Origin of the sequence: Piscicoccus intestinalis NBRC 104926 (assembly GCF_001515525.1) — a bacterium.
Lineage (GTDB): Bacteria > Actinomycetota > Actinomycetes > Actinomycetales > Dermatophilaceae > Kineosphaera > Kineosphaera intestinalis.
This window is the reverse complement of the sequence record NZ_BCNQ01000022.1, coordinates 1-51,912: the sequence shown is the minus strand read 5'-3', so window position 1 is coordinate 51,912 and position 51,912 is coordinate 1. Positions and strand designations below refer to the sequence as shown.

The window sequence follows — 51,912 nt, the reverse complement described above, 5'->3', positions numbered from 1 at the left end:
ATCGACATTGCCAAAGGGTTGCAGGTATCCGTCCTCGGTCAGGTACCAGCCGGACGAGGCCAGGGCGCGCTTCAGACGGTCCACGTTCTCCCCGGAAGCCTCTTCTCCGATCAGGCCCGCCACCCGCAGTGTCGACAGGAGCTCGTCGACGAGGGTGCGGGCGCGAGTCGGCTCACGCTGCGCGGTTCTCAACGCGGTCAGCACCCGCTGTTGCTTGTTCGTACCCTGCGCATTGGGGTTGTAGACGTAATTGTCCCCGTATCCCGAGCCCGTCAGGACGGTCGTGATCGTGGTGTGGCTAGGCCCCGCGCCACCGTGGAAGAACATGGCCAGGGCAGCGCTGATGTCGCTGGTCAAAGGGACGGTGGCACGAGGACTCATCGGTGCTCCTCCGGCTGATGGGTGACTCTCAGAACGATCTCGGCCAAGGCCCGGGTCTGCGCGATGGTGAGGGATCGCGCGAACTTTCGATAGCGCCATGGGTCACCAGTTGTCGGCGCCGACGCGAGGTGGCTCTGCGCCGCTTCGAGCCATAACCACTGGACGGCGTACGAGTGGCTAGACGAGCGACTACCTGGACGGTTGGCACGGGCCCAGCGAGTGAACCAGCGGGTGGTGCGGGCAAGGTGCCGGACACGGTCTTCGAGATCTCGGTAGTCGATCTCGAGCTCACGGCTCGCTGCGCCGAGGGCGGCGACGACGGCGGCGGGCGATGCGGTCATCGATGCAGAGCCGGCGCGTGCGGTGCGTTCGCCGACCTCGGGTGACAGCCCGAGTTCGCGGGCTGCATCGGCCCAGGAGTGGATGTGCGGGTGGGTTCTGGCGAGGCAGAGGGATGCGAAGAGGCCGACGGTCGCGGGGCGGGAGTCGAAGAGCCCGCTGAGGTGTTCGTCGACGAGGCGAGCGGGGAGGACTTGCGGGATCTGCCGGGTCGAGTCGGTCAGCGGTGGTTGCTGGTCGAGGAGATGGGACAGGCGACGCCGCGGTGCGTGGGCGGCCATGACAAGCCGCGTGAGGGTCGAGGTCATGCGGGTGTGGTCGGCCAGCCATCCGAGCCGGCCTTCGGGGACGTCGGGGACGTGGCGGAGCCATTGCCCGAATCGGGCCGCGGCGGTGTCGATGTCCTCGACGGCGAGGATGCGGTCGGCTGCCGTGAGCGCGCGTGAGCGGAGTACGGGGTCTTGGGGCGGGCGGATGCTCCAGCGCCGAATACTGCGTGTGCTGGCATCTGCGACGTCACGTGCCCAGCAAGGAAGGTTGTCCGGCGTTCGGGATGCTGCGGCGAGGTGCAGCACAAGGGCGGTCAATGATCGGAGGGTTGCGGTGAACTCTGGCGCGTCGAGTCCGCCGGCGAACGTGGCGAGGATCCCGCCGACGTCGGCGGCGTCTTGCCGTGCTTGGCGTTGGAGGCAGTCATCGTCGGCCGGCTCGGCAGTGAGGGTGGTGAGGTCGACACGGCATTGTTTGCGTGGGCCTTGGCCAAGAGGGTTGCCGCACAGCGTCTGGGGACCAACGACGCGCAGGGGTGAGTGGCGCTGGTCGCGGAAAGGGCGCTGGCAGCCGGGGCACGTTGCGAGCAAGTAGGTGCCGTGGGTGCGGCATGCGGTCGTCGTCGGCAGACGCCAGGAGGTGCGCCAGATCCCGTCGTCACCGAGGCATTGCGGACAGATCTGGGTGCCGTGGCCGGGGGTCCAGCCGCGGGCGGAGATGGAACGGAAGCTGGACTGGTGGCCGGGGTCGAGCCCGCGCAGGTCCAGGCTGGTTCCGTCGTAGGCCGCCAGGGTCGCGTTCTGCAGGGCGGCAGTGTCGACTCCAGTGAGGTGGGCGATGCGGGCAAGGGTCCCCGGTGTGGGCGCGAGCATGAGGTACGCGGTGGTGGTGTCGTGCCCGGCCCGCACCATCTCGATCAGGCGGGCCGTGGTGAGGTAGTTGGCGTCAGCAACGCGTTCGAGATAGGCATCGAGGGCCTCGCCGGGAGCGAGGTCGACGAGGGTCGGCAGGTGGTTGTCGGCGTTGTCAGCCAGCATCTCGACTCTCCTCGGTTGCACCGGCCAGCGAGGCGGATTCCTGGGCCTTGACCAGGTCGCTGACGTGGCTGAGCCGCTGATGCCACCAGGCGCGCAGGTGGAGTTTCGTTTCGGGGTCGAGGGCGGTGTCGAAGGCCGCAATCTCGGCGTTGGCTCGGTGTGGGTGGGGTCCACCGGCGGGCCGGCCTGCGGTGGCGTCGAGCCACACCCAGGCAGCCGCGACCTCGCGATCGAGGTGCGCGCTGCCGGCTCGCGGGATATCTCGGAGGGCGGTGGATGGGAGACGTTGGATGCCGCGCAGTTCTGCCCGGGCTTGTGCCCGGTCAAGCAGGCCTGCGGAGTGCAGTCGCTCAGCATGTACGGCGAGTCGGCAGAGCGAATATGTGTCGGCGAGTAGGCGTGCTGCGACGCGTTGGGCGCGGGAGGAGCAATCGGCCGCGTGAAGCGAGGCAGCTCCGGCGACCGTCATGGGGGTGCCGTGCGCTTGGCTGGCGAGGGCGGTCAGGGCAAGGGCTTCGGCGGTTCGGTGGGTGCGTTGGTGTTCAGGAAGGATGATCGGGTCCTCGGGCAGGCGCAGGATGGTCGGGACGTGTCGTGCCTGGAGGCCGAGGTTCTCCAGGAGGTCGAGCAGACCGACTCGAGCGTCCACCGGGTTGCGCCAGTCTGGCATCTCGTGGGGGTCGGGATCCCACGGGTCGGCCATGATCGCAATGTCATCGAGGATCGCTTCGGCGGTGGCTCGATCAACCGATGCGTCCCAAGTCAGAGTGAGCAGGGTGGCGGTGATCGACGGCGGGCGGGCGAGCGTGTATCGGCCGGTGATGACGTTGCGGTCCACCCAGCGCACCGCCCGAGTTCTCCATTGCTGCGTTTCCCCGTCGAACAGTGGGGGCCAGTTCCGCCAGAGGGCGAGTTCGACCTCGGCCATGAGGGATTCCAGGCGCCGGAGCCGATCTTGAGCAGACTGGCTGGACGTCGTCGCCGCCAGGGTGGCCATCACCTCTCGGTGAACATGGCGGACGCGGGTCGGGACCGGTGGTGGCGTGGGGTCGAGACGATCGATGAAGAGTTCTTCGCAGTTGGTGCAGAGGACGACCAGGTTGAGCCTTGCGGCGACCGTGTCAAAGCAGCCGCGGGGGCATGTAGCGGGTTGGCCGGCATACCGGCGCCCGGTCCGGGCCCGTCCGAGCGCCATCCCCGGATAGGTACCCCCCAGCGTGGCAGCCCGCAGGCGTTCCTCGGCGACCCCGGTGATCGACGAGAGCTGGGCCAGAAATGGGTGCTCTGGGTTCTCCCAGACACGGGCGGTGCGCCGGTGGCTGGTCAAATCGCGGAAATCGAGGTAGTTGGCATCGGCGACCCGTTGCAGGAAGGCCACGATGTCTTCCCCGGGCTGGATGTCGACAGCGACGGGGAGCTGGCAGGCACTGGTCATCCGGTGCCCTGCCCGTGCTGGGTGACGCTGACCGTGGGATGCAGCTGGGTCGGCTTCGCGACGGTCTTGTCGGCCTTCTGGGCGAGTTCGTCGACGGTGAGTTTGGACGCGGGAACGGCCAGCACATGCTCCTCGGTGACCGCCCAGGTGCCGTTCTCAATGGCCGCGACGGTGGCTCGGCGCAGGAGGGTGACGATGGCCTGCATTCGTCCGTGGGTGCGTTCCAGGATCAACCCGGGCAGGTCGTTGTGCAGCATGCCCGGTTCGGCGGCCGGAAGGAACGGGGCAATGAGGTCGCCGGATTCTTTGAGGAACCGTTGCCACGCCAGCACTTGGTCGTGGGTGTCGGAACCGTAGGGAGCGACGGTGATCGCGTAGGCGCGGCCGGTGATCTGGGGGTCGCTCATCACGTCGTGGTCGTGCAGGTTCGCGCCGCTGAAGATGACAGTGATGCCGTACTCCCCCAGGGCGGTCACGATCGCTTTGAGGTGGTCCAGGGCGTATCGGCCGAGGCGTTCGGTCAGGATCAGCTGGTGGAGGTCGTCGATGACCAGCAGCCGTACCCCGTGCTCGAGGACCAGGTCGAGAGTGGAGGCCTTCTTCGCGGTGCTCTTGTCCATGTCGAAGGCCTCGACGACGAGCTCGTTGAACCGGGTGACTGTGGTCGCGGCTTCCAGGGACAAGAACAGCACCGGAGCGTGGGTGGGGTGGATTTCCTGGTCACGGCGCCCGAACCGACGGGTCGTGGTTCGCCGCGCCATACGTTCGGGGTCACCGTCAGGGCCGACGTGGTGGCGGTGCACGGCATACGACAGCTGGTAGAGGACTGTGGACTTGCCGAGGACGTTGAAGCCGGTCAGGAGGGCGACCTCCCGGGTCCCGGTCAGCATCTCGGCGTTGTCTTCAATCAGGTCATTGAGGACCTGCCGGATGTGACGATCCCGCTCGGAGTCGAAGTAGTGGCCGTTGAGGTAGCGGCGTACCTCACGTGCATACTCGCGACGCTTGGCCTCCGACATCCCCGCAGCCGCTGTCCGAGTCAACGTCGCAGGCGGGACCAGCGGGGGTGCATAAGCCTGCGCGTGCAGGCGGGACGCCTTCACGACTCCCCCTCCTGTGACTCCAGCGTCGGCCACGCCGTCTGTGTCGGGTCAAATGCTGGTGGAGTGCTCGACCTGCTCGCATCGGCGCGGGATCCCTTGGATGAGGCACCGTGGCGGGTGCGTCGGGTGCCGCGGGCGCCAGCTTCGGCGGCTTCGGCGTGGTCGAACTGGGATCGTGATTCGCGCAGGTGGGCCGCCGCGACCTTGTTGGGTTTCCAGTCGACCAGGTCCGGGTTGGCTCGGAGGCGGTCGATCGAGGCGATGTCGTTGATGGCCTCAAGGATTTCCCGCTGAACACTGTCCTTGTTGATGGTGGTGTTCGTGCCGCCGCGACGCTTCACCGCCTTGGCGGCGGCGTCGAGGACCAGGTCGGTCATCGGCGCCTGCAACTGGAATGCTCGCCGCCAAGGGACCTCCACCACGGCACCGGTGTCAGGTCGACGGAACCACAACCGCGAGAGGTCCCGCGGATCCATGAAGAAGGGGGCGGCACGGTCCCGGTCGCGGAAGAGGCCCTTGGGGACGGAGCGGAAGTCGTCCAGTTCCTCACAGTCGAACGTCAGGTCTTTGTACTCGACGCCGTCGTGGCGGATCGTCAGCCACAGTTGTGGCAGCAGGTCATAGAGAAGGTCCGGACGCTGGAGGACGTGCAGCCGGCCCGTAGCGGCCAGGAGCGCGTCGAAGACCTCCAGCGGGGTCATCCCCACCGCCGGTGAGCGGTCTTCCATGGTGCGGTCGACGACCGTGAGACCGCCGTGGCGGGTGCGGTGGTAGTCGGTGCAGATGAACTCTCGCAACCGGAGTTCGAGCTCGCGCGGCGTCAGGCTCGGGCCGTCGCCCTTGAAGACGGCGCGACCCTTCTTGTCGACGACGATCTTGCCGGCGTCGCTGCCCCGCTGGGACACGTTGCGGCCCTTGTGGCCGGACAACTGCAGCAAACAGCGCTGCAGCGTCTCGTGCCAGCGCTCCACAAACGCGTTGTCGGTGGGCTTCTTCGCCCGGGAGAGCAGGAGGTGGATTCCCAAGAGGGTGCACACTTCGCGGAAGTAGCGGCCGGTGAAGATGCTGCCCTTGTCGGCGCGGATCGCGTCCGGGAGCAGTCCCGGGATCGCATGCTCCCCGATCAGCGGGCGCCCGGAGAGGCGTTCGGCCTCGACGACGGCACATCAATCGAGCCAATCGCCTCCGGGACTCCAGCCCAGCGCCAGTCATGAACCTGGCCGGGTTCGACGACTTGGCTGAACGGGCGCAGCACGTCGTAGAGGATGTGGCCGGCCTCGATGGCGTTTGCGCTGCGGGGCACGACCCGTAGAGCCAGGACGACACGCGTACACACGTCCAGGGCGGTGATGATCTCGACCGATATGGGTTTGCCTGTCCACGGGTCGACGCAGAAGGTGTCGCTGCGGGTCACGTCGATCGCGACGACTTGGCCCGGTCGAAGGGCGGGGTAGGCGGTCAAGGCCAGGACACCGCGAAGCTTCTTGGTCGTGTGGGAACGAGTTGTGCGGCCAGCGGCTTGAGCAGCCTGCGTCAGGTAGGTCCGCAGGGTCGACTCCGGTGGGTCGAGCGAGTCCAAACCCTCGGCTTTGAGCGCCAACAGCGTGCGGCGGAGAAGTTCATCGATCGAGCGAACCGCTTGTGTCCCATCGATGCGGGCGGCGATGTCGTCGGCGACGCGTCGCACCTCAGGATCGAGACCTCCGAAGGCGGAATGCCGGCGAACACGGCGCTTGTCCACCAAGGCCAGGAGGCCGCCGTTGATCGGGCGGTCGAAGTCGGACAGCCAGTTCATCAGCTGACGCTGTGAGACCGCGCCAACCCTCGCTCGAGGTGTGGCTTTGCCCGCCTCCATGTTGCGTTGACGACGCCGATCGAGCAGAGCCTCCCGGGCAAGGATCTTGGCCATCGCCTCGCATTTCTTGCTGTCCGAGACCTTTCGGGCCGGGTTGAACAGCGAGTACGGCTCCCCTGGTCGTGCGAGAGCGGGGTGCCCACGGGCGAAGCCCGTGCGAATGGTCAGAACGACCTCCAGCTTGTCCAGCGACTCTTGGACAGCGTCATCGCTGAGCCCGGACAAGACGGCCATCAATGACTCGGCCACCGCGTCCACCCGCCCGTGGACGATGGCGCGTGCCGGTTGGACGTCGGTCCACGACACCTCGTCGACTCCGCCGGTGACGTCGCGGACCGTGTACCCGAACGGGCCGACTGCGACCACCACTCGGGGTCCCTCCGGGAAGAGGATGGTGGCGCCCTCGTAGAGCGTCACTCGGGCGTTCATGTCCGCGCCGCATCGGTTGCCCACGCGAGGCGCGAGCGCTGATCCCAAGGGGCGTTGAGGTCCATCTCGATCTCGCCGGACCAGACCAGGTGCCACATGGCTGACGTGAGGAACCCTCGATCGTCATCGGCCGCGATGACATCACCGACAGTGCCGTCACCGTCGGTCAGGACACCCTGCAGGATCGCCTTGGCAGGCATCACCCACTCCGGGGCTCGGCGCGCCGACGCGATCCAGCGGAGGTTCAACGACGCCACCGGGTCCAGACCACCGAACAGCTCGTAACGCCAGCCGACCTTCGCGCAGGCCGCCTGAGTACGCGTCGACATCACCATGAACGTGTCGTCGCGTTCTTCCGGGGCGCGGACATCCCAGATGGTCACCGAACCGTCCCGGTGCGCGCTCAACACGTCGGGGAAGTGCTTCGTTCCGTCCTCCCAGCGCAACAACACGGGTTGACCGACCAGCCACGTCACATCACGTTGATGGTCCAACCATGTCGCGAGCTCGTGCTCAAGACCAGACTCGAGGAACAGCCACCCACCCGTCGTCGTCGACATCGCCTGCACCGGGATGTTTCTCGACAGTCGGCCAGACTTTGTCTCCCGCACCGGCTGCAAGCTGCGTGGATCGGGCGGCCCCGCCACCCATGACCACTCGGATCGCGAACCCCCAGCACACCAAAACGACCACGTCGCTTCACCCACTTGGGCACCGACGGGCCGTAGCCCTACACTGGGCATGACGACACCTCCTGTCTCCTCACCCGGATCAGGTACTTGTCTTACGAGGGCGCTCCGCTGGAACGGGGCGCCCTCGACGTTTGTCTAGTGCGTTGAGCGTAGACCTTCCCCTCTCGTGCCGCCTAGCGCAGAAATCACGATCTGACAAGAAGACACGCCGTAAACCCTCCTATGAAACATAGGTGGCGGTTTGTGAAAAGTAGGACCCATCTCTACAGCAGCATCAGAAGTTTGTCGCCATGTTGGTAAAGCGGCTGTAGTGCCCCTGGAAGGCGACGGTAATGGTCTTCGTCGGGCCGTTGCGGTGCTTGGCGACGATGATGTCGGCTTCGCCCTCGCGGGGCGAATCCTGCTCGTACACCGACTCGCGGTGCAGGAGCATGACCATGTCGGCGTCCTGCTCGATGGAGTTGTGCACGACGACCCCGTTGGCGACGAAGTTGTGGGTGCCGAGCACGGTGGCGTCGAAGACCTCTTCGTAGCCGGCCGGCTCGATGCTGACGATCATGTCCCACTCGACGTCGTTGACCGCCTCCAGGTCGACGTCCGCGCGGTCCAGCACGGCCGCGACCTGCGCCAGCGCGCTGCCCTCGGTCGACGTCGACGTCTCCGCGACCGCCGCCGCCACCTCGCGCCACACCGGGCTCGTGTCGGCGGCCGGGCGGGTGTCGGTGCGCACGATCGTCAGGAGGCGGTCCGCCTCCGCACCCATCGCGCCCTCCACCCCGATCTCCTGCAGGAACCGGCGCTGGCTGTCCAGGTCGACCACGTCGAGCACCCAGTCCTTGCCCGCGCCCCACACCTGGCTGGAGATGCCGAAACGCAGCAGCAGCAACGCGATCCGGTCGAGGCGCTCCCGGTCGTCGGCGAAGCAGAAGATCTCCCCGCCCGCGTGCGTCGCCGCCAGACCGACTCCCCCGGCCCGCGTGAAGACCTCCCGCAGGAACAGCGCGATCTGCGCCTTCGGCAGCCGCGAGATGCCCGCCGGCACCCGCGCCTCCGGCAGCTCCGCCACGAGCCGCGCCGCCATCGTCACGTCCGAGTCCGAGAAGCCCTCGTCGCACTGGCCCGGCGCCGGCACGTGCCGCGGCACCGCGACCCGCTCCCCGACTCCGAGATCGCCGAGCGCACGCCAGCCGCCGTACGTAAGGAACGGGTGGTTCGCCGTCGCCCGCAGCGTGCGCCCCGAACTCGTCGTCATCGTGAACGTCTCGCGCACACCCGTGCTGAACACGTGCGTCATCGGCCGCGCGACGTAGCGCAGCGACTCGTCCAGCGCCCACACCGGCACGTCCGTCGCCCCCGACGCGTACAGCGCGCCCAGCGTCGTCTCCGCGCCCGTGTCGGCCCGCAGGATCCGCGTCGACGCCGGCAGGCAGCCCGACTCACGCAGGTCACTGACCTGCGGCTTCTTGTCCGTCCGCTGCTCCGGGCCACGGTTCAGCTGCGACAGCGCGATGACCGGCACCTCGATCTCCTTCGCGAGCAGCTTCAGAGCCCGCGAGAACTCGCTGACCTCCTGCTGGCGCGACTCCACCCGCTTGCCCGAACTCATCAGCTGCAGGTAGTCGATGATGACGAGCTTGAGGTTGTGCCGCTGCTTCAGCCGCCGGCACTTGGCCCGAATCTCCATCAGCGACATGTTCGGCGAGTCGTCGATGTACAGCGGCGCCTCCGAGACCTCCCCCATCGTGCGCGCCAGCTTCTGCCAGTCTTCGTCGCGCATCGTGCCCTTGCGCATGTGCTGCAACTGGATCGACGCCTCCGCGCTCAGCAGACGCATCGTGATCTCGTTGCGGCTCATCTCCAGCGAGAACACCACCGTCGTCTGGCCATGCTTGATCGCGGCCGAGCGTGCGATATCCAGAGCCAACGTGGAGTTGTGTGTCGGGATCATCGATCGGCCTGCCAGGTACAGGTGGTCTTCCGCCTCCACCTGGATGCACCGCACCGGCACGGACTCGACTGGGGTCACCGCAGTGAACTCGCGGTCGGCTTCCACGCGCAGCCGCTCGGCGCCGACCCGGTCGGCCAGCCGGCCCGACGTCGAGGTGCCCTCACCGACCACCGGCCACTGGTGCTCCTCGTCCGCGACGATGCGCGAGCCATCGGAGAAGGCCACCTCGTAGCAGGGGCGCCCGGTCATCACGTCGGTGGCGGCCACGACCTTCGTCGGGCGGCCGTCGGAGCCGAGCACCTCGTTGCCGACCGCGACCTCCCCCATTGTCGTCCAGCCCGTCGGGGTCGGCAGCGGCGTGTCGAGCGCCAGCGCCTTACCCATCGCCGGTCGGGCGGCGATGACGATCATCTGCCCCGAGTGCAAGCCGTTCGTCAGGTCGTCGAGGTCGACGAAGCCGGTGGGCACGCCGACCATCTCCCCCGAGGAGCCGGAGGCGTGCTCGATCTCGTCGGCGGTGGCCTCGAGCAGTTCGCCGAGCAGGTGGTAGTCCTCGCTGCCGCGCTTGTCGGCCACCTGGTAGATCTCGGCCTGCGCCGCGTTGACGATCTCCTCGACGTCGCCGCCGCCCGTGCCGTAGCCCATCTGCACGATGCGCGTGCCCGCGTCGACGAGCCGGCGCAGCACCGCCCGCTCCGCGACGATCTGCGCGTAGTAACCCGCGTTCGCCGCCGTCGGCACCGCCGCGATGAGCTGGTGCAGGTAGCTCTGCCCGCCGATGCGGGCCAGGTCGCCGCGCTTGGTCAGCTCGTCGGCCACCGTGATCGCGTCGGCCGGCTCGCCGCGCCCGTACAGGTCGAGGATCGCGTCGTAGATCGACTCGTGGGCCGGCCGGTAGAAGTCGACGCCGCGAGTGATCTCCAGGACGTCGGCGATCGCGTCCTTGGACAGCAGCATGCCGCCGAGCACGCTCTGCTCGGCGTGCATGTCCTGCGGCGGGAGGCGGTCCTGATCCTCCTCGCGGGGGCCCTGCTCGAACCCCTGCTCCAGCTTCGCCAGAGACACTCGATCCTCCTGAAAGTGGCACTCGGCCGCGACTACGCCCCAGCCCCGCCGCGCCGTCGGCGCGACGCCGGAAAGAACGTCCCCCACACCCTCACACGCACCACCGACAAGCTGACGAAACCGCCTGTGTGGCTACCCGACTGACCGGGTTCTGTTCACGCTAAGTCGCAGGTCAGGCCCGCTCAAGCAGGCCTGTGGATAACCCTGTGGAGAGCCTGGGGACGACCGGGGGACAACCGCCGCGCACCGTGTGGACACCGCTGGGGACAACCGATGAATGCAACCCCGCACAGAGCGCCTGACCTGGACATTCGCCATCCACCGCTTGTGCGCGGAAATTAATTCTCTGACCAGCGGATCCGTCTCATCATCCGGTCGGTGCAGCCGTCCACGGATCATGTACGCAACGATGCGCCCGCGCCCAAACCGCCCTGTGGAAAAGCTGTGGACAGTCGTGAAGTGCCTGGCCAGGCACACAAGTCCGAAAGGAACGCCGTGACCGAGCCGAGCACCCGCCGCGAGGTGCTCCGGCTCGCGATCCCCGCCTTCCTCGCCCTCGTCGCCGAACCTCTCTTCCTCCTCGCCGACGCCGCCATCGTCGGCCACCTCGGCACCACCCAGCTCGCCGGCCTCGGCGCCGCCTCCGCCGCCCTTACGACCATGGCCAGCGTCTTCGTCTTCCTCGCCTACGGCACCACCGCCCTGGTCGCCCGCCTCCTCGGAGCCGGAGACACCCGCGCCGCCCTCGGCGCCGGCCTCGACGGCATCTGGCTCGCCGCCCTCCTCGGCCTGGCCACCGCCTCCCTGACCTACCTCTTCGCCGCCCCCATCTGCCGTGCCTTCGGCGTCTCCCCCGAGGCCACCGAGCACGCCGTCACCTACCTCAGCGTCAGCGCCTTCGGCCTGCCCGCCATGCTCCTCGTGCTCGCCGCCACCGGCGTGCTGCGCGGCCTGCAGGACACCCGCACCCCGCTCATCGCCTCCGTCGCCGCCTTCAGCGCCAACGTCGTGCTCAACTACGTGCTCGTCTACGGCGCCGGCATGGGCATCGCCGGCTCCGCCTGGGGCACCGTCATCGCCCAGACCGGCATGGCCACCGGACTCCTCGTCGTCGTCCTGCGCGGCGCCCGCCGCCACGACGCACCCCTACGCTTCCACCCCGGCCGCGTCGTCTCCGCCGCCCTCACCGGCCTGCCGCTGCTCATCCGCACCCTCGCCCTGCGCGCCGCGATCCTCGCCACCGCCTTCGTCGCCGCCCGCCTCGGCGACGTGCCCCTGGCCGCCTACCAGGTCGCCGCCACCGTCTGGACCTTCCTCGCCTTCGCCCTCGACGCCCTCGCCATCGCCGCCCAGGCCCTCACCGGCAAGGCCCTCGGAGCCGGTGACGTCGCCGGGGTCCGCGACGCCACCGCCCTCATGGTCCGCTGGGGCGTGCTCGCCGGCGTCGTCTTCGGCCTCGCCACCGCCGCCCTCGCCCCCGTGCTCCCCCGCCTGTTCACCACCGACCCCGCCGTGCAGGCCGCCCTAGCCGCCGGGCTCGTCGTCGTCGGCCTGTCCCAACCCATCAGCGGCCACGCGTTCGTGCTCGACGGCGTGCTCATCGGCGCCGGCGACGGCCGCTGGCTCGCCGGCGCCCAGACCGTCGCCCTCCTGGGTTACCTACCCGCCCTCGGCATCGTCCTGTTCCTCGGCGACGACCTGCTGGCCCGCGGCGGAGCCCCCGCCGCCGTCGCCGCCGTCTGGGTCGCCATGGCCTGGTTCATGACCCTGCGCAGCCTGCTGCTGCACCACCGCGCCCGCACCGACTCCTGGCTCGTCACCGGCGTCTGAAACCCTCAGACGAGGCCGATGACCCGCAGCAGCGCCCAGATGCCGAGGATCGCCAGGCCGATGACGACGGCCATGATCGCGACCACGATGCCGACGGCGCCGAGCACGTAGGTGCGGTGGTCGGCGTGCACGATGTCGCCGTGTTCGACGGTGCGTTCGAGCAGGCGCAGGTTCTTGCTGTTGGCGCGGTGCGCGGCGTCGGCGACGTCGCCGACGAAGGGGATGAGGCCGAGCAGGGCGTCGATGAGCAGGTTGAGGCCCATGCGCAGCAGCACCCGATAGGGCACCCGCAGGCGCACGGCGTCGACGAAGATGATCGAGGCGATCGCGCTGCCGGCGGCGTCGCCGAGCCCGGGCAGCAGCCCGAGCACGGGATCGAGGCCGACGCGAAAGCGCGTGCCGGGGATGCGGATGAGGTCGTCGAGCACCCGCGCGAGCACCCGGCTGGAGTAGCTGGTGGCGCCCGGTTGCCCGGGTTGCGGGGCGGCCGGGACGTCGTCGGTGAGGACCGGTCGGCGGGAGACGGGTGGGCGCGCGGCCGCGCGGCGGGTGTCACCGGGGCGGCTGCCGGGGGTGCTGCTCATCGGTCTCCTTGGTCGGCTCGTGTGGTCGGCTCGTATTGTCGGCTCGTATTGTCGGCTCGGATGTTCGGCTCGATCGGACGGTGGGGCGCAAGGCGTGAACGGCCCGAGACTGGGCACAGTGCCCGGGTATGGGCATTTTCGCAATCGGTAGGGAAGGTATGCGATGACGAACGACCTCGTGCCCGGTGTGATCTTCGACGTGGACGGCACGCTGCTCGACACGAACTACTTGCACACGGTGGCGTGGACGCGGGCGCTGCGCTCGCACGGGTACGACGACGTGACGATGGCGGCGGTGCACGGCGCGATCGGCATCGCCAGCGGCGAGCTCGTGCAGCACCTGACAGGCGGCACCGACGAGGCGGTGGCGCAGGCGCACACGCAGGAGTACGAGCCGTTCCAGGATGACGTGCGGGCGTTCCCGCGGGCGGCGGAGCTCATGGGCGCATGCCACGACGCGGGGCTGCGGGTGGTCATCGCGACGAGCGGCAAGGAGAAGGATCTCGACTGGATGCTGCCGGCGATCGGCGTCGACGAGGCCATCGTGGCGGGCGCCTCGACGTCGTCGGATGTGGAGGCCGCCAAGCCGGCGCCGGACCTGCTCTCGGTGGCGATGGAAAAGAGCGGCCTCGACCCGGCGCGCACGGTGGCCCTCGGCGACACGGTCTGGGACGTCAAGGCGGCCGCCGACGCGGGGGTGCCGTGTATCGCGTTGGCGTGCGGCGGGATCGGCGCTGCGGAGTTGCGGGAGGCGGGCGCAGTCGAGGTGTGGGACAGCCCGGCCGACCTGCTGGAGAACCTCTCGGAGTCGCGTCTGAGCGCGCTGACGTGAGGCTCCGGGCAGACCGCCCGGCCCTTCTTCGTGCCGCCTCCGATTTCCCGGCCGGCCGGTCGAGCTGACCGGCCCTGACCGGCTCCGGGTGGCTCCGGGCGGCCCCCTTGGCCGATGGGAATTGACCTCTCGACGCGCGTCGAGTGGTCACCGCATGCGGTTCTCTGCGGTTTCGAGGCTGTGACCTCCGGTGTTGCGGTGCGCAACTAAGGTGACCGCTCGCGAGTGGTCACCGCCCATGACCCTGTGCGGTTTCGCCCGGCTGCGAGGCCTTGGAGCCGGTACGCGCGCCCGGGGCCGGGATGGCGGCCGCGAGCCGGCAGGGCGCCGGGAGCCGGTGACAACCGGAGCCCGCGCCAGCAGGCGCGCACCCTACGACCCAATCACCCACTCGCGCATACCCCCCGGACGCCCTCACGCGCCACCTAACCCGGATGTAAAACCGAATCGGGTCTCACTATTCGAGACGTATGTCGATCCGTAATATATCCACTCATGACCTATGCGTCTAGACGAGTTCACGCGCCTGACCTGCCAAAACAGGCACGAACGGGCGTCCAAATCCGCCCCCGAAAGCCCCGTTCGGGTGGCTTCGACCCCGGTTTAGGCCGCCTCGACGTTTGACCACCCCCGGCGAGGACGCGCAGCATTGAAGACGTCGACGGGACACCGGAGACACCGAAAGAACCCCAACAAGTTCGCCCGATCCGGGCGCACGACGGTCGTGCAGGATGAGCCGTCGTGGCTCCTCCTGCGCGGCAGGTAAGGAGCAGAACATGATCTACACGCACCCCTACGCTTACGCGTCGGACCACATGGAGCCCAGCGACTTCGTCAGCCTGCAGAGCGTGACGATGGGCGTCACCGCGGTGGTCCTCTTCGTCACCGGCATCATCAGCGGCATCGTCGGCGTCATCGCCCTCTCCGGCGTGACGGCCGTGCTCGCCGGCGGCTTCTCGATCGTGGCCGCCATCAAGGCCGTCGAGAACGCCATGGAGCAGACCTCCGAGAACCCCGAGATCTCCGAGGCCCCCGCGCCGGTGCACACCCCCGCGTCGCTCTGAGCGCGCAACTAGCTCAACTAGCTACTGCCCGAAAGGAACCCCACCATGCCGTACATCTTCCCGCACTCCGTGCCGACGCCGACCGGCCTCTCCCCGCGTGAGTTCTTCAGCGTCGAGGGCCTGACCCTGGCGATCCTGGCCTTCGTGTTCGCGGTCGTCGGCGCGCTCGCCGGCAACACGGTCGTCCTCTACTTCGCCGGTGCCACGATCATCCTGTCCGCCATCTTCACGCTGGCGACGGCTGCTCGTTCCCTCATGGCCCCGACGCAGGAGCAGGCGGGCTGAGTCTCCCATCCGACGATGCGTCGGGGTCGACCACAGGGTAGTGGTCGACCCCGAATCTTTTTGTGCCGCAACCGCCTCAGGCGGAAACCTCGACCGTCGCGCGCGAGTTCAGGCTGGCGCCGGCCGCCTCCGCGAGCACGAGCGCCGCACGCCCGTCGTCGAAGCCGGGCGAGAACGGCCGCCCCTCCTCGATCGAGGTGACGAAGGAGTCGAACTCCGCGGCGTAGGCCGGCATGTACCGGTCGAGGAAGAAGTTCAGGTAGGGCGCCGCCACCTCCGTGGCGTCCGCTCCCGAGAACCGCACGCTGGTCGGCAGCTGGTTGACCGCCGTGAACATGCCTCCCTCACCGAACGCCTCGAGCCGCTGGTCGTACCCGAACGCACACCGCCGCGAGTTGAGGATCGTCGCCACCGCGCCGGTCGAACCGCGCAACACGACCACCCCGCCGTCGATGTCGCCCGCCTCCTCGATCTCCGGGGACACGAGGTTGGAGCCGGTCGCCGTCACCTCGACCACGTCGCCGAGGAAGAAGCGGGCCATGTCGAAGTCGTGGATCATCATGTCCTTGAACAGGCCCCCCGAGCTGGCCACGTAGGCGGCCGGCGGCGGAGCCGGATCGCGGCTGATGATCGTCAACTGCTCGAGATTGCCGAGTTCACCAGCGGCCACTCGGGCCTGGATGTCGGCGAACGTCGGGTCGAAGCGCCGGTTGAACCCGACCATGACCTTCGACGTCAGGTCGCCGATCCGCTCGCGGCACGCGTCGACGTTCGCGACGTCGAGGTCGATCGGCTTCTCGCACAACACCCACTTGCCGGCCTCGACGGCCCGGGTCAGCAGGTCGACATGCGTCGGGGTGGGCGAGGCGATGACCACCGCGTCGATCGCCGGGTCGTCGAGGATCGCCTCCGCCGTGGTCGAGTGCTCGGTGCCGAAGCGCGTCGCCACCGCGACGGCGGACTCTTCGATCGGGTCGAACACCCTGGCCAGACGCGCCCGGGGGTGGGTGGTGATCGAGTCGGCATGGACCTGGCTGATGCGCCCGCAGCCCAGCAAACCCACGTTCAGCATGATGACTTCTCTCCCGGCGCAAGGACGCTGCCTCAGCTTAGTGCGACATTGCGACCCCGCCGATCTAGACCGGTCTACTAGTACGTTCTAGAATAGGGACCAGACCCACCCGGGGTCAACAGATTCCGCATGGACGACGCCTGTCCGTGGGATGGTCGAGGAGGCGCCGATGCCACCCGGTCCACAGCCGCAGCGCGGGCCGACGATGCGTGACGTCGCGCGCGCGGCCGGCGTCTCCAAGGCCCTGGTCTCGGTGGTCTTCCGGGGCGCACCCGGCGCCAGCGAACAGACGCGCCGACGCGTCTTCGAGGCCGCCGAACGGCTCGGCTACCGCGCCAATCGCAGCGCCAGCCTCCTCGCGCTCTCCCGCACCCGGCAGCTCGGCATCGTGCTCGACCTGCGCAACGGCTTCCACATCGACGTCGTCGAGGCGGCGATGGCAGCCGCGCAGGACGCCGGATATCACCTGGTGCTCAGCCCGATCGGCCCCGAGCGCGACGAGGCCAAAGCCGTCGCCACCGCGCTGGAGTTTCGGTGCGAGGCGCTGCTCGTCGTCGGCGCGGCCCTCGGTGAGAACGAACTCGCGCGACTGGCGGCCGGCACCCCGGTCGTGTGCGTCGGGCGGCAGATGCACGACAGCCGCTTCGACGTCGTGCGCATGGCCGACGAGACCGGCATGGAACTCGTCGTAAACCACCTCGTCGAACTCGGGCACCGGCGGATCGCCCACGTCGATGGCGGAGACGGTGACATCCCGGCCGCCCGCCGCGCCGGTTTCGCGCGGGCCGCCCGACGACACCGGATTGTCGGGCGCTGCCTCACCGTGCCGGGCGGACACACCGAGCCCGACGGCCGGCGCGCGGCGCAGGCGCTCCTGCGGCGCCGGCACCGCCCTACCGCGATCGCCACTTTCAACGACCGCTGCGCCATCGGCGTTCTCGAGGCGCTCGACCGGGCGGGCCTGGAGGTACCGCACGACCTGTCGGTCACGGGGTACGACGACTCCCCGCTCGCGCGGCTGGAGTTCATCGAACTGACCAGCGTGCGCCAGGACGCGCAGCAACTGGGCCGCCTCGCCGTCGAGGCGGCCGTGCAGCGACTCGACGAGGGGCGCCTGGAGCGCCTCGACGTCACCCTCACCCCCGTGCTGGCCGCGCGCGCCAGCACCGGTCCGCCCGGGGCACCACCAGAAAGAAGGACGCCATGAGCACCCCCACCCTCACCACTGCGCCCGAGGTCGGACGGCACGGCCCGTTCACCCTCGCCGTCAGCTCCGAAATGGTCTTCGGCGAGCTCACCGTCGCCCAGCGCCTCCGGCACCTGCACGAGCTCGGCTTCCAGGTCGAGATCTGGGACTGGAGCAACCACGACCTCGACGTGCTCGCGGCCGCTGTGGCCGACGGCGTCGTCATCGGCTCGATGACCGGCTACCTGCGCGGAACGCTCGCCGACCCCGACGGCGCCGCCGAACTGCTCGCCACCGCCCGCGAATCCATCGACGTCGCCAAGCGGCTCGGCATCCCGCGCCTCAACCTGCACGGCACCGGACTCGACGGCGACGGCCTTCCGGTCGTGCCCTGCGACGACGTCACCGGCCCGATGTGGGCGCGCGCCGCCCTCACCCTGGAGGCGGTCGCCCGCCTCGGGCAGGAGCACGACGTCGTCTTCGAGCTGGAGAACCTCAACCGAGGCGTCGACCACCCGCGCACCCCGTTCGCCACCGCCGCCGACACCCTCGGACTGGTGCAGACGGTCGACAGCCCCTACCTGCGGCTCAACCTCGACCTGTACCACGCGCAGGTCGACGAGGGGAACCTCATCGAGCTGTGCCGCCGCGCGCTGCCCTACGTCGGCGAGATCCAGGTCGCCGACGTGCCCGGCCGCTGCGAACCCGGCACCGGGGAGATCAACTACCCCGCGATCGCGCGCGCCCTCGCCGACGCCGGGTACACCGGCACGATCGCCATGGAGGCCAAGGCCGCGGGCGACTCCACCGACGCCGTCGAGGCCTTCCGGGCGGCGTTCACGCTGTGACGGCCACGCCGCCCGCCGTGGGAGTCGTCCCTCGGCGGGCGGCGCAGGCGTATCTCGCAGGTCCTGGGCAGCATTCCTCAGTTCCGTCAGTGCTCGGGGTCGCCGTCCACGATCCGCATCGCACCGGTCGGAGCCGCCACCTCGCCATGCTCGACCGTGTGCGGCTCGACGACCTTCTCCGGGTCGAGATCCCCCAGCTCGTGAGACAGCTCGGCGAGCTCTTGCCCGCCGGCCATCTCCGCCGTCAGTTGGTCGAGCGTCAGGTCGGCGCGGTGCGCGTCGAGCACCACCCGGCCGAGCTTGAGGATGATGAAGTGGTTGCCCACGAGAAACGCGTGATGCGGGTTGTGCGTGATGAAGACGACGCCCAGACCGGCGTCGCGCATCTTGGCGATGTACTTCAGCACCACGCCGGATTGCTTGACGCCCAGCGCCGCGGTCGGTTCGTCGAGGATGACGACTTTGGCCCCGAAGTAGATCGCGCGAGCGATGGCGATGCACTGCTTCTGCCCGCCGGACAGCGCGCCGATCGGTCGATCGAGATCGGGGATGACGATCCCCATCTTCGTCAGCTCCTCGCCAGCGATCCGCTTCATCTGCTCGACATCCAGGCTTCGGAAGATGCCCTTGGTGATCTCGTTGCCGAGGAAGAAGTTGCGCCACACGCTCATCAGCGGAGCCAGCGCGAGATCCTGGTAGACCGTCGCGATGCCGCGGGCCTGGGCCTCTCGGGGCGAGGAGAACGTCGTCTCAGCGCCGTCGAGGCGCATGACCCCGGAAGTGTGCGCGTGCAACCCAGCGATGATCTTGATCAGCGTCGACTTGCCGGCGCCGTTGTCGCCGAGCACGCACGTGACCTCGCCCTGACGCACGTCCATCGACACGCCGCGTAGCGCCTCGACGTTGCCGTACGCCTTGCCGACATCGTCGAGGACCAGCAGGGAGTCGGGCTGTCCGGCTCCGTCGGTGCGCTCTTGCCTGGGAGTGTCCACCGTGCTCATCTCGCGTCCGCCCTCGTCTTGACGTACAGGTTGACGATGCAGGCGAGCAGCAGCATCACCCCGAGGAACGTGAAGAACCAGTCGGGGTTCCAACTCGCGTAGTTGATGCCCAGTTGGGTCATGCCGAACACGAGCGCGCCCAGGCCTGCACCGATGACCGAGCCGTAGCCACCGGTCAGCAGGCACCCGCCGACGACGGCGGCGATGATGAAGATGAATTCCTTACCGACACCCTCACCGGACTGCACGACGTTGTACTCGAACAGCAGGTGCATGCCGAGCAGCCAGGCGCAGAATCCGACGAACATGAACAGGCCGATCTTCGTGGCGGTCACCGGCACACCGACCGCACGGGCCGCCTTGTCGTCGCCGCCCACCGCGAAGATCCAGTTGCCGATCTTGGTGCGCAGCAGCACGTACGCGGCCAGCGCGGTGAGCACGAACCACATGAGCACCAGCATCTTGATATTCACCGGGCCGAGCCGCAGGTTCCACGCGAACACGGCCTTCGCCGAATCCCAGCCGTCCATGTCGGTGATCGAGGTGGTTGCGACGTTGCCGGTCACACTGCGGGTGATGCCGAGGTTGGCACCGCGCAGGATGAAGAAGGTCCCGAGTGTCACGAGGAAGCTCGGCAACCCGGTTTTGACGAGCATCCACCCGTTGAAGGCACCGATCGCCAAGGAGATGACAAGCGCCAGTAGCACGCCGACCCACACGTTGAGCCCGAAGTACCAGGCGCCGAGGGCCGCGGTCAGCCCGGACGTCGTGGCGGCGACGCCGGTGGACAGGTCGAACTCGCCGCCGATCATGAGCATCGCGACGCCCACGGCCATGATGCCGATGAGCGACGAGCCGTACAGGATCGTGCCGACGTTGGCGAGGTTGCGGAAGGCGGGGGCCACCGCGAAGAACAGCGCGAACACGGCGAACGCACCGACCAGCGCGCCGATCTCCGGTCGGCTCATCAGCACGTTGATCGCGGTGCGCTGACGCACCCGGTCATCACCGGGCGGTGGTGCGTCCTTCGCCGGCGCCGGAGTCGGTGCCGAAGAGGTTGTCATCGACGCGTCACCGCTTTCCGTTGGCCGCGAACTGCTCGACGGCCGCGACATTGCTGCTGTCGACGAACGAGGGGCCGGTGAGCACCGGCTGGCCACCACCGACCACGTTGCCGTTCGTCTTGTGCAGCCACAGTGAGTCGACTGCGAGGTACCCCTGCAGGTACGGCTGCTGGTCGACGGCCCAGGCCACCGTGCCCGCCTTGATCTGGGCCACGATGTCCTTGTTCATGTCGAAGGAAACGAGCTTGGCCTTGCTTCCGGACTCCTGAATCGACTTGATCGCCGTCATGGCGAACGGGGCGCCGAGCATCATCACGTGCGTGACGGAAGCGTCCTGCTGCAACTTGGCGGTGACCTTGGACTGCACGTCACCCATGTCAGTGCCGGTGACATAGAGCTTCTCGGTCTGCGGATGGCCGGCGGCCACGCCGTCGCAACGGGATTCCAGGCCGACGTGGCCCTGCTCTTGAATCACGCACACCACCTTCTGGGCACCCTCGCTGGTCAGCCGCTTGCCGGCCTCCTCACCGGCGATCTTCTCGTCCTGGCCGAAGTACGACAGCACCCCCATGTCACGCCATACGTCGCTACCGGCGTTGAGAGCGACGACCGGGATGCCCGCCTGTACCGCCGACCGCACGTTGCCGCTGAGCGCGTCGGGCTTGGCCAGAGTGACCGCGATGCCGTCGACGCCCTTGTCCATCGCCTGCTTGACGAGGTTGGCCTGGTTGGCTCCGTCGGGGTCCGGGGTGTATTCGAGGGTGACGCCGTCCTTCTCGGCCGCGTCCTCCGCGCCCTTGCGCACGAGGTCCCAGAAGGTGTCGCCGGCTGCCGCGTGCGTGATGAAGGCGACGGTCATGATCTTGGCGGGAGCGGCTCCGGCACCTGCGGTGGCCTCTGCCTGTTGCCGGCCCCCCGACGAGGAGCAGGCCGTGAGGGTCAGGGTGGCCGAAGCGGCCACCGCCACAGCGACACTGATGCGGCGGTATCGGGTCATCGTCATTACCTTTCGCAGGCCCCGTCACCGTCGACGGGGTCGGTGGGCGGACTTCGGGAGTTCCGGAGTCCAGAGGAGGAGCGCCTCGAATCGACGGCTCAGGCCGGGGCGATGAAGTGAAGAAAGACTGCATCGACCGACGCAGCAAAGTCAACGGTTTGTCGTAACATTCTCACGTCTGCGGGCGTCGCGAGCGGTCGGCCAGGGAGGCACGGTCGGGCTCCTGTTGCTTCGGCAGGGAGCTGAGCAGGGTGACGAGGGCGTCGTGGAGCACCTCGGGGTGGGTGTGGGCCATGAACGAGCGGCCGGGCAGGCGGGTCGTGGCCCAGCCCAGCCGGCCGGCGGCCATGGCGGTCACCTCGTCGAAGCCGTCGCCGTACTCGCCGTCTTCGGGCTGCAGCACCCAGACCGGCGCGATGACGCGTTCGAGCAGCTCGCGGCCGGGCACCGGGAAGCGCTCGTCGACGGTGGTCAGCAGTTCCACCGTGCGCCGGGTCGGCTGCCGGACCCACTCGCCGGACTGCGGGTCCGTCAGCACCGAGCGCGCCAGCTGGTAATCCTCCGAGCCCACCCGCGGCAGGCTCAGCCAGTCGTCGGACATCCTGCGCCCAGCCTCCTGCAGGAAGCGGATGCGCGACTCCTCGCCGACCCCGGAGGCGCCGAACGCGAACCGGTTGGCGAGCTCGTCGCGCACCGGCTCACTGGAGAAGATGTCGAGCAGGCCGCGGTACTCGGCTTGACTGCTGGTCACCGGGCTGTCGATGACGCACAGCCCGCCCCACAGCAGCGGCGACAGGCTCGCGATGACGGCGGCCACCCCGCCTCCGTACTGGTGGCCGAGGAGCACCGGGCAACGCAGGTCGAGTTCGGCGACGAGGGTCTCCAGGTCGGCCGCGATCTCCAGCACCTCGGACAGCTGGGCCGTGCTCTGCCCGTGCCCGCGCAGGTCGACGGCGAGCACGCGGGAGGACTCCGCGAGCAGCGGCGCGAACCGCCGCCAGACGTCGCTGGAGTAGCCGACGCTGTGGACGAGGACGACGGTGCGCCCCGGACCGCCGTAGTCCGTGACGGCCAGCTCGCCCCCCGCCACCGGGATCCGCAGTTCTTCGGCCATGTCTGCGCGTCCTCGCCGATCGGAGTCGATGGGTCCGGGCGCGCAGCCCGTTCGCGGACGCCCGTGGTCGATCACCGTACTGGGCAATCCGGTACTGCGGGAGCCGCAGAGTCGCCCCACGACCCCGCCCGGGCACCGCGAGCGTGCCGCTGGGAGGCTCAGTCGGGGCCGAAATCCGCTGCTATTGAACGGTTTTCAACCTGAGAGCGAGCAGGACGATCGTTCGGGAGAAGAAGGGACGTGGGTGGTCGAGCGGTAACGATTCGGCATCCCGACGCGGGCCCGTCACACCGGCCCGAGACGCCGGCCCGTCACTGACCGAGCTCGGCTTCGATCCGCTCACGCATGCGCACGTGGATCGCGTCCATCTCCTCTTCCCACCCGAACACGCAGACCGAGACCGGCCCGTCGTAGGAGATCTCGCGCAGGTAGCCGAAGACGTCGTCCCACGGGACCTCGCCGTTGCCGATCTCGTTGTGCTGGTGGATGCGGGCGTCGACGCCGGGCGGGTTGACGATGTAGCGGTTGCCGACGTTGGCCACGTGGTTGTAGACGTCGGCGATGTGCACGTGCTTGAGGCGCTCGCCGGCGTACTTCATCATCGACACGGCGTCGGTGCTGCCCTGGCCGAGGTGGAACATGTGCGGCAGGCAGAACTCGTAGTTCAGCCACCCCTTGTTGACGCCGCGGACGATCTGAACGGCGCGGTCGTTGGTCTCGACGAAGTCGTAGGGGTGGGCCTCGATCGTGCACTCGATGCCGTGCTTCTCGAAGTCGGGGATCAACTCTTCGATCGACTTATAGAAGGCCGCCTCGCTGCGTAGCGGCTGGTTGGGGTCGCCGGAGAACTCGGTGGCGATGAGCGGCACCTCGAGCTCGTTCGCGATCTGCAGCAGCCGCCGGATGCAGCGCACCGCGTGCTCGCGGTCCTGCTCGTCGGGCGCGGACCAGTTGTACACGGGGTTGAAGGTCCAGATCTTCACGCCGGAGTCGGCCATGGCCTTCTTGACCTGCGCGATCTGGGCGTCGTCGACCTTCGGGTAGTGGTGCCACTCGTGGAAGTCGGCGCGCGGCGACAGCTCGATGTACTCGTACTCGAGCTCGGCCGCCTTGTAGCACTCGTCTGCGACAGACAGCTGCGGGTGGTACATCGAGGGGTCGAGGAGGATCTTCACCATGTGTCGGTTCCTGCTTTCGCGTCGGTGCGGGAGGCGGGTCGGCTAGCGGTCGTAGGTGGTGCGGCCCGGCACGGTCGGCACGTCGTGCCACGCGCCGTCGGCGGCGGAGGCCACCGCGGCCTCGTCGCACTCGGCAGCCGCCCACGCGTCGGCGGCCGAGGGGGCCAGCTGCTCGCCGGTGAGCACCGACTCCAGGAACAGCTTGGCCTCGATCGTCTTCTGGTCGTCGAAGCTCATGCCCTGGCCGGGGCCTGGCTGGAAGCGGCCGAAGTCGCCGTGGGTGGCGTCGGCCATGACACGGGTGTAGCCGTGGTGGTGCGCGTTGTCGGCCGCGATGAGCACGTCGAGGTGGTTCATGTACTCGTAGTTCCAGCGCACACTTCCCTGCGTGCCGTAGACCTCGATGACGTACTCGGCGCGTGGCCCGACCGCGACCCGGCTCGTCTCGAAGGTGCCGAGCACGCCGCTGTCGAAGCGGGCGAGCACGGCGCCGTAGTCCTCGTTCTCCACGGGGTAGGTCTCCTGGGTGACCGCGACCGCGGCGTGCCCGATGCCTTGTTCCAAGGCCTTGGGACGCTCGGGGATGAACGTTCCCGACATCGCCGAGACCGAGGCGATGCGGCCGACGAGGTACTGGGCGAGGTCGAAGCCGTGCGAGAGCAGGTCGCCGAAGACGCCCGAGCCCGCGAGCTCCTTGCTGTACCGCCACGTCAGCGGGCCCTGCGGCGAGGAGGCGTAGTCGGCGATGAGCCAGCAGCGCACGTTGGTGATGCGCCCCAACCGGCCGCCGCGAATGAGGTCGCGCGCGTGCTCGACGGCCGGGGTGTGCCGGTAGTTGAACCCGGAGGCGGTGACGAGCCCGGCCGCCTCCGCAGCCTGGGTGATCTCCTTGGACTGCGCCGCGGAGACGCCCATCGGTTTCTCGATCCAGAACGGCTTGCCGGCCTGCACGGCCGCGAGCGCCATCTCCTGGTGCAGGTAGTTGGGGCCGCAGATCGAGACGACGTCGACCTCGGGGTCGGCGAGCAGCTCGCGGTAGTCGGCGGTGGCCCGCTCGAAACCCAGCGAGCGGGTGGCGTCGTCGAGGTTGCGCTGCACGGGGTCGGCGGCGGACACGAGCCGCAGCCGCACGTCGAGCTCGGGATAGCGCTCGGCGACCTGCTTGTAGCCGCGGGTGTGCAGGCGTCCCATCCAGCCGAGGCTGATGACTCCGACGCCGAGGTCCTTGCTCATGGCCGTCCTTCTGATCGTTGCTCGGGCTCGGCACGGGCCCGTGTTTGACGGTGGTGCGTCGCGGCGGGGCCCCTCCGGCGGGGGTGGGCCCGGCCGGGCGCAGTTCTGCAGGTCAGGCGTAGAACGCGGGCTTGTCGATCAGCTCGACGGCGACCTTGCCGTCGGCGGTCAGCGCCTGCACCCCGGCGTCGCAGACGACCGCGGCCGCGTACCCGTCCCAGCTGCTGGAGCCGGTGTGCTCGCCGGCGGCCGCCGCGTGGATCCACTGCCGCACCTCGGTGACGAAGGCGCCCCAGAACCGTTGGTTGTGGTCCATGGTCAACACATTCGAGCGGCCGACGGTGCCGGTGCGCTCGATCTTGTGCTGGTCGGAGAGGCGGATCGTGCCCGTCTCCGCGACGGCCTCGCACTGGATGTCGTAGGCGTGCTGGTTGTTGACGAAGACCTCGTCGTCGATCCAGATGCCGGACTGCGTCTCCATGATGAGGATCAGCGGGTCCTGCAGGTGCTCGAAGCGGTGGGTCGTCTTCTTCGGCTTGTCGACCCGCACCGCGACGATCTCCTCGCCGGTCAGCCAGCGCATCGTGTCGATCTCGTGGATCGCCGTGTCGTTGATCGCCATGTCCCACGTGTAGTGCTGCGGCACGGTGGGGTTGCGGTGCCGGTTGTGGATGATGAGCGTCTCGCCGACCTCACCGGAGTCGAGGATCGCCTTCATCTGCTGGTAGGACTCGTCGAAGCGGCGCATGAAGCCGACGGTGACGAGCTTGCGGCCCGCATTCTGCTCCGCCTCCATGATCTCGATGGCCTCGGCGGCCGTGGGGGTCAGTGGCTTCTCGCAGAAGACCGGCTTGCCGGCCTCGATGCACGCGATGACGTCGTCCTTGTGCGCGGGGCCGTAGCTGCAGATCATCACGGCGTCGACCTGGGGGTCGCCGATCAGTTCCGCGCTGGAGTTGTAGCCGGTGACGCCGTACTTGGCCGAGACGGTCGCCACGTTGTCGGGGGCGATGTCGCTTATCGCGACGAGCTGGCCGCCCGCGATGACGGTGTTGATCCGGTCGATGTGTGCCTGACCCATGCCGCCGGGGCCGATCATGCCGATACGCAAAGTCATGTGTGTCGTCTCCTCAACTCGCGTCGGTCACTTGACGCCGAGGCCGCACTCGGCCAGGTACTCGCGCGTCTTGATGGCGTTGGGCAGCGGGTAGCTCGGGTCGCAGGGGTACATGTCCTGCTCGGTGATGACGTAGAGCTCCTTGTCGAGGTCGGCGAGCGCCTCGATGAGACCCGGCATCTTCGGCTCGCCGTCGGGCGGGGCGACCGAGCAACCCTTGGCGACCGCGAGCCCGAACGGCCAGTCGTCGTCGTGCGCCTGCTTGACCAGGCCCGGGTCCATCGCCTTGATGTGCACGTAGTCGATGCGCTCGGGGTAGTCGCGGATGAGGTCGATCGGGTCGGTCTGGCCGTAGACGATGTGCCCGGTGTCGAGGCAGAAGCCGACGTAGTTCGGGTCGGTGGCGCCGAAAATGCGGTCGATGTCCTCGCGGGTCTCGATGTGGCTGTCGCCGTGCGGGTGCAGCACCATCTTCAGGCCGTAGTCCTCCTTCATCATGCGGCCGAGCTTGTCGGCGTTGCTGATGTAGAGGTCCCAGGCGGCGGGGGTGAGCACGCGGTCGTCGGTGTACTCCCAGGTCTTGTCGTCGCGGAACAGCGGGGGCAGGTGCACGACGTACTCGGCGCCGACGGCGGCGTGGGTCTCGCCGATCGCCCGGAAGGTCTTCTCGGTGTCGGCCCAGGCCTCTTCCTTGTGCAGGATGCCCCAGCCGGTGCCGGCCACGACCCGGAAGCCGCGGGCGTCCATCTCCTCCTTCAGGCGCGCCGGGTCGGTCGGGAAGTAGCCGAACGGGCCCGTCTCCATGATCGAGAGACCGGCCTGGGCCATCTCGTCGAGGGCGGTGTTCCAGGGGATCTGCTTGGGGTCCTCCGGGAACCACACGCCCCACTGGTCCGGGCAGACGCCGATCGCCAGCTTGTTGTAGCGCGGGTCGGGGTTGCGGGACTTGTCCTCAGCCATGAGTCGTCCTTCTCCGGGGTGTCGACCACCGGTTCGTGTCAGCGTTGACAGGGGATGCGCTCTCGACACTAGTGAGGCAGCAAATGTCCTGTCAATAAGTCATTTGAGCCTCGATGGGACGTGGGACCTAGGTCCGTATCCGACCGGATCCTGCGTCTGGCCTCGACGGTATGGCGCAAGGACTCCCCGCAACGCACCGACCCATGACAGAATGTTGTGACATTAGACAAAGCGTCTGCGCGCCGAAGGAGCCGCCCCGATGAAGATCGCCACCGCCCCCTGCAACTGGAACAACGGAGACATTCCGGACTTCCGTCCGTACACTCCGCACGGCCAGATGATGGACGAGATGGTCGAGGCCGGATACTCGGCGACCGAGTGGGGCCCGGGCATGCCCGACGACCCGGCCGTCGTGCGTGAGGAGATGGCCAAGCGCGGGCTGGCCATGGTCGGGGCGTTCGTGCGCCTGGGCTACCGCGACCGGGAGGCGTGGGACGAGGCCGACGCCGCGGCCCTCGCCGTGGCCGAGCGCGTCAAGGCCGCCGGCGGATCGATCCTGGTGGCCGCCGAGCTGGGCGACGAGCGGCGCGACGCCGAGGCCGGGCACGTCGACGAATCCCGCGGACTGACCGACGAGCAGTGGAAGAACCTCGCCGACGGGCTGGCCCACCTCGCCGACCTGCTCGAGCCGATGGGCATGAAGGTCGTGCTGCATAACCACGTCGGCACGTACGTCGAGACCGCCGCGGAGACCAAGCGCTTCCTCGACGAATCCGATCCCGCCAAGGTCGGCTGGTGCCTCGACGTGGGTCACCTCAAGTACGGCGGCGGCGGCGACGCCCTCGACTTCCTGCCCGACTACGGCGACCGCGTGGCCCACGTGCACCTCAAGGATGTCGACCCCGACGTGCTCGCGCAGGCCAAGGAGCAGGAGTGGAGCTTCGGCGACGCCCTGCGGGCCATCATCTTCCCCGAGCTCGGAGACGGTCTCGTGCCGATCGCCGACATCGTCGCCGACCTGGAGCGCCGCGGCTACGACGGCTGGTACGTGCTCGAGCAGGACACGACACACAAGCACCCCAAGGACGCCGCCGCGATCAACCTGCGGTTCGTGCAGGGGCTACCGCAGGCCTGAGCCCGCGGTCCGCGGCCCCGCGCCCCCCACCCCTCCGCCGGCGCGGCGCCGCCGGGAGGCCCTGTCCACCTCGTGGGCCGGGCCTCGTCACGTTTCCCGGACGCCGACGTGTGCGGCGCCCACGTGTGGCGCTGTCTCCGGGAGGGCCGGGCGGGCCGGGCGGTTCGGGCGGTGGGCGCGCCGGGCGGTTCGGGCGGGCCGGGCGGCTCACCCCGACCAGGCCCCGAGGTCGCCTGCTGGATCGTGTGTTTCGACGGCTGAGACGAGACCGCCGGGCTGCCGCGGAACCGGCTCCGCAGACGTGACGTCGCGGAAGCCAAGCGGTCCGGTGAGTTGGCACAGGCTCCCGTGCGGATCAGCCGGGACCGGGAAGCCGGGAACCGCTGCGCTCGGCGCGTCCCCGCACCGTTTCACCGCGGAGCACGCCGCGGTGCGTCCGCTGGCGCGAAAACGCCGCGGGCATCCCCGCCGCGTGAGCGCAGCTGGGCGCTCACGCGCGTCTCGTGACGGACCGGAGCCCGATTCGTCGACTGAACACCGGTCGCGCGACTGAACGCCGGTTTCTCGACTGAACACCTGCGATCGGCGGTGTCCCGTCGACCAGCCGGTGTCCCGTCGACCAGCCGGTGTCCCGTCGACCAGCCGGTGTCCCGTCGACCAGGCGGTGTCCCGTCTCCGAGCACGGTGTCCCGTCGCACCGTCCGCACACGCCGCAAGGGGCGTCCCCGCACGGCGAGGACGCCCCTTGCGGGCGACGGTCAGTCGTTCTGCGGGAAGCCGAGGTTGAGGCCACCGTGGCTGGGGTCGAGCCAGCGGGCGGTGACGGCCTTGGTCTTGGTGAAGAAGTGCACGCCCTCCATGCCGTGGGCGTGGGTGTCGCCGAAGAGGCTGTTCTTCCAGCCGCCGAACGAGTAGTACGCCATCGGGGTGGGGATCGGCACGTTGATGCCGACCATGCCGACCTGCACCTCGTTCTGGAAGCGCCGGGCGGCGCCGCCGTCGTTGGTGAAGATCGTCACGCCGTTGCCGAACGGGTTGTCGTTGATGAGCTGCATGCCCTCCTCGTACGAGTTCACGCGCACGACCGAGAGCACCGGGCCGAAGATCTCGTCGGTGTAGATCGACATCTTCGGGTCGACCTTGTCGAACAGCGTCGGCAGCAGGAAGAAGCCGTCCTTGCTGCCGCCGACCCAGTCGCCCTCGCGGCCGTCGACGACGAGCTGGGCGCCTTCTTCGACGCCCTTGACGACGTAGCCGGTGACCTTGTCCAGGTGCGCCTTGGTGACGAGCGGGCCCATGTCGACGCCCTCGCCGTTGCCCTCGCCGGTCTTCAGCGTGGCCATGCGCTCGGTGATCTTGCCGATGAGCTCGTCGGCGACCGAGTCGACGGCGAGCAGCACCGAGATCGCCATGCAGCGCTCGCCGGCGGCGCCGAAGCCCGCGTTGACGGCGGCGTCGGCGGCCAGGTCGAGGTCGGCGTCGGGCAGCACCAGCATGTGGTTCTTCGCGCCGCCGAGGGCCTGCACGCGCTTGCCGTTCTGGGTGCCGCGCTCGTAGACGTACTTGGCGATCGGCGTGGAGCCGACGAAGGAGATCGACTTGATCTGCGGGTTGTCCAGCAGCGCGTCGACCGCCTCCTTGTCGCCCTGCACGACGTTCATGACGCCGTCCGGCAGGCCGGCCTGCGTCCACAGGGCCGCGATCTCGTTGGTGGCCGACGGGTCCTTCTCGCTCGGCTTGATGACGACCGCGTTGCCGCAGGCCACCGCGACCGGCACGAACCACAGCGGCACCATGGCCGGGAAGTTGAACGGGCTGATGACGCCGACGACGCCCAGCGGCTGCAGGATCGAGTAGGCGTCGATCTTCGTGGAGACGTTCTCGTTGAAGCCGCCCTTGACGATCTGGCCGACGCCGCAGGCGAATTCGACGACCTCGAGGCCGCGGTTGATCTCGCCGACCGCGTCGACGTAGGTCTTGCCGTGCTCGGCGACGATCGTCTTGGCGATCTCACCCTTGTTGGCCTCGAGCAGCTCGCGGAACTTGAACAGGATCTTCGTGCGCTTGGCGATCGAGGTCTGGCCCCACTCCTGGGCGGCGACCGCGGCCTTGCCGATGACCTCGTCGACGAGCTCCTTGCTCGCCAGGTCGAGCACTCCGGTGACCTCGCCGGTCGCCGGGTTGAAGATCTCGCTGGTGCGTTCGCTCGAGCCCTCCCACGCGGCGCCGTTGACGAGGTGGGTGACGCGGGTGGCGTTGACGGTGTCTGTCACGTCGTTGTCCTTTGTGTTTGTTGTTCGATACAAGAGATGGTGATCAGTGGTTCAGCGGGAGGCGGGAGTCGACGTCCTGCGACTCCCAGGTCTGGCGCACCCAGCCGTGGGCCGGGTCGTCGCAGATGAGCCAGACCCGCTCCTGCCCCGGGCCGGCCATGACGTTGAGGTAGTACATGTCGTAGCCAGGCGGGGCCATCGCCGGACCGTGCCAACCGTGCGGTACAAGCACGACGTCGCCGGAGCGCACCTGCGCCTTGACGTCGATGGGCCGCTCGTCGGTGCCGTACACGCACTGGTAGCCCATCGCGTCGGCCTGCTCCGGCGCCCCGGAGACCGTCTGGATCTCGAAGTAGTAGATCTCCTCCAGCTCGCTCTCCACGCCCTCGCGGTGCTCGTCGTGCTTGTGCGGGGGGTAGGAGCTCCAGTTGCCGGCGGGGGTAATGACCTCGCAGGCGATGAGCGAGCTGGCCTCGAGCGAACCCGGCGTGCCGAAGTTCTGCACCTGTCGCGAGCACGTGCCTGCGCCGCGCAGCTCGACGGGAATGTCGGCCGCGCGCACCACCGAGAACGGCACGTCCGCCTTGGCGGGGGCGAACGGGAAGGCGACCCGACCGCCTCCGAGGCTGGTGACGGTGAGGGTGGAGTTGCGCGGCACGTACGCGCAGTCGGCCGGGACGGCGAAGACGTTCGCGCGGCCCGCGAGCGTCTCCTCGTGCTCGCCGGACTGCACCCGCACGTCGCCTCCGGAGAGCACGAGCACCATGTACTCGTCGTCGCCGGTCTCGATCGTGCGGGTTTCGCCGTCCGAGAGGTCCGCGACGAGCAGACCGGTGTGCGCCCAGCCGGGGCGGCCGGGCCGGATCGCCACGGGATACTCTGCGTCGCCCTCGGTGCCGAACGGGCGGAGCCAGTCGCTCATAGACAATGACCTTTCAGCTGGTGGAGGAGCCGTGCACGAGCTCGGCGGCGGTGTCGACCGCAGCCGCGACGTCGGAGTTGGGCGGATAGAGGAGCGCGCGACCGATGACCAGGCCGGCGGCCGACGGGCACCGCAGCGCGCGACCCCATTCGGCGTAGGTCTCCTGCGGCGACCCGGTGGGGTCGCCGCCGAGCATGAGGGTGGGCAGGGTGGTGGCCTCGAGAACCCGCTCCATCTCAGGCACGACCGGCAGCTTCAGCCACGTGTGCGCGCTGGTGCTGCCGAGGCCGGAGGCGACCTGCACCGACTTGATGACGGAGTCGGGGTCGAGCAGGTTGCGCACCCGACCGGTCTCGTCGCGCACCGACCAGAACGGCTCGACCATCGCCATCACGCCGGCGTGCGCGAGCTCGGTGACCGCCTGCGCACACGCCGCCAGGGTCGGGGCCGTGCGGTCGTCGGCGAGGCACACGCGGGTCAGCATCTTGCCGCCGTCGAGCCGGGTCGCCGCGATGTCGTCGGCGGAGTACCCGGTGAACCGGTCGTCGAGCTCGAACGAGGCGCCTTGCAGGCCGCCGCGGTTCATCGAGCCGATGACGAGCTTGTCGTCGAGCAGACCCATGAGCAGCAGGTCCTCGAGAACGTCCGGGGTGCCGAGCACGCCGTCGACGCCGGGCCGCGACAAGGCGGTGGCGAGCCGATCGAGCACGTCCGGCCGCGACGCCATGGCCATCGGATCGGAGCGCACACCCAGGGCCCCGCGGGCCATGTGGTCGGCAGCCACGATGAGGATCTGGTCGGAGTCGGTGAGCACCGGCCGCCGGCGACGGGCGCGCCAGGCCTGCGCGACCGCCTGGGGGTCGCGTCGTCGAATGGTCGTCAGTTCGGCGATCGTCGCGGCGTCGACGGCCATCACCGCACCCCCCGCTCGGCGAGGAAGTCACGCAGCTCGGTCTCGACCGGCATCGCCGAGGAGCACTCCAGCCGGGAGGCGACGATCGCCCCGGCGGCGTTGGCGAGCATGACGACCTCCTCCAGGGGCAGGCCCTCCAGGAGCCCGTGGCACAGGCTCCCGCCGAAGGCGTCACCGGCTCCGAGGCCGTTGACGACGTCGACGAGGATCGGGGGCGCCTGCAGCGTCTGCTCAGCAGTCATCGCGAGCACGCCCTTCGGGCCCTGCTTGACGATCGCCAGCTCGATGCCGCGCTCGAGGAGGGCACGACCCGCGCGCTCCGACTCGGTCTCACCGACCGCAACCGCACACTCTTCTTTGTTACCGACGGCCACGGTGCAGTGCTCGAGGGCGGTGGCGCAGGCGGCGGTGGCCTCGCTCGGGTCGTCCCAGAACATCGGCCGGTAGTCGAGGTCGATGATCGTCATCGGCTTGCGACCCCGGGCCTGCCGGGCCGCCACGTGGGCGGCGCGGCTCGGCTCGGCGGACAGGCCGGTGAGCGTGGCCCAGAAGACCTTCGCCTCGGAGACGAGGTCGGTGGGGATCTCGTCGGGTTCGATGAGCAGGTCGGGCGCCGTCGGGTAACGGTAGAAGTACAGCGGGAAGTTGTCGGGCGGAAAGATCTCGCAGAACGTCACCGGCGTCGGCAGATCGGCGACCGGGGTGACCCAGCGGTCCTCGACACCGAACTCGCGCAGGCTGGCGTGCAGGAAGCGCCCGAAGGGGTCGTCGCCGGTGCGCGAGATGACGGCGGCACTGTGGCCGAGCCGGGAGGCGGCGACCGCGACATTGGTGGCCGAGCCGCCGAGGAACTTGCCGAACGTCTCGACCTCCTCCAGACCGACTCCGATCTGGTGCGGGTAGACGTCGACCCCGATGCGCCCGATCGTCACGACATCGACGTGCTGATCGCGAGGTGGGGTCGATGTCGGCTCGGTGGCTGACGTCGGGAGGGACGCCTGGTCGGCCATGGCAACGGTGCCTTTCGCAAAGAACGTCGGATGTGTCTCGTCGGGGGCTGGGAGCCCGTGTGCGGCCCCGCGCGAGTAGTGAACCCGCAGGTCGGGCCGCCTTCTGACCCCAAGTCAACCGCACCCTGCCCCGACTGTCAAGACTTTGTAAGGACATTCGAACGTGACGACCTTTTGTCCCCCGTCGCCTATTCTGTGGAGATGATCGCCCATCTGGCCGTGGAGATAGACCGCACGAGCCCCGTGCCGCTCTATCACCAGCTCGCGCAGCAGATGACGGCTGCCATCGAGGACGGCACCCTCAAGCCGGGTGACCCGTTCGAGAACGAGTTGTCGCTCGCCGAGCGGCTCAACCTGTCGCGCCCCACCGTGCGCCGCGCGATCGCCGAGCTCGTCGAGCGGGGCCTGCTGGTGCGTCGCCGCGGCATCGGCACCACGGTCGCCAACCAGGTCGTGCACCGGCGCGACGAACTGACCAGTCTGCACGAAGACCTGCAGCGCTCGGGTCGCAAGCCGGCGACGCAGGTGCTGCGGCTGGAGTCGATCGTCGACGAACGGGCCGCGCACGCGCTGCAGTTGCCCGAGGACAGCGAACTGATCTTCCTCGAGCGGCTGCGCCTCGCGGGCGACCAGCCTCTGGCGATCCTGACCAACTGGCTCCCGCCGATGGAGGAGCCGTTCACCGCCGAGGAACTGGCCGCCGACAGCATGTACGCGCTGCTGCGCCGGCGCGGCATCCGACCGGTCGTGGGCCACCAGGTCATCGGGGCCCGGCCGGCGACCGCGCACGAGCGTCGCCTGCTCGAGGTGCCGAAGGGTCAGCCGCTGCTGACGATGACCCGGCACGCCTACGACGCCGACGGCACGCCGGTGGAGTTCGGCGACCACTGCTACCGGGCCGATCTGTACGCCTTCGACATCACGGTGCACGAGCGCTGAGCCGCGGCGCGATTCCACGCCTTGACGGCGGATGAACTGACAAAGAGCGGCTTTGTAGCCTTGCCCCTTGGGGTGGGCGATCGCATGTCCGCCCACGGGGTGCGGGACGCGCCCCGGCATCGTCGGAGGTTTGGGGTCAATGGGTTCGATTCGAGTGGCCATCGTCGGCGTCGGCAACTGCGCGAGTTCGCTCGTGCAGGGCGTCGAGTACTACCGGAACACGCCGGACGAGGCGAGCGTGCCAGGCCTCATGCACGTGCGTTTCGGCGACTATCACGTGCGTGACGTCGAATTCGTCGCCGCGTTCGACGTCGACGGCAAGAAGGTGGGCATGGATCTCGCCGAGGCCATCAACGCCTCGGAGAACAACACGATCAAGATCGCCGACGTGCCGCCGACCGGGGTGCCGGTGCAGCGCGGACACACGCACGACGGTCTCGGCAAGTACTACGCCGAGACAATCACGGAGTCCGACGCGGAGCCGGTCGACGTCGTCGCCGCGCTCAAGGAGGCCCGGGTCGACGTGCTCGTCTCCTACCTGCCGGTCGGCAGCGAGCTCGCCGACAAGTTCTACGCGCAGTGCTGCATCGACGCCGGGGTGGCGTTCGTCAACGCGCTGCCGGTGTTCATCGCCAGCGACCCGGAGTGGGCGGCGAAGTTCGAGGCGGCGGGCGTGCCGATCATCGGCGACGACATCAAGAGCCAGGTCGGCGCGACGATCACGCACCGGGTGCTGGCGCGGCTGTTCGAGGAGCGCGGCGTCGTGCTCGACCGCACGTACCAGCTCAACGTCGGCGGCAACATGGACTTCAAGAACATGCTCGAGCGCGAGCGGCTGGAGTCCAAGAAGATCAGCAAGACGCAGGCGGTCACCTCCAACCTCAGTCACGACCTGGGTGCGCGCAACGTGCACATCGGCCCGAGCGACTACGTGAGCTGGCTCGACGACCGCAAGTGGGCCTACGTGCGGCTCGAGGGCCGCGCCTTCGGCGACGTGCCGCTCAACCTGGAGTACAAGCTCGAGGTGTGGGATTCGCCGAACTCGGCGGGCATCATCATCGACGCGATCCGGGCCGCGAAGATCGCCCTCGACCGGGGTGTCGGCGGGCCGCTGCTGTCTCCGGCCGCGTACCTCATGAAGTCCCCGCCGGAGCAGCGGCCCGACGACCTCGGCCGCACGCAGCTGGAGGCCTTCATCGTGGGTGCCGCCGAGCGCTGAGCGAGCGCCCCGGCGTAACGGCCCGTCTGGCTCGGCCCGTCTGGCTCGGCGCGGCTGCCAGAGTGGATGGTGCGGGACGGGCCTCGGGTCCGCCCGATCCGGCGATCGTTCGAGGAGGCACGCGATGTGGGCGTTCCGGCAGCCGGCCCCGCGCCGGTACGAGATGGTGCAGGTCCCGGAGCCCGATCCGGCGGGCATGAGCGACGGTCAGGTCGTCGTCAGCTACCGGCTCGGGGCGCTGTGCGGCAGCGACAGCCCCAAGTTCCTCGGGCGGGATGCGGTCGGCGAGCCGATGTTCGGGCGGGTCGGCACGTCGATGCACGAGCTCGTCGGGATCGTGCGGGAGTCGCGTGACCCGCAGCTGCCGGTGGGTTCCCGGGTCGTCGGGGCGGTGCGTGGACACGCCGGCCTGTTCGAGCACGTCGTCAACTCCGGCTCGAACATGGCGCTGGTGCCGGACGACCTCGACGACGCCGCGGCGATCACCGCCCAGCCACTGGCGACGGTGCTCAGCGCCCTCGACCAGGTGCCCGCCCGCCGGCCGGGCCGGGCCCTCGTGCTCGGCCTCGGACCCCAGGGGCTGTTGTTCACGCATCTGCTGCACGACCGCGGGTGGCACGTGACGGGGCTCGACCGGGTCGACCGCGCGGACGTGGCCGGCGTCTTCGGTCTCGACGAGGTCGTCGTCGGCGACGCGGCGCAGTGGGCGCGGTCGCGGCCGGCGACCACCGGCCTGACGCCGGGGGCGCCGGGCACCACGCCCGGCGAGCGGCCCGAGCCGGGCTACGACCTCGTCGTCGACGCCATCGGCCACGATCAGGAGGTGCTCGATGCCGCCGTCCGCGTGCTGGCGACGTTCGGGCACATCGTGGCCTACGGCCTGCCCGAGTCGCACGTCGTCTTCCCGATGTGGGCGTTCCTGCGCAAGAACGCCACGCTCTCGGCCGGCACCGCCCGCCGGTGGCGCCCTCATCTGACCGACGCCCTGGAGCATCTGCGCACGCATCCCGCGCTGTACGAGGTCGGGGTCACCCACCGCTTTCCCCTCGACCGCATCGAGGAGGCGTTCGAACTGCACCTTCGGCCCGCGACCGGGCGCCTGAAGGTGCTGCTCGACCCGCCCGCCGGAGCCTGAGCGCTGGTCGCGGCGCCGCGCGGGTGCCATTCTTCGGGGCATGCTCGCCACCTTGGGAATCACCGCCGAACAAGCCCTGGACGTCGTGCTCTCCGCCGTGGGGATGTACGCGGCGTTCCTGGTCATGGTGCGGCTGTTCGGGGCTCGCGTGCTGGCGCGCATGACCACCTTCGACCTCGTCGTCACGCTCATGCTGGGCGCCGTGGCGGGCCGCGTCATCCTCGGGAACACGCCGGTGCTGGCGGCCGGTGTCGTCGGCCTGGGCACCCTGCTCGTGCTGGAGGTCGTGGTCGGCCGGTTGCGAACGATCCGGCGCTTCGACGCGTGGCTGACGCCCGCGCCGATCCTCATCATCGCCGACGGCCAGCTGCTCGACGCGGGGCTGCGGCGCGCGCATCTGAGCCAGTCCGAGGTCGCGGCCGCCCTGCGCGAGCGCGGATTCCGGCACGTCGACGAGGTGGCCTACGGCATCTTCGAGTCGACCGGGGTCATCAGCCTGTTGCGCCCGGGTCGGGATGTCGACCCGGCGCTCCTCGTCGACGTGCACCGACCCGCCGGCGACATCCGGCCGTGGTACCGGCGAGGCGGAGACCGTGCTTCGTGAGCGGCCCGCGGACTCTCGTGTAGCCGCTGATATCACGTGAATGGCGTTCTGAGGGTGTCGTTATCCACGTGATGGATAGCTGGCATCGGTGACTGTCTCTTCCGCCCACACGTGCGGTGCGTTCACACTTCGTCGAAACCGTTCGTTTCCGGCATCGTCTCCGCACGCGCCGGCCAGTCGTGCGCGAGGAGTGCCGATGTCGTCATCCCCTGCCACCGAGCCCGATCTCGACTCTCAGGTGGCCACCGATCCCCGTACCGGCCGGCCGGCCGGCGCCCTGCAGGGCGGGATTCTGCTGGCGTGCGCGTGCATGGCCGTGCTCGCGGCCGTGCTCATGTCGCCCAACCTGCCGCGGATCCAGCAGGCGTTCGCCGACACCCCGGGGTGTCCGCGCTGACGCCGATGGTCGTCACCGTTCCGGCGCTCATGGTCGGTCTCACGGCCCTGATCGCCGGCCGCGTCGTCGACCGCGTCGGCCGCAAGCGGCTCCTCGTCGGCTCGCTCGTGGTCTACGCGATCGCGGGCACGGCGCCGCTGTACCTGCCGACCCTGCCGCTCATCGTCGGCAGTCGGGTCATCGTCGGCCTCGCCGAGGCCGCGATCATGACGTGCTGCACGACGATGCTCGCCGACTACTTCCACGGCCGACAGCGCGAGCGCTACTTCGGCTACCAGGTGATGGCGACGACGATCGCGGCCACCGTGCTGTTCGGTCTCGGCGGGGCGCTCGGCGCCCAGCACTGGCGGGTGCCGTTCGTGCTGTACGCCGTGGCGCTCGTGCTCGCCGTGCTCGTCGCGGCCTTCCTGTGGCAGCCGGCGCACCAGGTCGAGTCGACCGACCACCTCGTGCCGATCCCGTGGCGCCGGATCATCGCCCCGGTGCTCGTCACCTTCCTCGGCGGCCTCGTGTTCTACGTGCTCATCGTGCAACTGTCGTACAAGCTCGACAGCCTCGGCCTGTCGAACCCGGCGACGATCGGCATGGTCAGCGCGATCGCCTCGCTCGGCACGGCCACCGGCGCGTTCGCGTTCACCCGGCTCGCCCCGCGCGGACCGGCGGTCACCGTGCCGCTGGGGTTCGTGCTCTCCGGGATCGGGCTCGTCGCCCTCGGCCTCTCGCAGGCGCTGCCGCTGGTCATCGGGTCCGCGGTGCTCACCGGGCTCGGCAACGGACTGCTGCTGCCCGCGCTGCTGACCTGGGCGCTGACGCCGCTGACCTACGAGCAGCGCGGTCGCGGCACCGGGCTGTGGACCTCCGCGAGCTTCCTCGGCAACTTCGCCAGCCCGATCGTCGTCATCGCCCTCGGCGCCGCGTTCGGCGGACTCGGGCCGGCCATCGCCGCCATCGGCGCCCTCTCCCTGGTCGTCGGCGTCGCGGTGCGGCTCGGGCGGCGCAGCTCGAGCGCCGGCGTCGCGATCGATGCCGCACAGGCGCCGGGCGTCACGCACTGACGCGTCACGACACCATGAGCCAGGCTCCGGAGAGCCCGGCGACGACGAGCACGACCTTCTCGAAGACGTCCTTGGAGATCCGGGAGATCAGCCACCGGCCGAGCACGGCGCCGAGCAGCACGGCCGGCACGAGGGCCAGGCACAGCAGCAGCCGCTGCGGGCGCACGAGCCCCAGGCCGATGCTGAACGGGAGCTTCGTGAGGTTCACGGCCGCGAAGAACCACGCGAGGGTGCCGACGAACCTCGTCACCTCGAGATCACGCCGCAGCAGGTAGAGCGTCATCACCGGCCCACCGGCGTTGGCGACCATCGTCGTGAAACCGGCCAACCAGCCGAAGCCCGCCGAGCCCAGCGCCGACGCGAGCGCGGACCGGGCGCCGCTGGGCTGCGCCACTGGCGCGGCCGGCTCCCTCGACCCGGTCGCCTCGCGAAGGCGACGGGCGTCGCGGCCGGCCAGCCACATGCGCCAGGCCTGCAGCAGCGACATGGCCACGACGATGCCGCCGATGACGGGCTTGAGCAGCGCCACCGGCGCGAAACCGAGGAAGACCGCGCCGACGACGACGCCGACGAGCACCGGCAGCATGAGCCGGCGGATCAGCGCCCAGTCGCCGTGCCGCCGGTACGTCCACACGGCGGTCGCGTCGCCGACCATGAGCAGCACGAGCATGACACCCGTCGACTCCCGCGTCGGCAGCACCGAGGCGAACAACACGATGGAGACCGTCGCTGCCCCACCGATCGCGGTCTTGGAGAAGCCGATGAGCACGGCCGCGAGGGCCAGCGCGACGTAACCGAGCGCGTCCACACCCATGTCATCCTCCCTTCTGCGGCTCCCGCCCGTGTTGCGGCCGCAGGCGAGCTTAGGTCACGCGAACGCGCGGAGCCGGTCGCGCACCCAGGCGCGACCGGCTCCGTCTGCGGCGTGGAACCTCAGAGGTAGTGCCGCTGGGCGGCCTTCTCCTCCTCGTACTCCTTACTCGCCAGTTGCGTGCTCTCCAGCTCGCTGACCTGGGAGACGGGCACGTCCCACCACGCGCTGCCGGGCGGGTTGGGGCCGTACAGGTCGGTCTCGATGTAGAGCACGACCGGGCCGTCCATCCCTTCGGCCCTGCGGTAGTTCTCGCGGAACTCGTCCATGCCGTGGCAGGTCAGCACCTGGGCGCCCCAGCTCGCGGCGTTCGCGGCGAGGTCGAACGGGATGTTCTCGCCGTCGAGGCGGCCGGTCTGCTCGTTGCGCATCCGGTACTTGGTGCCGAACCGCTGGCTGCCGCGCGACTCGCTCAGCGCCCCGATCGAGGCGAAGCCGTGGTTCTGCAGCAGCACGAAGATCACCTTGAGCCGCTCGGCGACGATCGTGGCGATCTCCATCGGCAGCATCTGGTACGTGCCGTCTCCGACGATCGCGACGACCTGCCCCTGCTCGCCCTTGGCCATCCGCACGCCCATGGCCGCCGGGATCTCGTAACCCATGCAGGAGTAGGCGTACTCCAGGTGGTACTGCTCCGGGGTGCTCGCCCGCCACAGGCACTGCAGGTCACCCGGCATGGAGCCGGCGGCGTTGATGACCACGTCGTCCTCGCCCATGAGTTCGTTGAGGGCGCCGAACACCTCGGTCTGCGCGGGCAGGGGGGTCTGGTCGCGGTGGTAGCACTCGTCGACGACCTTCTGCCATTCGGCGTCGAGGTCGACGGCGCGTTGCGCGTAGGACTCCTCGACGCGGAAGCCGTCGAGCCCGGCCTGCAGGGCGCTCAGCGCCTCCCCGGCGTCGGCCACGAGCATCGTCGCCGAGTGCTTGGCGGCATCGAACGGCACCACGTTGACGTTGACGAACCGCACGTCCGGGTTGGCGAAGATCGTGTGGCTCGCGGTCGTGAAGTCGCTGTAGCGGGTGCCGATCCCGATGACGACGTCGGCCTCGCGCGCCAGCGTGTTCGCGGCACTGTTTCCCGTGGAACCAACGCCGCCGACGGCGCAGCGGTGGTCCCAGTTGATCGCGCCCTTGCCGGCCTGGGTGTCGGCGACCGGAATGCCGGTCGCAGTCGCGAACTCGCGCAACGCCTCGCTCGCGCCGGAGTAGATGACGCCGCCACCCGCGACGACCAGCGGCTTCTTGGCCGACGCGATGACCGCCAGGGCTCGGTCGAGCGCCGCGGGCTCCGGCACGGGTCGCGCGACGTGCCACACCCGCTTGCGGAAGAACTCCTCCGGCCAGTCGAACGCCTCGGCCTGCACGTCCTGCGGGAGGCAGATCGTCACGGCGCCGGTCTCGGCCGGGTCGGCGAGCACCCGCATCGCCGCGAGCGCACTCGGCACGAGCTGCTCGGGGCGGTTGATGCGGTCCCAGTAGCGCGAGACCGGCTTGAACGCGTCGTTGACGCTGATGTCCAGGGTGCGCGGGTCCTCCAGCTGCTGCAGCACCGGGTCGGGGTAGCGGGTCGCGAAGATGTCGCTCGGCAGCAGCAGCACCGGCAGCCGGTTGGTCGTCGCCAGCGCCGCGCCGGTGATCATGTTCGTCGACCCGGGACCGATGGAGGCCGTGACCGCGAGCGCCTGGAGCCGGTTGGTCGTCTTGGCGAAGGCGGCCGCCGCGTTGACGGCGCCCTGCTCGTTGCGGGCCATGTAGTAGGGCAGTTCGCCCGACGCGGGGTCGGTGACCGGGCGGGCGGTCACGCTGTCTCCGCCGCCCGACTCCTCGGCCTGCACCTGGGCCTGCAGCAGGGCCTGCCCGACACCGGCCACGTTGCCGTGGCCGAAGATGCCGAAGATGCCGGGCACGAGGCGCCGTTCGACGCCGTCGCGCTCGCTGTACTGGGCCGCGAGGAAGCGCACGAGGGCCTGGGCCACGGTGAGCCGGACGGTCCGACTACCGGATGACGTCATCGTCATATCTCCTTGAAGTTGCCGCGGTAGAGATGAGATCGGTACGCCGGCTCAGGGCGCGGGAACGAGGATGTCGCGCACCAGGGCGTCGAGGTCCGCGTCCGCCTGCAGGAACTGCCGCAGCGTCTTGCGGGTGGCGCCGAAGTCGTCGAACTGCGCGGGCGTCATGCCGTCGACGTCGTAGGCCTTACGGAAGTCGGGGATCTTCTCGTACAGGGTGTCGATGATCGTCTGGTCGACCGGGATGTCCATGCGCGGGGTCGGGTCGACGCCGCTGGCCTGGAACTTCTGCTGCCACGCGAACGGCGGGGAGAGCACCACGTCGCCGCCGACGAACTCGGTCCACTGCAGACCGTTGCGGTAGGCGGCCGACAGCAGGCGAGAGCGCAGGCCGCGCTCCTTGAAGATGCCGTACGCCTTCTTGAAGGCCGCGACGCCGGCCCACTCCAGGTAGCCCGGGTCGAACACGTGACCCTCGCGCTTGTAGCACTCCTTCATCCAGTCGTCGAGGCGGCCACACATGATCGTGACGACGTGACCGGAGTTCTCCACCGGCTTGCCCTCGGCCTCGCGGCGCTTGAGGCCGCGCTCGATCGCCTCGCCGGCCTCGACGGCCTGCGGCACGGTGAAGGAGACGGTGACGTTCATCGTGACGCCGCGGTAGGCGGCCTCTTCGATGGCCTTGATGCCGACCTGCGTGGCCGGCACCTTGACGATGATGTTCTCCGCGAGGCCGCTGAAGTACTCGGCCTGGTCGGCGAGGGCCTCGGCGTCGCGGTGGAAGCGCGGGTCGGTCTGCATCGAGAGCCGCCCGTTGACGCCGTGGTACTTCTCGAAGGCGGGCTCGAGCAGCTTGGCCGCGTCGATGGAGACTTCCTCGACGACCTTCCAGCCGATCTCGGACTCACCGGCGGTGGGGAACTCGGCGGCGAGCTCCTTGATGCGGGCGGTCCAGCGCGGCAGGTCGGCCTTGATGCAGGCCAGCGCGATCACCGGGTTGCAGGTCGCACCGACGGCGCCGAACTCGATGGACTGCTTCAACTCGGCCGGGTCGGCCGAGTCGTTCCACAGGACGGTGCCCGTCGTCTCGGTCATCGTGTTCAGCGGCTTTTCGGTGCGGCTGGCGGTGACGGTCATGGTTCCTCCGCGATGAGGCAGTTGGGGTGGCTTCGCGATCCATTCAACCGCTAGGGCGTTCGACCTGTCAACCAAATGTCTTTACAAAGTCCCCGGGCTGGCGGTCACGTCGCGGAGTCGGTGGGGCCCGGTCGGCGGGCGTCGCGGCTGCGGAAGTAGGCGGCCAGCAGCGCCCCGGACAGGTTGTGCCAGACGGAGAACACCGCGCCGGGCAGGGCCGCGGTCGGGGTGAAGAACGTCGCGGCCAGCCCGGAGGCCAGGCCGGAGTTCTGCATGCCGACCTCGATCGCCACGGTGCGCGCGACCCGCTCGGGCTGCCCGGTGAGGCGGGCCGCGAGGTAGCCCAGGAGCAGACCCAACCCGTTGTGCAGCACGACGGCGGCGAGGACGATGAGGCCGGCGCCGATGAGCCGCTCGGCGGACAGCGACACGACGATCGCGACGACGATCGAGATCGCCGCGACCGAGAACCACGGCAGCACGGGCAGCAGGGCGGCGACGGCGCGCGGCAGGAAGGCCCGCACGAGCAGGCCGAGGATCACCGGCACGAGCACGATCTGCACCATGCTCACCGCCATGCCGGCGGCGTCGACCGGCAGGCGGGCGCCGACCAGCCAAAGTGTGAGCAGCGGGGTGACGATCGGTGCCAGCAGGGTGGAGATCGAGGTCATCGTCACCGACAGCGCCACGTCGGCACGGGCGAGGTAGGCGACGACGTTGCTGGCGGTGCCGCCGGGCACACACCCGACGAGCACGACGCCGACCGTCAGCTCGTCGGGCAGGTTCAGCGCCGTCGCGACAGCGAGACCGGCCAGCGGCATGACCGCGTACTGCGCGAGCACGCCGAGCAGCACCGGCAGCGGCCGGGTGATGACGAGCGTGAAGTCCGGCAGCCGCAGGGTCAGGCCCATTCCGAACATGATGAGCCCCAGCATCGGGTTGATGAACCCGGCCAGCCCCGAGAGCGGCTCGGCGAAGAAGTAGCCGATCACCCCGGCGGCGAGCACGAGCATCGGGAAGATCGCGACCGCGCGCAACGCGCTGCGTTCCTCGGCGACGGCGGTCGGGGGCGGCGCGGGCGCCAACGGATCAGTCACGGGCACACAGCCTCTCCGAGGTCGTCCACGATGGCAAGGCAGCCGGGCCGCGAGACGGCCAGCCGGCCAGACGGCAAGTCCGCGGGCCGGCCGAACGGCGCGAGGGCAAAGCAACGAGACGGCCAGACAGCGAGCCGGCCAGGCGCGCGGGCGGGCGAGGCGCGCGAGCGGGCGAGGCGCGCGAGCGGCCTTCGCGGGGGCGACCCGCACGGCGCAGGCCCGCACCCCGGTGCGGGATGCGGGCCTGCGCGCGTGACCGCCGGCGGAGCCGGCGCGTGGTTCGTCAGCCGGCGACGACCTGCAGCTGCACGGTCGCCTTGACCTCGGGGTGCAGGGCGACGGTGGCGCTGTGCTCCCCGACCGCCTTGATCGGCGAGGGGAACTCGACGCGGCGCTTGTCGATCGTGATGCCCCGCTCGCTCGCCGCGACCGCGACGTCGGACTGGGTCACCGCGCCGAACAGGCGCCCGCCGGAGGCGGCGTGGGCGCTGATGCGCAGCGGCTGCGCCTCGAGCTGCCCCTTGACGCCCTTGGCCTCGTCGAGGCTCTTCAGCTCGCGGGCCGCGCGGCCCTTCTGCAGATCCTCGACCTGCTTCTGGCCGCCCTTGGACCACGGCGTCGCTAGGCCCCGCGGCAGCAGGAAGTTGCGGCCGTAGCCGTCCTTGACCTCGACGACGTCACCGGCGGAGCCGAGACCGGACACCTCGTTGGTGAGAATGAGCTTCATCGTTCCTCCTTGCGGCGCCCGGCTCAGCGAGCCGAGCTGCTGTACGGCAGCAGCGCCATCTCGCGGGCGTTCTTCACGGCCTTGGCGATGAGGCGCTGCTCCTGCACGGAGACGCCGGTGACGCGGCGGGCGCGGATCTTGCCGCGGTCGGAGATGAACTTGCGCAGCAGCGCGGTGTCCTTGTAGTCGATGTTCTCGATCTTGGCGACCTTGAGCGGGTTCGCCTTCTTCTTGGGCTTACGCACAACGGGCTTGGCCATCGTGGTGCTCTCCCTTCCTGGTGAGAGCCCGGGGCTTCCGGCCCCGGGATGGGTCTTGCTGGATGAACGCGGCGAACCGCGTGGTGACGCGGGCGAACCGCGCCGGGGATGTCGGGCGCCCGCGGCGGGCGGGCGCCGACGACGTCACGGGTGCCGGATCAGAACGGGGGCTCGTCGTAGGATGGGGCGTTGCCCCACCCGCCGGAGCCCGAACCGCCGCCCGGGCCGGAGTTGCCGCCCTGATTGCCCTGGCCGCCCTGGCCGCCGGTGGCCCACGGGTCGGAGTCGGGCCGGGACTGGCCGTAGCCGCCCTGACCGCCTCCGCCGTAGCCACCCTGGCCGCCCTGGCCGCCGCCGAAGCCACCGCCTCCGCCGCCGCGCTGGGTCTTGTTGACCTTGGCGGTGGCGTAGCGCAGCGACGGGCCGACCTCGTCGACCTGCATCTCCATGACGGAGCGCTTCTGGCCGGTCTCCTTGTCTTCCCACGAGCGGGAGACGAGGCGTCCGGAGACGATGACTCGTGCGCCCCGCTGCAGCGACTCGGCGACGTTCTCGGCCGCCTCCCGCCACACCGAGCAGCGCATGAACAGCGTCTCGCCGTCCTTCCACTCGTTGCTCTGTCGGTCGAACTGTCGGGGCGTGGACGCCACGGTGAAGTTCGCGACCGCCGCACCCGAGGGGGTGAAGCGCAACTCGGGGTCGGCCGTGAGGTTGCCGATCACGGTGATCTGGGTTTCGCCGGCCATGGGATGACTGCCTCTCTGCAGGCTGGAGGGGACGGGGGTGACGTGCGGGTCAGGCGGCCTCGGGCCGGATCAGCTTCGTGCGAAGAATCTGCTCGGACAGCCCGAGCTGACGGTCCAGCTCCTTGGCCGTGGCCGGCTCCGCGGTGAAGTTGACGACGACGTAGACGCCCTCGGAACGCTTCTTGATCTCGTAGGCGAGACGACGACGGCCCCAGACGTCGATGTTGTCGATGGTGCCCTTGTCGTTGGTGATGACAGCGAGGAACCGCTCGAGAGTGGTCGCCACCTGGCGGTCGTCCACCTCGGGGTCGACGATGATCATGATCTCGTACTGACGCATGCTGCTTAACCCACCTCCTCTGGTCTGTAGCGGTCACGGCTGTGGGCCGTGACAGAAGGGTCTTGCTGCGTTGGTCTCGACGACGCGAGGGCGGGCGGCACCCAGCGGCGTACACCGTGGGTTTGGCCCGCATCTCGTGACATCGCCGCGGCCACCCGGCTCCTGCGGAGGAGGACGCGGCCCGCGCGATGCGCCCGGAGGACCGGGCCGTCGATGGGACGTGGTCCAGAGTAACCGCCGCGCACGGCAGTCGCCGAATCCGCTGTGGATAACGCGCGTCGAGCCGGAGCCGGTCGCGCGCCTGTGGACGGATCCGCGTCACGCGGTGAGGACGTGGCAGCGGGCTGCGCTCACCCGAAGGTGACGACGAGGGCGTCGTCCCGACCGGCCGCCGGTCCCGCGGCGTCGTCGGGGTCGCGCCGGGCGGCGATCGCGGCCTCGTCGGTCGGCTCGCCGGGCGCGCCGAGGTCGTCGAGGGTGTCGGGATCGTCGAGGAGACCGAACCCCTCCGGCAGCGGCTGGTCGGGGGGCACCGCGGCGGGCCGGCGCAGCGCGGTCACCGTCACCCGGTAGGCGAGGTAGACCAGCGCGGCGCAGCGCAGCACGAGGAAGAAGGCGTACCACTCCTGCGGCAGGGCCCGGGTCGGCTCGTCCTGCCCGCCGAGGTAGAGCCAGACCGCCACGAAGTACAGCAGTTCGGCCACCCACCAGCCGATCACGTCGCGCCACCGGAGCCCGGCGAGCGCCGCCAGCGGCGCCAGCGCGAGTGTGGCCTGCACCGGGATCGTCTTCGAGGTGAGCAGCACGACCACGAGAACGAGGACGAGCACCTCGGCCACCTTCGGCCGGTGCGCCGGCACGAACGTCAAGACGGCCCCGGCGATGAGCGCGACGACCCACCCGGCGATGGCGAGGGCGGTCAGCATTCCGAGCGGCATGTCGTAGCCCATGAGATTGCCCAGGTAGACCGGTGCGCCGTACTCGGCCCCGGCCCCGAGCCACGACTGGTAAGGGGCGAGCACCCCGCCTCCGGCGACGAGACCGACGAGCAGCAGCACTCCCGCCCAGGTCGCCGCGGCCACCGCGGCCGTGCGCGCCGCCACCCGCGGCACCCCGGCGCGGGCGGCGATGAACACGAGCACGATGACGACGAGCGCGGCGTACGAGCGGGCGGAGGCCGCGGCCCCGAGGGCCAGACCGGCCCACACGGGCTTTTCGCGCGCCCACAGCAGCAGGCCGACCGCCACGAGGGCGACCCCCAGCAGGTCGGGCGCGACGAGCACTGTCGTGATGAGCAGCGGGCACGCCGCGACCTGCGCGGCCCGCCACGGGTCACGACGCAGCGTGAGGGTCGTCGCGGTGACGAGCACCACGGCGAGCACGACGGCCAGCACCGTCCAGGCCGCGACGAACCAGGTGGCCTCCCGCGGTCCGCTCGGCACCACCTGGGCCATCGCCCACAGCACCAGCCCCGTGCCGGCGGGCTGGTTGACGGCGGTGCCGGCGTCGCCGTAGGGCATCGAGCCGGTGACGAGACCCGAGGTCACGTACATGCGGGGCAGGTCGGAGTAGCAGGCCCGCCAGAACACCTCCGAGCCGCCCCAGCCATGGGTGAAGCAGTAACTCTTCTGCACCGCGCCGAGCCCGACGAAGACGGCCGCGACGATCGCGAGCACCGCCGCGATCGGGCGTGCCGGGAGCACGAGCAACCGCCGGCGCGGGCCGGTGCCACCCCAGCGGGTGCGCTCCAGGCGGGCGTGCCGCCCCAGGGGCCCACCGAGCACCTCGGAGGCGGCGGCGACGAGCGGCTCGTCGGCGGAGGGGACGCCCGCGCGCGACGGGTCCACCGGGCCGCGGGGTCTACTGGCGGGCATGAGGTAAGCCTAAGCGGGCGCGGGGCGCCGACGCGGCCGGGCACCCGTGCCGCAGCGCCCGAACCGGCTCCGACGCTCGGACGGATTCGCGCGGGCCCCAACGGATTCGAGATGGCCACGCCGGTCACGGGCCGGCGCCGCCGGACGGGGCGTCGCTACTCCTCGTCCGCGGGGGCAGGGCCGTTGTCGTCCCCGGCGGACTCGCGCTCCCGGTCGGAGGTCGAGTTCTCCGAGTCGCCGTCGCCGGAGTCCGAGCTGCGACCCGACTCCTCGCTCGAGCTCTCGTCGGAGTTCTCATCCGAGCTCTCGTCGGAGTTCTCGTCGGAGCTCTCGTCCGAGCTCTCGTCCGAACTCTCCTCGTCGGAGGATTCGGAGGTCGGCGAGGACGACGTGCGTCGCGGCGAGGGCGTCTGCACGGGCGGCACCCAGCGCACCTGCGAGTCGCCGATGCCGACCCGATCCGGGAACGACGCGACCGGCGTGCCCTGCAGGTAACGGCGCATGAAGCCCGTCCAGATCTGCACCGGGTACGACCCGCCGGTCAGCTCCGCGCGGCCGCCGATGCCCTGCAGCGGCTGGGCGTTGCCCTGCTCGTCCGGCAGGTAGAGCGCGACGGCCGTGGCGGCCTGCGGGGTGAATCCGTCGAACCAGACCGCGCGGTTCTCGGTGGTGGTGCCGGTCTTGCCCGCCGCCGGCCGGCCGAGCTCCCGGGCGCCCGTGGCGGTTCCCTCGCGCACCACCCGGGTCATCGCGTCGACGGCATCGGCCGCCACGTCGGCGCTGATCGCGTCGCTGACCTGCGGGGTGACCGCCCAGGCCGGCACCGAGTCGTCGACCGAGGTGACCGCGCTGACGAGATAGGGCTCGGCCCGCTTACCGCCGGAGGCCAGCGTGGCGTACGCGTTGGCCATGTCGATGACCCGCGGGGAGGCGGTGCCGAAGACGTTCGCGTAGTTGTCCGACAGTCCCGCGGTGTTCGCGGGCAGACCCATCCGCACCGCGACGTCGCGGGTCGCGGCGGCCCCGACCTCGGTGTTGAGGTCGGCGTAGGCGGTGTTCGCCGACTTGGCGGTGGCGTCGCGCAGCGTGATCGTGCCGTAGCTGGTGTCGCCGAAGTTCGTCACCTTGCCGGTGGGGTTCTGCTCGCTGCGGAACTCCCGGAAGTACCGCGGGCTCGAGGCGTCGAAGGGGGTGCGGGTGCTGATGCCCTTCTCGAGGGCCGCGACGAGGGTGAACGCCTTGAACGTCGAACCGCCTTGCAGCTGGGCCTGGGTGGCGGCGTTGTACGGCTCGGTGCTGAAGTCGCGGCCGCCGTACATGGCGAGGATCGCACCGTCTCCGGGTCGGATCGACACGAGACCGACCCGCACGTCGTCGGCCCGTCCGCCGCTGGGGCGGTTCTCCTGCACGGCCGTGATGGCGTCCGTCTGGGCATCGCGCGAGATCGTCGTCGTGATGCGCAGGCCGCCGCGGTCGATCTCGGCCTCCGACAGGCCGATCTTGCTGGACAGCTCGTTCTGCACCTGCTGCACGATGTAGCCATTGGGTCCGGAGGCCCCGGAGCGGGTGCGCGACTCGACGACCTGCGGGAACGTGACCCCCGCCCGCTGCGCCGCGGTGAGCCAGCCCTGCCCGACCATGCCGTCGAGCACGTAGTCGACGCGCTCACGCGCGTTCTTCTCGGCGTCCGGCCCCTCCGCCGGGTCGTACAGCGACGGCGCCCGGATGACAGACGCCAGCAGCGCCCCCTCACCCACCGAGAGCTGGTCGACGGTCTTGTTGAAGTAGGCCCGCGAGGCCGCCTGGATGCCGGAGGCGCCGCGACCGAAATAGATCGTGTTGAGGTAGTTCTGCAGAATCTCCTGCTTGGACTGCTGCTGCTCGACCTTGATCGAGATGATCAGTTCGCGCACCTTGCGACCGATCGTCTGGTCCTGGGTGAGGAAGTAGTTTTTCACGTATTGCTGCGTGATCGTCGAGCCACCCTGGGTCGGGCCGCCGCTGACCGCCGCCCACACCGCGCGGCTGATGCCGCTCAGCGAGAACCCGGGGTTGTCGTAGAAGTTGCGGTCCTCGGCGGCGAGCATCGCGTCCTGCACGTGCTGCGGCACGTCGGACAGCGGCACCGACTCCCGGTTGACCTCCGAGAACCGGTGCATCTCGGTCTGGCCGTCGCTGAAGTAGATGATCGAGGTCTGCGCCTGGGCCTGCTCGTTGGGGTCCGGAACGCGCACGACCGCGAACAGGATCGCGATCGTCAGCAGTCCGAGCAGGACGAGAATCCCGAGAATCCCCAGGATCCCCTTCGGGGTGCGCCAGACGGTCTTGAAGTCGATGCTCCGCAGCCTCTCCTTCACGGAGGGCTTGGGCGACCGCCCGCCGGACACATTCCCGCTCGGAGAACTCACGCACGCCTCCACATGGTCGAACTCTGGTCGGACTCGGAACGAATGGCTCGAAGCACCCGCCGGACGCCGGTGTGTCCCGCATGGCAAGTATGAACACTCCCCCTGGACCACGCCTGCATCAAAGCTTTACGAGTTCTTGTGAACCCGGTGGATCCGCGCTGACAGTTGGACCGTCGACTGAACACGTGTTTAGACTAGTGAACATGCGTTCAGCCGACCTGACCGCGCGGGCGCGGATCCGCGACGCCGCGATCGCGCAGTTCGCCGAGCACGGCTACGCCCGGTCGAGCCTGCGCAGCATCGCCGACCGGGCGGGCGTCTCGGCCGCGCTCGTCGTGCACCACTTCGGGAGCAAGGACGGGTTGCGGGCCGCGTGCGACGAGCACCTGCTGACGTTCGTGCAGGCGGAGAAGTCGGCGGCGCTGACCTCCGGGTCGCTGCCGGGGATGTCGGCGTACCTGGCCCGCAACCCGCAGGTCCGGCCGATGTACGCCTATCTCGTGCGGGTGCTCGCCGAGGGCGGGCCGGCCGCCGACGGGCTGTTCGACCAGATGGTCGACACGACGTCGGCCGTGTTCGCCGCGGGAGTGGAGGCGGGCAGCGTGCGGCCCAGCGCCGACCCGGCGGCCCGCGCGGCCGTTCAGACGGCGATCGCCCTGGGGCTGTTGATCTTCGACGCCCAGCTCGGTCGCCACCTCGGCGCGGCGAGCGTGCTCGATCAGCCGGCGCTCGACCGCTACGTCAGCGAGGCCATCGACCTGTACACGTCCGCGCTGTTCGTCGGTCCCCTCGCCCAGGAGGCCCGGCGGCAGTATCTGCGCGACAACCAGTCCGACCACCCATCCGACAACCGATCCGACAACTCAGGGGGCACCTCATGACCGAGACCACCGGCCCGGCTCCCGCCGTCGACCTGGAGGCGGTGACCAAGCGATTCGGCCGCGTGACGGCCCTCGACGAGTTGACGATGACCGTGCCCACCGGCCAGATCCACGGGTTTCTCGGGCCCAACGGCGCCGGCAAGTCGACGACGATCCGCGTGCTGCTGGGGCTGCTGCGCCCGGAGTCGGGCCGGGCCCGTCTGCTCGGCGGCGACCCGTGGGCGGACGCTCCGCGGCTGCACCGACGGCTGGCGTACGTGCCCGGCGACGTCTCGCTGTGGCCGAACCTCACCGGCGGGGAGGCCATCGACCTGCTCGGGCACGCCCGCGGCCACCTCGACACCGCTCGCCGGGACGAGCTCATCGAGCGGTTCGACCTGGACCCGACGAAGAAGGGCCGCGCCTACTCCAAGGGCAACCGGCAGAAGGTCGCGCTCGTCGCCGCGCTCGCCGGCGACGCCGACCTGCTGCTGCTCGACGAGCCGACCAGCGGCCTGGACCCGCTCATGGAGCGCGTGTTCACCGACTGCCTGCGCGACGAACGCCGGCGGGGGCGCACGGTGCTGCTCAGCAGCCACATCCTGTCCGAGGTCGAGGCCCTGTGCGACCACGTGAGCATCATCCGCGCCGGACGGCTCGTGGAGAGCGGAACGCTCGCGCAGCTGCGGCACCTGACCCGCACCCAGCTCGTCGCGCAGTTGCGCGACGACCCCCCTGCGGCGGCGCTGGCCGCCCTCACCGGTGTGCCCGGGGTGCACGACGCGCACGTGGACGGCGGCCGGCTCACCTGCCAGGTTGACGACGCCGCGCTGACCGCGGCACTCGGGGCGCTCGCCGCCCTCGGGGTTCGTTCGCTGGTCAGCTCCCCGCCCACGCTGGAGGAGCTGTTCCTGCGGCACTACGACGAGTCACCCTCGCCCGCGACGGCGGCGTCATGACCACGCTCGCGCAGACGCTCCGCGGCCGGGCCCGCCGCGGGGCCCCGGGTCGGGATGGCCGGGGCCGGGGGAGCTGGGGCCGCGGGAGCTGGGGCCGCCG

The 51,912-nt window shown here is 69.7% G+C and carries 47 protein-coding genes; 15 read left to right on the top strand and 32 right to left on the bottom strand.

What is annotated here, in order from left to right; translation table 11 throughout:
* The 8 genes from PINTE_RS05980 to dnaB form a co-directional block, all read right to left on the bottom strand.
* Positions 1-381, bottom strand: a 381-nt coding sequence (locus PINTE_RS05980; protein WP_217996514.1) for a hypothetical protein, incomplete at its 3' end; no start/stop codon positions are given.
* Entirely contained in the window at positions 378-2,027 is a 1,650-nt protein-coding gene (locus PINTE_RS05975) for a TniQ family protein (RefSeq protein WP_040563626.1), read from the bottom strand. The genes PINTE_RS05975 and PINTE_RS05980, both read right to left, overlap by 4 nt.
* The gene (locus PINTE_RS22580) at positions 2,017-3,462 is read right to left on the bottom strand and encodes a hypothetical protein (RefSeq protein WP_068427493.1); all 1,446 of its coding nucleotides are present in this window, start codon (positions 3,460-3,462) and stop codon (positions 2,017-2,019) included. Before PINTE_RS22580 ends, PINTE_RS05975 begins: the two co-directional genes overlap by 11 nt.
* On the bottom strand, positions 3,459-4,481 hold the full coding sequence (locus tag PINTE_RS05965) for a TniB family NTP-binding protein (RefSeq protein ID WP_068427491.1): 1,023 nt from the start codon (positions 4,479-4,481) through the stop codon (positions 3,459-3,461). Before PINTE_RS05965 ends, PINTE_RS22580 begins: the two co-directional genes overlap by 4 nt.
* 80 nt (positions 4,482-4,561) lie before the next feature.
* Positions 4,562-5,590 (bottom strand): hypothetical protein, encoded by a 1,029-nt coding sequence (locus PINTE_RS05960; RefSeq protein ID WP_068427490.1) that lies wholly within the window; start codon positions 5,588-5,590, stop codon positions 4,562-4,564.
* A gap of 98 nt (positions 5,591-5,688) precedes the next feature.
* Positions 5,689-6,837, bottom strand: coding sequence for a hypothetical protein (locus PINTE_RS05955; RefSeq protein WP_068427489.1), 1,149 nt, complete (start codon positions 6,835-6,837; stop codon positions 5,689-5,691).
* 8 nt (positions 6,838-6,845) lie between these two features.
* Positions 6,846-7,592, bottom strand: a complete 747-nt coding sequence (locus tag PINTE_RS05950; RefSeq protein ID WP_084343290.1) for a TnsA-like heteromeric transposase endonuclease subunit — start codon at positions 7,590-7,592, stop codon at positions 6,846-6,848.
* A 223-nt stretch (positions 7,593-7,815) separates the two neighbouring features.
* A complete protein-coding gene (dnaB, locus tag PINTE_RS05945; RefSeq protein ID WP_068427486.1) occupies positions 7,816-10,554 on the bottom strand; it encodes a replicative DNA helicase in 2,739 nt (912 codons plus the stop codon).
* A gap of 495 nt (positions 10,555-11,049) precedes the next feature.
* Between dnaB and PINTE_RS05940 the strand changes: the two genes are divergently transcribed.
* A complete protein-coding gene (locus PINTE_RS05940; RefSeq protein ID WP_068427484.1) occupies positions 11,050-12,384 on the top strand; it encodes an MATE family efflux transporter in 1,335 nt (444 codons plus the stop codon).
* Between the two features lie 5 nt (positions 12,385-12,389).
* Here PINTE_RS05940 and PINTE_RS05935 read toward each other — a convergent pair whose 3' ends face one another.
* Positions 12,390-12,968: a DUF4112 domain-containing protein gene (locus PINTE_RS05935; protein WP_084343289.1), complete on the bottom strand. Its 579-nt coding sequence runs from the start codon at positions 12,966-12,968 to the stop codon at positions 12,390-12,392.
* A 163-nt stretch (positions 12,969-13,131) separates the two neighbouring features.
* On the opposite strand from PINTE_RS05935, the gene PINTE_RS05930 reads away from it, so the two are divergent.
* The 3 genes from PINTE_RS05930 to PINTE_RS05920 all read left to right on the top strand — a co-directional run bounded on the left by PINTE_RS05930 (position 13,132) and on the right by PINTE_RS05920 (position 15,149).
* Positions 13,132-13,800, top strand: a complete 669-nt coding sequence (locus tag PINTE_RS05930) for an HAD family hydrolase (protein WP_068427482.1) — start codon at positions 13,132-13,134, stop codon at positions 13,798-13,800.
* A 776-nt stretch (positions 13,801-14,576) separates the two neighbouring features.
* Positions 14,577-14,864, top strand: a complete 288-nt coding sequence (locus PINTE_RS05925; RefSeq protein ID WP_068427480.1) for an FXYD domain-containing ion transport regulator — start codon at positions 14,577-14,579, stop codon at positions 14,862-14,864.
* A gap of 45 nt (positions 14,865-14,909) precedes the next feature.
* A complete protein-coding gene (locus PINTE_RS05920) occupies positions 14,910-15,149 on the top strand; it encodes a hypothetical protein (protein ID WP_068427478.1) in 240 nt (79 codons plus the stop codon).
* A gap of 76 nt (positions 15,150-15,225) precedes the next feature.
* Here PINTE_RS05920 and iolG read toward each other — a convergent pair whose 3' ends face one another.
* The gene (gene iolG, locus PINTE_RS05915) at positions 15,226-16,221 is read right to left on the bottom strand and encodes an inositol 2-dehydrogenase (protein WP_084343288.1); all 996 of its coding nucleotides are present in this window, start codon (positions 16,219-16,221) and stop codon (positions 15,226-15,228) included.
* Between the two features lie 169 nt (positions 16,222-16,390).
* On the opposite strand from iolG, the gene PINTE_RS05910 reads away from it, so the two are divergent.
* Both PINTE_RS05910 and PINTE_RS05905 read left to right on the top strand, forming a co-directional pair.
* On the top strand, positions 16,391-17,428 hold the full coding sequence (locus tag PINTE_RS05910) for a LacI family DNA-binding transcriptional regulator (protein WP_068427500.1): 1,038 nt from the start codon (positions 16,391-16,393) through the stop codon (positions 17,426-17,428).
* On the top strand, positions 17,425-18,255 hold the full coding sequence (locus tag PINTE_RS05905; RefSeq protein WP_068427471.1) for a TIM barrel protein: 831 nt from the start codon (positions 17,425-17,427) through the stop codon (positions 18,253-18,255). The genes PINTE_RS05910 and PINTE_RS05905 overlap by 4 nt, the downstream gene beginning before the upstream one ends.
* A gap of 86 nt (positions 18,256-18,341) precedes the next feature.
* Here the strand turns inward: PINTE_RS05905 and PINTE_RS05900 are convergent, their stop codons facing one another.
* From PINTE_RS05900 to PINTE_RS05865, 8 genes are all read right to left on the bottom strand, one after another.
* A complete protein-coding gene (locus PINTE_RS05900; RefSeq protein ID WP_068427466.1) occupies positions 18,342-19,256 on the bottom strand; it encodes an ATP-binding cassette domain-containing protein in 915 nt (304 codons plus the stop codon).
* The gene (locus PINTE_RS05895) at positions 19,253-20,320 is read right to left on the bottom strand and encodes an ABC transporter permease (protein WP_068427465.1); all 1,068 of its coding nucleotides are present in this window, start codon (positions 20,318-20,320) and stop codon (positions 19,253-19,255) included. Before PINTE_RS05895 ends, PINTE_RS05900 begins: the two co-directional genes overlap by 4 nt.
* A 7-nt stretch (positions 20,321-20,327) precedes the next feature.
* Positions 20,328-21,317 carry a sugar ABC transporter substrate-binding protein gene (locus PINTE_RS05890; protein ID WP_217996513.1) on the bottom strand — a complete coding sequence of 330 codons (990 nt, stop codon included), beginning with the start codon at positions 21,315-21,317 and terminating at the stop codon, positions 20,328-20,330.
* A gap of 172 nt (positions 21,318-21,489) precedes the next feature.
* Complete coding sequence (locus PINTE_RS05885; RefSeq protein ID WP_068427463.1) at positions 21,490-22,431, bottom strand: alpha/beta fold hydrolase; 942 nt, start codon at positions 22,429-22,431, stop codon at positions 21,490-21,492.
* A 311-nt stretch (positions 22,432-22,742) separates the two neighbouring features.
* Positions 22,743-23,609 carry a sugar phosphate isomerase/epimerase family protein gene (locus tag PINTE_RS05880; protein WP_068427460.1) on the bottom strand — a complete coding sequence of 289 codons (867 nt, stop codon included), beginning with the start codon at positions 23,607-23,609 and terminating at the stop codon, positions 22,743-22,745.
* Positions 23,610-23,651: 42 nt separating this feature from the next.
* Positions 23,652-24,842, bottom strand: coding sequence for a Gfo/Idh/MocA family protein (locus PINTE_RS05875; RefSeq protein WP_068427455.1), 1,191 nt, complete (start codon positions 24,840-24,842; stop codon positions 23,652-23,654).
* 112 nt (positions 24,843-24,954) lie between these two features.
* Positions 24,955-25,959: a Gfo/Idh/MocA family protein gene (locus tag PINTE_RS05870; protein ID WP_068427453.1), complete on the bottom strand. Its 1,005-nt coding sequence runs from the start codon at positions 25,957-25,959 to the stop codon at positions 24,955-24,957.
* A gap of 27 nt (positions 25,960-25,986) precedes the next feature.
* Positions 25,987-26,919: a TIM barrel protein gene (locus PINTE_RS05865; RefSeq protein ID WP_068427448.1), complete on the bottom strand. Its 933-nt coding sequence runs from the start codon at positions 26,917-26,919 to the stop codon at positions 25,987-25,989.
* 259 nt (positions 26,920-27,178) lie between these two features.
* Between PINTE_RS05865 and PINTE_RS05860 the strand changes: the two genes are divergently transcribed.
* Positions 27,179-28,054, top strand: coding sequence for a TIM barrel protein (locus tag PINTE_RS05860; RefSeq protein WP_068427442.1), 876 nt, complete (start codon positions 27,179-27,181; stop codon positions 28,052-28,054).
* Between the two features lie 758 nt (positions 28,055-28,812).
* Here the strand turns inward: PINTE_RS05860 and PINTE_RS05855 are convergent.
* The 4 genes from PINTE_RS05855 to iolC are packed head-to-tail and all read right to left on the bottom strand — an operon-like array spanning position 28,813 to position 33,172.
* Positions 28,813-30,327, bottom strand: a complete 1,515-nt coding sequence (locus PINTE_RS05855; protein WP_068427440.1) for a CoA-acylating methylmalonate-semialdehyde dehydrogenase — start codon at positions 30,325-30,327, stop codon at positions 28,813-28,815.
* A 43-nt stretch (positions 30,328-30,370) separates the two neighbouring features.
* Positions 30,371-31,249 (bottom strand): 5-deoxy-glucuronate isomerase, encoded by an 879-nt coding sequence (gene iolB, locus PINTE_RS05850; RefSeq protein ID WP_068427439.1) that lies wholly within the window; start codon positions 31,247-31,249, stop codon positions 30,371-30,373.
* Between the two features lie 13 nt (positions 31,250-31,262).
* Positions 31,263-32,162 carry a Cgl0159 family (beta/alpha)8-fold protein gene (locus PINTE_RS05845; RefSeq protein ID WP_068427434.1) on the bottom strand — a complete coding sequence of 300 codons (900 nt, stop codon included), beginning with the start codon at positions 32,160-32,162 and terminating at the stop codon, positions 31,263-31,265.
* Positions 32,162-33,172, bottom strand: coding sequence for a 5-dehydro-2-deoxygluconokinase (iolC, locus tag PINTE_RS05840; protein ID WP_084343287.1), 1,011 nt, complete (start codon positions 33,170-33,172; stop codon positions 32,162-32,164). Before iolC ends, PINTE_RS05845 begins: the two co-directional genes overlap by 1 nt.
* 201 nt (positions 33,173-33,373) lie before the next feature.
* Between iolC and PINTE_RS05835 the strand changes: the two genes are divergently transcribed.
* The 6 genes from PINTE_RS05835 to PINTE_RS05815 all read left to right on the top strand — a co-directional run bounded on the left by PINTE_RS05835 (position 33,374) and on the right by PINTE_RS05815 (position 38,521).
* Positions 33,374-34,111, top strand: a complete 738-nt coding sequence (locus PINTE_RS05835) for a GntR family transcriptional regulator (RefSeq protein ID WP_068427497.1) — start codon at positions 33,374-33,376, stop codon at positions 34,109-34,111.
* Positions 34,112-34,250: 139 nt separating this feature from the next.
* Complete coding sequence (locus PINTE_RS05830; protein ID WP_068427432.1) at positions 34,251-35,330, top strand: inositol-3-phosphate synthase; 1,080 nt, start codon at positions 34,251-34,253, stop codon at positions 35,328-35,330.
* Positions 35,331-35,454: 124 nt separating this feature from the next.
* A complete protein-coding gene (locus tag PINTE_RS05825; protein WP_068427430.1) occupies positions 35,455-36,465 on the top strand; it encodes a zinc-binding dehydrogenase in 1,011 nt (336 codons plus the stop codon).
* Between the two features lie 40 nt (positions 36,466-36,505).
* Positions 36,506-37,069: a DUF421 domain-containing protein gene (locus PINTE_RS05820; protein WP_068427429.1), complete on the top strand. Its 564-nt coding sequence runs from the start codon at positions 36,506-36,508 to the stop codon at positions 37,067-37,069.
* Positions 37,070-37,265: 196 nt separating this feature from the next.
* Complete coding sequence (locus tag PINTE_RS23850) at positions 37,266-37,466, top strand: hypothetical protein (protein ID WP_217996512.1); 201 nt, start codon at positions 37,266-37,268, stop codon at positions 37,464-37,466.
* Positions 37,454-38,521, top strand: coding sequence for an MFS transporter (locus PINTE_RS05815; RefSeq protein WP_217996511.1), 1,068 nt, complete (start codon positions 37,454-37,456; stop codon positions 38,519-38,521). The genes PINTE_RS23850 and PINTE_RS05815 overlap by 13 nt, the downstream gene beginning before the upstream one ends.
* A 4-nt stretch (positions 38,522-38,525) precedes the next feature.
* Here PINTE_RS05815 and PINTE_RS05810 read toward each other — a convergent pair whose 3' ends face one another.
* The 10 genes from PINTE_RS05810 to PINTE_RS05765 form a co-directional block, all read right to left on the bottom strand.
* A complete protein-coding gene (locus PINTE_RS05810; protein ID WP_068427428.1) occupies positions 38,526-39,335 on the bottom strand; it encodes a sulfite exporter TauE/SafE family protein in 810 nt (269 codons plus the stop codon).
* Positions 39,336-39,454: 119 nt separating this feature from the next.
* Positions 39,455-41,404 carry a 3D-(3,5/4)-trihydroxycyclohexane-1,2-dione acylhydrolase (decyclizing) gene (gene iolD / locus PINTE_RS05805; protein WP_068427496.1) on the bottom strand — a complete coding sequence of 650 codons (1,950 nt, stop codon included), beginning with the start codon at positions 41,402-41,404 and terminating at the stop codon, positions 39,455-39,457.
* Between the two features lie 51 nt (positions 41,405-41,455).
* Positions 41,456-42,541 (bottom strand): transaldolase family protein, encoded by a 1,086-nt coding sequence (locus tag PINTE_RS05800; protein ID WP_068427426.1) that lies wholly within the window; start codon positions 42,539-42,541, stop codon positions 41,456-41,458.
* A gap of 104 nt (positions 42,542-42,645) precedes the next feature.
* Positions 42,646-43,638 (bottom strand): bile acid:sodium symporter family protein, encoded by a 993-nt coding sequence (locus tag PINTE_RS05795; RefSeq protein WP_068427425.1) that lies wholly within the window; start codon positions 43,636-43,638, stop codon positions 42,646-42,648.
* A gap of 283 nt (positions 43,639-43,921) precedes the next feature.
* Complete coding sequence (gene rplI / locus PINTE_RS05790) at positions 43,922-44,365, bottom strand: 50S ribosomal protein L9 (protein WP_068427421.1); 444 nt, start codon at positions 44,363-44,365, stop codon at positions 43,922-43,924.
* Positions 44,366-44,388: 23 nt separating this feature from the next.
* A complete protein-coding gene (gene rpsR / locus PINTE_RS05785; protein ID WP_006503798.1) occupies positions 44,389-44,625 on the bottom strand; it encodes a 30S ribosomal protein S18 in 237 nt (78 codons plus the stop codon).
* Between the two features lie 158 nt (positions 44,626-44,783).
* Positions 44,784-45,371: a single-stranded DNA-binding protein gene (locus PINTE_RS05780; protein WP_068427419.1), complete on the bottom strand. Its 588-nt coding sequence runs from the start codon at positions 45,369-45,371 to the stop codon at positions 44,784-44,786.
* Positions 45,372-45,420: 49 nt separating this feature from the next.
* Positions 45,421-45,711 carry a 30S ribosomal protein S6 gene (gene rpsF, locus PINTE_RS05775; protein ID WP_068427417.1) on the bottom strand — a complete coding sequence of 97 codons (291 nt, stop codon included), beginning with the start codon at positions 45,709-45,711 and terminating at the stop codon, positions 45,421-45,423.
* 350 nt (positions 45,712-46,061) lie between these two features.
* Entirely contained in the window at positions 46,062-47,585 is a 1,524-nt protein-coding gene (locus PINTE_RS05770; RefSeq protein WP_157087100.1) for a glycosyltransferase 87 family protein, read from the bottom strand.
* 155 nt (positions 47,586-47,740) lie between these two features.
* Positions 47,741-49,993, bottom strand: a complete 2,253-nt coding sequence (locus PINTE_RS05765) for a transglycosylase domain-containing protein (protein WP_157087099.1) — start codon at positions 49,991-49,993, stop codon at positions 47,741-47,743.
* 203 nt (positions 49,994-50,196) lie between these two features.
* On the opposite strand from PINTE_RS05765, the gene PINTE_RS05760 reads away from it, so the two are divergent.
* On the top strand, positions 50,197-50,874 hold the full coding sequence (locus PINTE_RS05760) for a TetR/AcrR family transcriptional regulator (protein WP_169798465.1): 678 nt from the start codon (positions 50,197-50,199) through the stop codon (positions 50,872-50,874).
* Positions 50,871-51,812, top strand: a complete 942-nt coding sequence (locus PINTE_RS05755; RefSeq protein WP_068427411.1) for an ABC transporter ATP-binding protein — start codon at positions 50,871-50,873, stop codon at positions 51,810-51,812. The genes PINTE_RS05760 and PINTE_RS05755 overlap by 4 nt, the downstream gene beginning before the upstream one ends.
* The last annotated feature ends 100 nt before the right edge of the window (positions 51,813-51,912 follow it).

Coding starts and splice junctions, on each gene's coding strand:
- rplI (WP_068427421.1), bottom strand. CDS start 44,365: ATGAAGCTCATTCTCACCAACGAGGTGTCCGGTCTCGGCTCCGCCGGT.
- PINTE_RS05910 (WP_068427500.1), top strand. CDS start 16,391: ATGCCACCCGGTCCACAGCCGCAGCGCGGGCCGACGATGCGTGACGTC.
- PINTE_RS05975 (WP_040563626.1), bottom strand. CDS start 2,027: ATGCTGGCTGACAACGCCGACAACCACCTGCCGACCCTCGTCGACCTC.
- PINTE_RS05780 (WP_068427419.1), bottom strand. CDS start 45,371: ATGGCCGGCGAAACCCAGATCACCGTGATCGGCAACCTCACGGCCGAC.
- PINTE_RS05900 (WP_068427466.1), bottom strand. CDS start 19,256: ATGAGCACGGTGGACACTCCCAGGCAAGAGCGCACCGACGGAGCCGGA.
- PINTE_RS05895 (WP_068427465.1), bottom strand. CDS start 20,320: ATGACAACCTCTTCGGCACCGACTCCGGCGCCGGCGAAGGACGCACCA.
- PINTE_RS05905 (WP_068427471.1), top strand. CDS start 17,425: ATGAGCACCCCCACCCTCACCACTGCGCCCGAGGTCGGACGGCACGGC.
- PINTE_RS22580 (WP_068427493.1), bottom strand. CDS start 3,462: ATGACCAGTGCCTGCCAGCTCCCCGTCGCTGTCGACATCCAGCCCGGG.
- PINTE_RS05965 (WP_068427491.1), bottom strand. CDS start 4,481: ATGTCGGAGGCCAAGCGTCGCGAGTATGCACGTGAGGTACGCCGCTAC.
- PINTE_RS05925 (WP_068427480.1), top strand. CDS start 14,577: ATGATCTACACGCACCCCTACGCTTACGCGTCGGACCACATGGAGCCC.
- iolG (WP_084343288.1), bottom strand. CDS start 16,221: ATGCTGAACGTGGGTTTGCTGGGCTGCGGGCGCATCAGCCAGGTCCAT.
- PINTE_RS05880 (WP_068427460.1), bottom strand. CDS start 23,609: ATGGTGAAGATCCTCCTCGACCCCTCGATGTACCACCCGCAGCTGTCT.
- PINTE_RS05890 (WP_217996513.1), bottom strand. CDS start 21,317: ATGACCCGATACCGCCGCATCAGTGTCGCTGTGGCGGTGGCCGCTTCG.
- PINTE_RS05770 (WP_157087100.1), bottom strand. CDS start 47,585: ATGCCCGCCAGTAGACCCCGCGGCCCGGTGGACCCGTCGCGCGCGGGC.
- PINTE_RS05930 (WP_068427482.1), top strand. CDS start 13,132: ATGACGAACGACCTCGTGCCCGGTGTGATCTTCGACGTGGACGGCACG.
- PINTE_RS05830 (WP_068427432.1), top strand. CDS start 34,251: ATGGGTTCGATTCGAGTGGCCATCGTCGGCGTCGGCAACTGCGCGAGT.
- PINTE_RS05870 (WP_068427453.1), bottom strand. CDS start 25,959: ATGACTTTGCGTATCGGCATGATCGGCCCCGGCGGCATGGGTCAGGCA.
- PINTE_RS05835 (WP_068427497.1), top strand. CDS start 33,374: ATGATCGCCCATCTGGCCGTGGAGATAGACCGCACGAGCCCCGTGCCG.
- PINTE_RS05810 (WP_068427428.1), bottom strand. CDS start 39,335: ATGGGTGTGGACGCGCTCGGTTACGTCGCGCTGGCCCTCGCGGCCGTG.
- PINTE_RS05755 (WP_068427411.1), top strand. CDS start 50,871: ATGACCGAGACCACCGGCCCGGCTCCCGCCGTCGACCTGGAGGCGGTG.
- PINTE_RS05920 (WP_068427478.1), top strand. CDS start 14,910: ATGCCGTACATCTTCCCGCACTCCGTGCCGACGCCGACCGGCCTCTCC.
- iolB (WP_068427439.1), bottom strand. CDS start 31,249: ATGAGCGACTGGCTCCGCCCGTTCGGCACCGAGGGCGACGCAGAGTAT.
- PINTE_RS05860 (WP_068427442.1), top strand. CDS start 27,179: ATGAAGATCGCCACCGCCCCCTGCAACTGGAACAACGGAGACATTCCG.
- PINTE_RS05935 (WP_084343289.1), bottom strand. CDS start 12,968: ATGAGCAGCACCCCCGGCAGCCGCCCCGGTGACACCCGCCGCGCGGCC.
- PINTE_RS05820 (WP_068427429.1), top strand. CDS start 36,506: ATGCTCGCCACCTTGGGAATCACCGCCGAACAAGCCCTGGACGTCGTG.
- PINTE_RS05865 (WP_068427448.1), bottom strand. CDS start 26,919: ATGGCTGAGGACAAGTCCCGCAACCCCGACCCGCGCTACAACAAGCTG.
- rpsR (WP_006503798.1), bottom strand. CDS start 44,625: ATGGCCAAGCCCGTTGTGCGTAAGCCCAAGAAGAAGGCGAACCCGCTC.
- PINTE_RS05875 (WP_068427455.1), bottom strand. CDS start 24,842: ATGAGCAAGGACCTCGGCGTCGGAGTCATCAGCCTCGGCTGGATGGGA.
- iolD (WP_068427496.1), bottom strand. CDS start 41,404: ATGACGTCATCCGGTAGTCGGACCGTCCGGCTCACCGTGGCCCAGGCC.
- PINTE_RS05825 (WP_068427430.1), top strand. CDS start 35,455: ATGTGGGCGTTCCGGCAGCCGGCCCCGCGCCGGTACGAGATGGTGCAG.
- PINTE_RS05800 (WP_068427426.1), bottom strand. CDS start 42,541: ATGACCGTCACCGCCAGCCGCACCGAAAAGCCGCTGAACACGATGACC.
- iolC (WP_084343287.1), bottom strand. CDS start 33,172: ATGGCCGACCAGGCGTCCCTCCCGACGTCAGCCACCGAGCCGACATCG.
- rpsF (WP_068427417.1), bottom strand. CDS start 45,711: ATGCGTCAGTACGAGATCATGATCATCGTCGACCCCGAGGTGGACGAC.
- PINTE_RS05760 (WP_169798465.1), top strand. CDS start 50,197: ATGCGTTCAGCCGACCTGACCGCGCGGGCGCGGATCCGCGACGCCGCG.
- PINTE_RS05950 (WP_084343290.1), bottom strand. CDS start 7,592: ATGCCCAGTGTAGGGCTACGGCCCGTCGGTGCCCAAGTGGGTGAAGCG.
- PINTE_RS05845 (WP_068427434.1), bottom strand. CDS start 32,162: ATGGCCGTCGACGCCGCGACGATCGCCGAACTGACGACCATTCGACGA.
- PINTE_RS05885 (WP_068427463.1), bottom strand. CDS start 22,431: ATGGCCGAAGAACTGCGGATCCCGGTGGCGGGGGGCGAGCTGGCCGTC.
- PINTE_RS23850 (WP_217996512.1), top strand. CDS start 37,266: ATGTCGTCATCCCCTGCCACCGAGCCCGATCTCGACTCTCAGGTGGCC.